We start from the raw sequence: 57,671 nt of genomic DNA, 5'->3' as shown, positions 1-57,671 counted from the left end.
ACATAGGCACAAACAGACCTAAGCTAATGATGAGCTTGAAGGTGTAGTCCACCAATGCGATTTCAGTCCAATGCTCAGCCATAAATGGATCGCTGCTTTGGTAGAAAGCAATCGAGAAGAAAGCGATGGTATCCAGCGCATTACCAAACAGAGTCGAACACGTTGGTGCAACCCACCACTGCTTCATTTGACGCAGGCGGTTAAACACGTGCACATCCAGTATCTGTCCAAGCAGGTACGCCATAAAGCTTGCAATCGCAATTCGCGCGACAAACAAATTGAACTCACTCAGCGGTGCTAAGCCTTGATATTGGCCTTCAAAAAACACCACGGAAAGCAAGTAAGAGACCGCCAATGCAGGCAACATCACCAGAAAAATGATTTTACGCGCTAACCCAGCACCGAAAATGCGTACGGTGAGATCGGTCGCTAAAAAGATAAACGGAAAGGTAAATGCGCCCCACGTGGTGTGGAAACCGAAAATCGTAAACGGGATTTGCACCAGATAATTGCTCGACGCAATGATCACTAGGTGGAACAAAACAAGATAGCCAAGGGCTTTGCGCTGCTGCGCAGGGGTAAAGTGATTCATACTGTACCTTTTTAGTTTGGTTTGGGGGCGAGGGAACCCAAATTGGAAGCACGCTTCCGGCTCAAATTTTACGTGGTTGGCTAGCCGCCAATTCACAAGGGCGGCGATTATATCCCAAACTTTATTGGGTGCAAGGGTATTTTTTGAACAAATAATGATGTCATTTTCCATTCACTCATGATCTTTTTGCCAAGTAACTTTAACGGGCAAGCAGTGGGAGTGCTTGAGAAGATCCTGTAGATCGTGCTACTCTTCGCCTCCATTTTTCTGGCTGAAAAATCATCCAATCTTGATCCAGCCAGTGCTATCTTTAAATCATTGCCGGCTAAGGCAAAGACTCAATCCCAACCTAAGTGGAACCGAATCGATGGGCAAAGGTACTCTTTATATCGTTTCTGCACCCAGTGGCGCAGGCAAATCGAGCTTAATTGCAGCCCTGTTGGAGCAAAACCCAACCTATGCAATGAAAGTGTCGGTCTCACATACCACACGTGGCATGCGCCCTGGTGAGCAAGATGGCGTTCATTACCATTTTGTCGAAAAAGAGCACTTTGAAGAGCTGATCGGCAAAGAAGAATTCCTCGAATACGCTGAAGTGTTTGGTAACTACTACGGCACTTCACGGGTATGGATTGAAAATACGCTAAACAAAGGGATTGATGTGTTTCTCGATATCGACTGGCAAGGTGCGCGCCAAATTCGTCGCCAAATGCCAGAAGCGAAAAGCATCTTTATCCTGCCGCCTTCAAAAGAAGAGCTGGAACGCCGCTTAAACACTCGCGGCCAAGACAGCGAAGCGGTCATCGCTAAACGCATGGGTGAAGCAAAATCAGAAATTTCGCATTACAGCGAATATGATTACGTCATCATTAATGATGATTTTGATGTCGCTTTAATGGATTTCAAAGCCATCATTCGTGCAGAAAGATTGAAGCAGGACAAGCAAGCTGCTAAATATAGCTCTATGCTTTCTGCTCTGCTGGCTGATTAATCAGCTAGTGTGGGTTATAAGCTCAGCCCGTTGCTAGAATCTCAACAGGTTAGGCTGTATACTTTCTCGTCATTCAATTTATCAGTTAACTAAATTTTGGAGTTCTCATGGCACGCGTAACAGTTCAAGACGCTGTTGAAAAAATTGGCAACCGTTTCGACCTAGTTCTGGTTGCGGCTCGCCGCGCTCGTCAAATGCAATCTGGCGGTAAAGATGCTCTAGTGCCGGAAGAGAACGATAAGCCAACGGTTATCGCTCTACGCGAAATCGAAGAAGGGCTGATCACGAAAGATGTTCTGGATGCACGTGAGCGTCAAGAACAACAAGAGCAAGAAGCGGCAGAGCTGGCTGCAGTTAGCAGCATCATGCACAACCGTTAATAAAACAGTAGCGATTTAACCCGCCGGGCCTGAAATTTGTATCTATTCGACAGTCTAAAAGACGTTGCCCAAGAATACCTCACAGAGCCTCAAATAGAGGCTCTGCGCCAATCTTATGTGGTAGCCAGAGATGCCCATGAAGGGCAAACCCGCTCAAGCGGCGAACCTTACATCATCCACCCTGTTGCTGTGGCTCGGATCCTCGCTGAGATGCGTCTCGACTTGGAAACGCTACAAGCGGCATTACTGCATGATGTGATCGAAGATTGTGATGTCACCAAAGAAGACTTAGATGCCCATTTTGGCAACTCAGTCGCTGAATTGGTGGATGGGGTTTCTAAGCTCGATAAGCTCAAATTTCGCGATCGCAAAGAGGCTCAGGCGGAAAACTTTCGCAAAATGGTGTTGGCCATGGTGCAGGATATTCGCGTTATCCTGATCAAACTGGCTGACCGCACGCATAACATGCGTACGCTCGGTGCATTGCGTCCGGATAAAAAACGCCGCATTGCCCGTGAAACTTTAGAAATCTACGCTCCCCTCGCCCATCGTTTGGGTATCCATAACATCAAAACCGAGCTCGAAGAGTTAGGCTTTGAAGCGCTCTACCCTAACCGTTATCGCGTCCTCAAAGAGGTGGTGAAAGCCGCGCGTGGTAACCGGAAAGAGATGATCCAACGCATCCACAGTGAAATCGAAGGTCGTCTGCAAGATGTGGGCTTACCCGCTCGCGTCGTGGGTCGTGAGAAAAATCTGTTCTCCATCTACAACAAGATGAAAACCAAAGAGCAGCGCTTTCACACCATTATGGATATCTACGCGTTTCGCATCGTGGTTGATACGGCCGATACTTGCTATCGCGTATTGGGTCAGGTGCATAGCTTGTACAAGCCACGCCCTGCGCGGATGAAGGACTACATTGCTGTCCCGAAAGCCAACGGCTATCAATCGCTGCATACTTCCATGGTTGGCCCACACGGCGTTCCGGTAGAAGTACAGATCCGTACCGAAGATATGGATCAGATGGCGGATAAAGGGGTAGCAGCACATTGGTCGTACAAAGCCAATAGTGAACGAGGCGGCACCACTGCGCAGATTAAAGCGCAGCGCTGGATGCAAAGCCTGCTCGAGTTACAGCAAAGTGCGGGTAACTCCTTTGAATTTATCGAAAACGTAAAATCCGATCTGTTCCCAGATGAGATTTACGTGTTCACGCCAAAAGGTCGTATCGTTGAGCTGCCAATGGGCGCAACCGCTGTGGACTTTGCGTATGCTGTGCATACCGACATTGGTAATACTTGTGTGGGTGCGCGAGTGGATCGCACGCCGTATCCACTCAGTCAGTCACTAAAAAGTGGTCAGACGGTAGAAATCATCAGCGCACCAGGCGCACGCCCGAACGCGGCATGGCTCAACTATGTGGTGACATCACGCGCGCGTACCAAAATTCGCCAAGTGCTGAAAACCATGCGCCGCGAAGACTCAATAACCCTTGGCCGACGTCTGCTTAACCATGCTTTAGGCGAACACTCCATCAACGAGATTGCCAAAGAAAACATCAGCAAGGTATTGAGCGATCTAAAAGTCTCTTCGATGGATGATTTGCTGGCTGCCATTGGTTTGGGTGAGTTGATGAGTATCGTGATTGCGCGTCGTCTACTCGGAAATGCCGATGAGCTGACGGAAACCAGTAAACACGATGGCAATAAAAACAAACTGCCGATCCGTGGTGCCGAAGGTATTCTGCTCACGTTTGCCAACTGTTGTCACCCGATCCCAGACGACCACATCATCGCTCACGTTTCACCGGGACGTGGCTTAGTCGTACACCGTGAGACTTGTCCAAACGTACGCGGCTACCAAAAAGAGCCAGACAAGTACATGGCAGTGGAATGGACTAAAGATTACGATCAAGAGTTCATTACTGAACTGAAAGTGGATATGCAAAACCGCCAAGGTGCATTGGCTGAACTGACCAATGTGATCTCCAAAACCGGCTCGAATATCCACGGCCTCTCGACTGAAGAGCGTGATGGTCGTTTGTACACAGTGACTGTTCTGCTCACCACCAAAGATCGAGTGCACTTAGCCGGCATCATGCGCAAAATCCGCACCATGCCACACGCGCTCAAAGTACGTCGCCGCAAACACTGATCAAGACCAAGAGAGGGATAAACCAGCGTTTCATGCCTCTCTTGGGCAATTTTTCCTGTACAAAAACACAGCTCGATGTTTGAATAGCCATTAAGTCAAATGGTTAGATCAAACGCGCATGTCACAACTACTCTCAGCGATTCCTCTTTGTGAACTCTCCGGTGTCGGGGCCAAAGTCGCCGAAAAACTGGAGAAAGTCGGTTTGCACACCGTGCAGGATTTGCTGTTTCATCTTCCGCTCCGTTATGAAGATCGCACTCGCGTTTATCCCATAGTGCAAGTGCACCACGGTTTATGGGCTGCGGTACAAGGCAAAGTCATGGCGGTAGATACCCTATTTGGCAAACGCAAAATGCTCACCGTGAAAATCAGTGATGGCAACGGCACGCTGACACTGCGCTTTTTTAACTTCACGGCGGCGATGAAAAACAACTTTGCGGAAGGCAAGTTTGTTCATGCTTATGGGGAAATCAAACGCGGTAATCAAGGCTTAGAGATCATCCATCCTGACTACAAATTCTTTGCCCCTGCACAAACGCCCGATGTCGAACCGAACCTGACTCCGGTTTACCCGACCACCGAAGGGTTACGCCAACTCACCCTGCGTAATTTGACCGACCAAGCGTTAGCGTTGCTTGAAAAATCTGCGGTGCAAGAATTGCTACCTTCCGGGCTTTACGATCAGCAAATGACCTTGGCACAAGCGCTGAAAATCATTCATCGCCCATCGGCGGATATCGATTTACGTTTGTTTGAACAAGGGCGACATCCTGCGCAAGTTCGGCTGATCATGGAAGAGCTGCTGGCGCAGAATCTCTCTATGCTGGCTATTCGCAGCCAAGGCCAGCAAGATGTGGCCTTGCCACTGGCCCCCGTCCACCAGCTCAAACAACAACTCTTGGCACAACTGCCCTTTTCTCCGACTAAGGCGCAGCAGCGCGTGGTCGCCGAAATTGAAGCGGATTTAGAAAAACCACATCCAATGATGCGCTTAGTGCAAGGCGATGTGGGCTCAGGCAAAACCTTAGTCGCAGCGCTTGCGGCAGTTCGTGCTATTGAGCATGGCTATCAAGTCGCCTTGATGGCTCCCACCGAGCTGCTAGCCGAGCAACACGCTCTCAATTTTGCGCAGTGGCTGGAACCTATGGGGATTCAAGTGGGGTGGCTGGCTGGTAAGCTCAAAGGCAAAGCGCGTGAAACGGAACTGGCACGTATCGCCAGTGGCGAAGTGAAAATGGTGGTCGGCACCCATGCTTTGTTCCAAGAGCAAGTCTCGTTTGACCATCTAGCTTTGGTGATTATTGATGAGCAACACCGCTTTGGCGTACATCAGCGTTTAGAGCTGCGCGAGAAAGGCGCGAAACAAGGCGCGTATCCGCATCAGCTCATCATGACTGCTACTCCGATCCCGCGTACTTTGGCGATGACGGCTTATGCCGATTTGGAAACTTCGGTGATTGATGAGTTGCCGCCCGGGCGTACTCCAATCCAAACCGTAGCAATTCCTGATACCAAACGCGATGACATTGTTGAGCGTATTCGCCACGCTTGCCTCAACGAAGGCAAGCAAGCGTATTGGGTGTGTACTTTGATTGATGAATCCGAAGTGCTGGAAGCACAAGCGGCCGCAGAAACGGCAGAAGAACTGCAACGTAAACTTCCCGAAGTCAAAATCGGCTTAGTGCATGGCCGTATGAAACCCGCCGAGAAGCAAGCGGTAATGCAAGCGTTTAAAAATAACGAGCTACATCTGCTCGTCGCCACCACTGTGATTGAAGTTGGCGTGGATGTGCCCAATGCCAGCTTGATGATCATTGAAAACCCCGAGCGTTTGGGGCTGGCTCAACTACACCAGCTACGCGGCCGAGTCGGGCGTGGCACCGTCGCCAGTCACTGCGTGCTGCTGTTTCATGCCCCTCTGTCGAAAACTGCTCAAAAACGCTTAGGCGTTCTGCGTGAAAGCAATGATGGGTTCGTCATCGCGCAGCGCGACTTGGAAATTCGTGGCCCCGGAGAGCTGCTGGGGACCAAACAAACCGGCTTAGCCGATTTCAAAATTGCCGATCTGGTACGCGACCAACAACTGATCCCGCAAGTTCAACGTATCGCGCGACATATCCATGAACGTTACCCACAGAATGCACAAGCCATCATCGACCGCTGGTTAGGTGAGCGCGATATTTACGCCAAAGCTTAGTGGTTTTGATCCTCATCAACCCGATCGTAAACCAAGAAAGCAAACGTTTGCTTTCTTGAGTAAAACATCTATAATCGCCGCCATTTTCCGGTATACGCAAACGTTTACCTCTTCTACCCAGAGCAGAGTCTGATTAACAGCAACCACAGATGCGGCTTCTGCTCCACCTTAACCACCCATTCAGCGTGCGCAAGGTGTAATTGACCATCAGGAAAATCGCTATGACACAACCGACTTCGCGTAAGGCAGATCTGGTCTATCAACTCAATGATCGTCCACCGCTACCGCAAACCTTATTTGCCGCCTTGCAACATTTGCTGGCCATGTTTGTCGCCGTGATCACCCCATCGCTGATCATTTGCCAATCCCTTGGTGTACCTGCCGTTCAAACTAACACCATCATCAGCATGTCACTGTTTGCTTCGGGTTTGTCATCCTTCATTCAAATCCGTACCTTTGGCCCAATTGGCTCAGGTTTGCTTTCCATTCAAGGCACCAGCTTTAACTTCTTAGGTCCCATTATTGGTGCAGGACTCGCGCTCAAAGCAGGTGACGCAAGCATTGAAACCATGATGGCAGCGATTTTCGGTACCATCTTGGTCGCTTCGTTCGCCGAAATTCTGCTCTCGCGCGTACTGCAATTTGCCCAGCGCGTGATTACTCCTCTGGTATCTGGGATTGTAGTGACCTTGATTGGCTTAACTCTCGTGCAAGTCGGATTGATTTCGATGGGCGGTGGCTATGCGGCTATGGCTGATGGCAGCTTTGGTAGCTTGATAAACTCGCGCTGGCGGGAACCGTATTGGCGATCATTGTGCTCCTTAACCGTGCACACAATCCTTACGTACGAGTGGCTTCGATTGTGATTGCGATGCTGGTTGGCTATGTAATGGCATACCTGATGGGCATGGTCAATACCGACAACTTGGCGGAAACTCAGTTCATCGCATTGCCTATCCCTATGCAATATGGCTTAGGGTTTGACTGGTCGCTGTTTATTCCTCTGGTGCTGATTTTCCTTATCACCGCACTAGAAGCGATTGGTGATATTACTGCGACATCCGAAGTTTCTGGTGAGCCAGTGAAAGGCCCTGTGTACATGAAGCGCATTAAAGGTGGCGTATTGGCTGATGGCCTAAATTCAGCATTAGCCGCGGTGTTTAACAGTTTCCCGAACTCCACCTTTAGCCAAAACAACGGCGTGATCCTGCTGACAGGCGTTGCCAGCCGTTATGTGGGTTATTTTATCGCGGGTATGTTGGTACTACTTGGCTTGTTCCCTGGCGTAGCAAGCTTTGTACAATTGATTCCTGAACCTGTACTCGGCGGTGCAACAATCGTGATGTTTGGTACGATTGCCGCAGCAGGCGTGCGGATTATTTCTCGCGTAGATTTGGATCGCCGTGCCATCCTGATCATGGCACTCTCCTTCTCTATGGGTTTGGGTATCGCTCAAAAACCAGAAATTCTGCAGTTTATGCCTGAATTTATTAAGAATTTGTTCTCTTCTGGTGTGGCCGCAGGCGGTATTACTGCAATCGTGCTTAACCTGCTGCTACCTGAGGTGCGCCGAGATGAAAACGCCGCTTCAGTATCGAAAACGGAAGCGGCGCAAGAATCAAACTAGCTGTTCATTCAGGGCTAACTTAGGTTAGCCCTTTTGCTGTTTGGTCGGGAAACTGATTTGTGCTCGCAGACCACCTTGAGTACGGTTGCTCACCGACACCGCACCATGATGCTGGCTAACAATCCGCTTCACAATCGCCAAACCTAAGCCAGTACCTTCACTGCCACGCGCGGTATCCCCACGAGTAAAAGGCTCAAACACTTTATTCACTTGGCTTGGATCGATACCCGGCCCATTGTCTTCCACACACAGCCAAACCAGCTTCTTATCCGCGGTCATGCCGCTACTTACCTTGACCCAACCATTGCCATAGCGCAGAGCGTTAACCACCAAGTTGCTCAGTGAGCGCTTAATCGCAATCGGGTTACCAAAGGCTGGAGTGAGCCCCACTTGCAGATCCGTTTCAATCTGCACTTCATAGCCCCCTTCCGAGCTGGCGACATCATTCGCAATTTCATTAATATCCACCGCTTCAAACGCTTCGCGATTCACGGGTTTGAGGTAATCCATAAATTGGCTGATGATCTGGTTACACTCTTCCGTATCACTGATGATGCTCTCTGCGAGATAGCTATCTTCTGGCGACATCATTTCTGTTGCCAAACGAATCCGCGTCAGTGGCGTACGCAAATCATGGCTGATCCCCGCCATCAATAGCGCGCGATCCTCTTCCAGTGCTTGAATGCCTTTCGACATTCGATTAAACGCACGAGTCACCGAGCGGATTTCTAGCGTCCCCTGTTCTGGTAAATGTGGCGGTGTTTCACCACGCCCCACCATTTTGGCGGCTTTTTCCAGCGCAATCAGTGGGCGGTTTTGCAAACGAATAAACAGCCAGCCACCAATCACAATCAATAGTGCCATGATGATACTGTTACGAAACAGCGGAGCGAAATCCTCTTCTTGCAGTTCAGAAAGCGGGATACGTAGCAACTGACCGGGTAGTGAGTCGATCTTCATCCACAGAATGTAGCTCTCTTCGCCCAAAGCCATGCGTACTTCGGTTGGTGAACCAAGCTCACTACTCATCTCTTCACTCATCAGATCCAGATTCACCGCATGTAAGAAATCGACAGCTTCTGGACTATCGTCACTGAGAATAGTCACCCCAAGCTGCTCAAGTACACGTCGTTTAAGTAGAGCGTCCATCTCTGAACTCACTTCCGGATTGCTGGTGTCATCCAGCATCAGGCTGATTTCATGAGCAAGAATTTTGTTGAACTGCTGCAAACTCGGCAGCAAGGCGTAGTTAAACACCGCGTAGTAAGAGTAGATTTGGCTGGCAATCAGCAGAGAACAGAACAGCAGAATCGATTGAGTAAATGAGCTGCGAATTCGCATAAGGCACCTGAATGTAGCAAGGGCACGCTCGGAGCGAGGACGCCCTTGCCCGGCGTGCCTAGGAGAAGTTAGTTGGCGGCTTTACCATCGGGTACAAAGACGTAACCCAGACCCCAGACGGTTTGAATATAGCGCGGTTTGCTTGGATCCACTTCCAACATACGACGCAGACGAGAAATCTGTACGTCAATCGAGCGCTCCATCGCTGAATATTCACGGCCACGTGCCATGTTCATCAGCTTGTCACGCGACAGAGGTTCACGCGCATTGGTCACGAGTGCTTTCAACACGGCAAACTCACCCGAGGTGAGCGGCATTGGCTCCTCACCACGGAACATTTCACGCGTACCAAGGTTAAGGCGGAAATCACCAAATTCGATCACTGTCTCTTCTGCGCTCGGCGCTCCCGGTGCTTCAATCACTTGACGGCGCAACACAGCTTTGATGCGCGCCAGAAGTTCACGCGGGTTAAACGGCTTAGGCAGATAATCATCCGCACCAACTTCTAGACCGACAATGCGGTCAATCTCATCACCTTTAGCAGTGAGCATCAGAATCGGGATCATGTTGTTGGAATTGCGCAGACGACGACAGATAGAAAGGCCATCTTCACCCGGCAACATCAAATCAAGCACCATCAAATGGAAGTTTTCGCGAGTCAGCAGACGATCCATCTGCTCGCCGTTGGCTACGCTGCGGACTTGAAACCCCTGCTCTGACAGGTAACGCTCAAGCAGCGCACGCAAGCGCGCATCATCATCTACCACTAAAACTTTATGATTTTCCACCATGATCCCACCTAACTGTTGTTCAATCCCCTACTCTTCGGGCGAGTAAAATGTAACATCGTTACCGCTCACCGGGAGCAAAGAATTGTTAATCTTTATGTCTTTGTAGCGGATGTGCTCTAGGGGTTCAATCTCAATTTCTATTTATAAAGAATAAACCCGCGAAAATGCGGGTTTATTAAGGTATTGAGTTAGATAACTTAAACTCAGTTACAAGCCCCTACCAATTGCCATGGCCCACCTTGATCAGGTTGGTTGTTGTCATTCCACCATTTTGCTTGGTAAATGTTACCTTGGTAGACCACTTGATCCCCACCAACATACACTTTGCCTGCAACCCAGTTTGCAGGACAAGCACTACCCGGTTCGAAGCTAACCACTAACGTTTGATTCGCTGCTAAGGATGGGAAAGTAAAGCTGCTCGCCACAGGTTGACTAACGCCGTTGACGACAATTAAGCTGACCTTATAGCCAGAGTCTGCAATGAAGTTAACCGTAAAATCAGCTCCACCTTGTGCAGAAATGATACCTGCTGCGTCTGGGGTTGGAGAAATCACGCCACCAGTACCACTAATCGAAGCCGTAATTTGGTAGAACACAGGAACATCAACCGTGACTTCGTTGAAATTACCTGTGAAACCAGCGAAGTTGCTTGCGGTCAACACTGACAACTGCGTATTTTTCAACACCAAACTTTTCTTATTGCCTTGAGCAAACGGATCTAACAAGGTAAGAACGGTATCAGCTCCAGCTTGAGTGAGTTTGACAGCGTTAAACGGAATCGCTTCATTACTGGCTGTTGTGATCACTGTTTTGGCTGGATAGAAATTGTTCACCACCAATTGTACATTCCATCCCCAACTTACGCTGTTGAGTGGAACAATATAGCCAAGACGATCATACCCGCCAGTCACATTAACAAACATATCAGGGTTAATGTCTGCTAAGGTTAAGCCCACCAGCTCATAAGATGCGTAAATGCCACCATCTTCAGCTTGTGGCCCGACAACCACTGAAGTTGCTGTTTCATACGCTTTCAAATGTTTGAAACCAATACCAGCTGAACCTTCAATCTTGTCGACGAGAGGATCAAAACCTGTAACCACTTTCTTGCCAGAGTTCCAAGCCAGTTTGTAAATGTCGGATTTTGCGATCACTGCAGCGGGATTAGCTTGAACATCTGCCGCATTCACACCTGAAAGCACAACAGTTTGACCTGAGAATTGTAATTCAGTACCACCTGCTACTGAAGCAACAACCAATCCAGCGAGTGGATCCGTTGCCTGCCAACCACGTAGGATGATCTTATCTTCACCGACAGTAAAATCAGCAATCGTAGTCGTAGCACCCAATTGCTCATTTAGGAGGATTTGGTCAATGCCACCACCTGTAACCACAGTGTCGTTACCCCATCCGGCAGACAACACTTCGTTATATTGGGAGCCTTCAATCACATCATTGGCGGGAGTATCAAAAATGGTGTTAAAACCGCCAAATTTATGGACATAAGTGGTGATACAAGTGCCGAGTTCATCGCACGTGATTTGATCTTTGGTCAACAGAGCCCCTGTTCCCCAAGCTCCGCGCAAATGCGCGGCCGCCAAGATACCTGACATGGTGGCTTGGATCTGGATCGGGTTACCATTGGCATCTTTACCTGGCCAGCTTTTCGCTAAAGCTTGTTCCCAAGTCATGTTGGCATCCGCGAGTAATTTGCTGATCACTTTTACGTTAAAGTGCATTGCATCACGCATCACCAATTCTTGCTTTTCCGGTAGGCGCAGATCGGCTAGCGAATTCACGCCATTTTTACCTACAAAAGTGCCTTCCCAACGGTTGTTATCCGTGACATACACCTTATTACCGCCAGAGCCTTCAATTTCTGCTAGTGCTTCCGTCTTACATCCAACCCATGTTGAATCGGGCACGAACATGTAGAAGCTGTCATATTCCTTACCATCAATATTCACCAATTTAGGGCTGTAGTAACCAGCATCAATTAAAACAGCCTCACCCAATTGATAGCCGATAAATCCCCAAGCATTCATGGAGTTGTATTGCATTTGACGGAACATTTCGGCGTCAGTCGGCGTTAGTGGGTTGTAGATGGTGTTAACCCCAAGCTTAGTAAAGAACTGATTAATGGTCGTCGGTTCCGAGATCATACTGCCAGTAGAGCAGTCACGAACTAATCGCCCTGGGCTGGTAACCTGCGCATAGGTATACACGGGGTTATCGAGGTTTTGGAGGTAGAAATCCGCTTGAGCCGGATTGATACCCGATTCAAAGTTGCGTAACGCATCTAAGAAACTTTGGATACCACTCGCATGGACTGGTGTCGCCAACGCAACAGCGACGGCCGCTGCTACAATTCCTTTTTTCGTTGTTAACATGATTTTCCTCGTTGAGTATGTGTTTAAGGCACATTGCCTTGTCCATGTCTCCCAACTACAAACCACTAGGAGGCCACCCACTGCTCAGAAATGAGCAGTGGGATATTTTGAATATGTTTGAAAAACGATGTTCTAAGCGACGCGACTCACTGCGCAGCCCTGAACTGGCCATGCTTCGCCAGCTAACACACGGGCGGCAGCAAAAGCGCTCTCTGGCCTTGCGGAGTGCGCACACAAATAATGCTGTACTTGAGGGTATTGCAATAGGTCGTAAGGGCTGCGCAAAGCAAGCACCACCAGATTGGAGAAATCCTGACTCAATTGCTGCACTCTGGCTTGTGCTTCCGTTTGAGCGAAATCCTCTCCCGGTAATGGATGGTTTTCGGTCACCACCACCAAATACCCGTTTTGGCTCTGCTCAAGCTGATCAACGGTTATCGGCTGCCAGTCTGCATTAAGCTCATTTAATGCCTGACACAAAGCGCTAAATGCAGGCAGTGCTTGGTTAGGGCCTATGCCGCGTGGGTTCATTAAATTGTGATAGCTGGATGAAGGTGTCGCGTTGAGTAGGTAAAGTTTCTTGTCACTTAACTCTAAGCCACCACGCACCCAAGTCACGGCGGCTTGAGAAACTTCGGCCGCCACTTGCTGGTTATTAAGAATGTTCCATTCTCCATACAGTGCCATAGGCACCAGTTTTTCCAGTTTGAGACGTACGACTTTTTCCAAGGCTTGGTCAATCACTGATTCCGCCAGCACACCTTGCCCAACGGCATCGATCACGCCGTGAATCATCGCTAATTGTTTATCAAGATAGGCATCGGAATGATCGTAATGTTCTTCGGAGAGCATAATCATGGTAATGCCCGCCTGCATCGCTTTTACCGCCGCATCCACTGGCGTGTAGTGGTTTACAATCGCGCCCATGTTCATGCTGTCTGAAATAATAACACCATCAAAGCCCATATCTTGACGCAGTACTTGCTGCAAAATCGTCGCCGATAAGGTTGCGGGCGCATTTGCATCCAACTGTGGGTAGAGAATGTGGCTGGTCATCACTAGATCCACACCCGCATCAATTGCGGCTTGGAATGGCGCTAAGTCATTGAGTTTGAGTTCAGCATAGGATTTATCCACACGTGGAATATCGCGGTGGGTATCGCCATGCGTATCACCGTGACCGGGGAAATGTTTCGCACAAGCCGTAATCCCACCTTGATGCAACCCTCGCACCGCTGCCGCAGAATGCAGAGCAACTTTCTCCGGCTGATCACCAAACGAGCGAGTATCAATAATCGGCGATGCTGGGTTTAAGTTCACATCACAACAGGGACCGAGAATGCAGTTAAAACCCGCACCACGCATCTCTTCACCAAACACTTGATACATACGTTCCGTACCAACTGCTTGATCCGAAACTCCTAACGCTAAATTGCCCGGCCCTGTGGTGGATTCGCCCACCAGCACGCCCCATGCCCCTTCTTGATCGACACCCAACAGCAAAGGCAAACGCTGATGTTGATCGAGGAGCTGCTGCAAGCCTCGGTTTAGCGCTTGAGCCTGTACAAAGGTTTCTGCGTTATCTTGGCTTAAATAGCAGCCACCTAAGTTGTATTCAGCAATCATTTGCTGCGCCGCCTGTGCCGACTTACCGGGAAACGCCAAGATAAAAAGTTGGCCAACTTTTTCCTTTAGGCTCCATTTGGCAATCTGCTCAGTAATCTGTTGTTGGCTTACCATTGTGTATTCTCCTTAATTTTTTGCGCTGCTATTTTTTACGCAACTGACGAATCTGTCCCATAGTGAAGGTCACGGCGACAATAACGATGATGCCGCGCAGGATTAATTGCTGGTCAACGTTAAGCCCCATCAAAATCAATCCGTTATTCACCATTCCCATGATCAGCGCACCTATCACCGAGCCAATCACCGTACCTTTACCGCCAAACAAGCTGGTTCCACCGATAATGACCGCGGCTATCACCAGCATCAGGTCACTCTCACCCAAGGTGTAACGTGCGCTATAAAGGCGGCCGGAATAAAGAATGCCCGCTAATGCGGCGAGAAACCCGTTGAGCATCAGCACATACAGCTTGATGCGATTGACGTTGATCCCTGAATACATGGCCGAGACTTTATTACCGCCCGTTGCCAACACATGCTTGCCAAAAGTGGTATTACGCAGCACAAAAGCGCCCACTGCCGCAACCAATAACGTCCAGATAAACAACACCGAGAAGGGGCCAATATCGCCAGAACCAAAGATGAAAGCGTAAGTGTCGTTATCAATCGGGATAGATTGCAGAGACGTAGACCAACGGGCAATCCCCGTGATGATGCCAGTGGTGCCTAAAGTCACTAGGAAGGACGGAATGCCAACTTGAGTGACAAAAATGCCGTTGATAAAACCAATCATAGTGCCAACCAGTAACGCAGCCGAAACCGCCATTAAAATGCTGTCGGTTTCTTGCAAGGTCAGCGCGGAGACGATGGCCGCCAAGGCCACCGTCGCACCAAAGGAGAGATCAATTTCTGCAGCGCTGAGGACAAAAGTCATCCCCACCGCCATGATTGCGATAGTGGCCGTTTGACGTGCGATGTTCATTAGGTTCACCGAACTCAAAAAGCCTTTATCGTGCAACATCACCGAGAAGAAGATGAAAATGCCGACAAACACAAAGTAGATAATATAGTCGCGCCACTGAATCGGCTTTGCCTTTGGCGTTGGTTTTGGAATGGTTTTTTCGCTCATAGCTGATTTCCTTATTACTGGACGGCCGCCAGCAACTCCTCTTCTGTCATTCGTTGTCCCTGGATTTGCTTCACAATCCGGCCTTTATTCACTACATAAATCACATCGCAAAAACTGCCCACTTCGGCGTATTCACTGGAGACAAAAATCACTCCATTGCCTTGTTCCACATACTGGTTCACGATTTTCATAATTTCGTATTTGGCATTGATGTCGATGCCAAAAGTCGGGTCATCAAGCAAGAGCACTTTGGCTTGAGTGGATAAACACTTCCCAATCACCACTTTCTGCTGGTTGCCCCCGGAGAGATAACGTACCGCCTGTGAGGCACCGGAGGTTTTCACGCCTAAGCGACGAATCGCGGTATCCACAATGTCTTGCCCTTGATGTTTATCAATCACCAAGGAGTGGGAGATGCGATCAAAAGAGGCCATCAGTAGGTTATCGAACACAGAAAAATCGAGCACTAATCCTTGAGAGCGTCGCTCTTCCGGCACCATATTGATGCCATTTTCAATCGCATCCCGCGGGGAGCGGATCTGTACTGGTTTGCCCTCCACCAGCACTTCGCCTTTCACTAGAGGGGTTAAACCGTAGATGGCTTGCAAAATTTCCGTGCGACCACTACCCAGCAAGCCCGCCAAGCCCACCACTTGTCCCGGCATCACTTTGAGCGAAATCGCATCCAATTCTTCGGTGGTCACATCACGCAGCTCAAGGAGTGGTGTTTTTTGGCCATCAATCGCCGGGCGCTGCCACTCAATTTGGGTATCACTTTTGTTGCCCAACATGGCTTCCACCAAAGCATCGACGGATGTATTTGATGTAGGCGTTTCCAGTACGCTATAACCATCACGCAACACAGTCACTGCATCGCAAATCCGCAGAATATCCGCCAAATAGTGCGTGATGTAGATGATGCTGATCCCACTTGCTTTGAGTTTTTCGATCACTCGAAACAACTCATTAATTTCGTTGTTAGACAATGAAGCGGTAGGTTCATCGAGCACGAGAATTTTGGCATCCAACGCGAGTGCCTTGGCAATTTCCACCAATTGCTGCTCACCCAAACTCAGTGTTTCCACTCGTTGGCTCGGGTCTATTTCAACCCCCAACAGCTCTAACAGCGGTTTGGATTGGCGCTCACGAGCACGGTTAGAAATCAGGCTGCGGCGAGCGGTTGGATGGTTGAGAAAAATGTTGTCGGCAATGCTCAACGTCGGGACAAGACTGAGATCCTGATAGACCATCGCAATCCCCGCCGCCTGCGCCGCTTTGGGCGATGAAAATGTTACCGCTTGTCCAAAGAGACGAATTTCACCACCATCACGAGCATGGAAACCATTAATCAGCTTCACTAAGGTGGATTTCCCAGCTCCGTTTTGCCCCACCAGCGCATGGACTTCCCCCTGTTTTAAGGTGAAATCGACACCTTTCAAAACCGGAGTACCATCAAACCCTTTTTTGACGCCGCGGGCTTCAATTGCATTGCTCACATCGACTCTCCCTGTCTTGAGTCAAACTCGGTCTGCCAGCCATCTGGCAGACCGCTGGTACACTTACTGCTTCAACGCTTTTTGCACCGCTTCTGGCGCAGGACGACGCAGAGCCTGTTGCCAAGCCTCCAACAAGTTGTCACGCGTTACCGCACTGGCTCCCACGGTCACAAACGGTGGTGTGGGTTGTTCGAGTTTTGCTAATGCCCCCATTCGCGCCAACGTTTGGCCTAAGTCATAAGGCAAGTCAGTCACAATGCCCGCCACATTACGTTGCTTAGCCATGTCCAGCGCATTTGCTGCGCCTAAATCCATTGTGATCACTTTGATGTCTTTACGACCTGCTGCGCGAGTCGCCGCGACCACACCTTCAGCAATACTGTCCCAAGGGGCATAAATAGCTTTAATGTCAGGATATTGAGTAATCATGGCCGAGGCGATGACTTCGCCATCGTTGGCGTTAGCAATGCCACGTTTTGCGACCACCTCGATGTTCGGGTAGCTCTGTTGCAAATTAGCCAATGCCGCTTCATCACGTTGATTAGTCACGTAATAGTTGGCTTCGTGGTAAATGAAACCGACTTTGCCTTTTTCATCCACTGCATCCGCGATGAGATCCGCCGCGATTTTGCCCATCTGCGATAAATCGTCGGTCACGATACCGGCGTAATCTTTGCCATGCTCAAAACCACTTGGCAGGTTACTGATCAACACTAACTTACTGCCCTGTTCCACCGCCGGACGAAATGCCGCAGCACCGGATACCGGATCCACCACTAAGGAGATCAAAATATCGGGCTTCATGGCCATCGTGGTCTCTACATCGGTTTTTTGTTTGTTGGCATTAAATTCCGCATCGGTCACCGCCACGACTTTAATATTGAGATCGGAGAATTTGTCCTTAGCACCTTCAATCAGAGCGTTCGACCAATCCGACGTGCTGTGCATCAAAATCGCAGCGGTATAACCTGCCGCGCGCACTTGCTGCTCTTGTTCAGTCGATAACACCACATCGGTATACGGCGTTGCCGCCTCACCCATCGGGCCTTTGGTTTCTGTCACAGCCATCGCATTGCTGCTTAACGCCATTAACAGACTGATACTTGCGACTCGACAGGTATTAACGATTCCTTGTTTGTTCATCTCTCTTCACCTTACTTAGGTATTAGGTGAGTATTAATATAGGTGTTTTGTAGGTATTTAGTGCGATCAAGATCGCGACATGCAACGATCACAAAGTGATAACAATCACAACCCTGAGTAATAATTGAGCATTTTGTTGTTTGGGCGCGAAGCATTAGCATGATGAATGGAATCACACCCCGAACACTCAGAGTGAAAATCACAAAGCGCAAAAAGAAAGATGCTGACTAGGTAAAAGATAGGTATTATTTGCCAAGTCCCCTCACCACCACAGAGACTATTTCGGTTTATGAGCTCCCTTGAAGTACAACGCATGAGTCTGACCAGCAGTATGTATCATCAACTGTTGGCGCAGCATGACATCTATTTTGTCGCGTTTGATGCCAAGGAGCAGATTGTTGCCAGCAACTACCCTGTCGCAACCTTAACCTTGGAAAGTCTGGATGATTTGGTGTTTTTGGTTGGCCCCATGTACAGCGCACAAATTCGTGCTTTTTTGCGCCATGAGCGTGAAACACTGGAGTTTGATGTGGCCAATTTGCACTTCAGCATGTGCAAACTGAGTGATGCAGGACACGCCTTAATCTACTGCCTACAGATTGAGGCCAAAGAGAAACAGCCTCTTGAACCTAAGCTCTCGGCGATCGAACAGGATTATCAGATCATCCATGAGCTTTCCGAATCACTCAATCTGCTCAGCCATGCCGGAGAAACTCAACTTCCAGAGCATGTGCAGCAGGAAATTCGCGATAAACATTTACCTGAAGTCGAAAAGCGCTGGCAACAGTTGCAGGATCCCAGCCTCAAGCTGTGCTTGGAAATCGTCAAATCCAATATGGAAAACTTGCTAGATGACCACAGCGGCATGAACAGTCGTCTTCTGGAAGTTTTGACCCCATCCGAGCTGCAAGTGGCTGAATTTATTCGCAGTGGCATGTCGAGCCAAGAGATCGCCAGCACGCTCAATGTGGCGCGGAAAACGGTCGAAAATCATCGCAATAGTCTGCGTAATAAGCTGGGCATCACCAACCGCGGAGTGAACTTACGTAACTACCTACTGAGTCTGGAAAAGCGTTAATCGCGCCTCTCAACTCTCAGTACACAAAAGAAAAAAGGGGAATCACTCCCCTTTCTCATACTCAATCGAATTAATAAACCACTCTTTCATGCCCGTTGGGGTGTGCACCTGAAACTCTTCATCCACTTGCTTTTTGAGGAGTGCACGCGCCATCGGAGAATCAATCGAGATGTAATCTTTGGCATCGCCGTAAATCTCTTCGGGGCCGACAATGCGAAACTTCTTCACTTCTCCGGCTTCGTTTTCAATTTCCACCCAAGCACCGAAAAACACTTTGCCTTCTTGCTGCGGTGAATAATCAACGATTTTCAGCTCTGGCAGCAACTTACTCAGGAAGCGTACACGACGATCAATCTGGCGCAGCAGACGCTTGTTGTAAGTGTAATCAGCGTTTTCTGAGCGATCGCCAAGGCTCGCAGCCCAAGAGACTTTTTGAGTGATCTCGGGACGTTGTTCTTTCCATAAATAGTCGAGCTCTTGCTTGAGCTTGTTGTAGCCAGCTCGGGTAATCAGCTTAGTTTTCACACGGGATTCTCAACAAAATAGGGTTGCGCGAAAAGTACCGATTTTTCGCACGCTTTGCCAGTCAGGGCAAAAGATTTGACTGAAAGCTCTCAAAAGCGAGCGGCAGACATGTTATTAATAGCCGCCTGCTGCGGGCAGAGCGTGATCCATGACTCAAACTCCTCGTCCATTCGAGCGTTGAGCTGGAGTCAGGCGTAACTGCCCCCATATAAACCGAAAATGTCAAAAAGAGACCACCACGGATGAGCAAAGCTATCTGCCACCAGATTGCTCAAGAACTGAATGTTCGCCCTGAGCAAGTTATCGCTGCCGTCACCCTGATCGACGATGGCAATACCGTTCCTTTTATCGCCCGTTACCGTAAAGAGGTGACTGGAGGATTGGATGATACCCAACTGCGCAACTTGGATAGCCGTCTTGCTTATCTGCGTGAGATGGATGACCGTCGCCAAACCATCCTCAAATCGATTCAAGAACAAGGCAAACTCACCCCTGAGCTGGAGCAGGCGATTTTAAGTGCCGACAGCAAAAACCGCCTTGAAGATCTCTATCTGCCTTACAAGCCGAAACGCCGCACCAAAGGTCAAATCGCGATTGAAGCGGGTCTTGAGCCGCTGGCCGATACACTCTGGACGCAGCCTAACACTGACCCTGAAAGCGAAGCGGCAAAATACATTAATGCCGAGAAAGGCGTCGCTGACAGCAAAGCCGCACTGGATGGCGCACGCGCTATCGTGATGGAACGCATTGCAGAAGATGCCAATCTACTGGAGAAAATCCGCCAACATCTCAATCGCAACGCGGAAATTGTGTCGCGCGTGGTCGAAGGCAAAGAGCAAGCGGGCGAGAAATTTAAAGATTACTTTGATCACCGCGAGCCGATCAGCAAAGCGCCTTCACATCGCGCGTTGGCGATGCTGCGTGGCCGTAACGAAGGCTTCTTAACCCTAACGCTGAATGCCGATCCTGAATTGGAAGAAAGTGCGCGCCAATCCTACTGCGAAACATTGATTGCAGAACATTACGGCATTCATTTGAGTCAAGCGACGGCCGATGCGTGGCGCAAGCAGGTGATCAGCTGGGCATGGAAAATAAAAATCTCCATGCACATGGAAACCGAACTGATGAGCGCGATGAAAGAGCGCGCGGAAATCGAAGCGATAGAAGTCTTCGCCACCAACTTAAAAGATCTGCTGATGGCGGCACCGGCGGGTCCTCGCGCAACATTGGGCCTCGATCCGGGTCTGCGCACCGGCTGTAAAGTCGCGGTGGTTGACGCAACCGGTAAAGTGCTGGCAACCGACACCATTTACCCACACGCACCACAGCATCAGTACGATCGCGCCATGCAATCCATCGCTCTATTGGTGAAAAAGTTCAACGTGGATCTGATTGCGATTGGTAACGGTACAGCCTCACGCGAAACCGATGCCTTTGCAGCGGATTTGATCAAGCGCGGCAACCTCAAAGTGCAAAAAATCATGGTCAGCGAAGCGGGAGCATCGGTGTATTCTGCTTCTGAACTGGCGGCAAAAGAGTTCCCGAATCTCGATGTGTCATTGCGTGGCGCAGTCTCTATCGCGCGTCGTCTGCAAGACCCGCTCGCGGAGCTGGTGAAGATCGACCCGAAATCGATCGGGGTTGGCCAGTATCAACACGATGTGAGCCAAACCCTGCTCGCTAAACGTCTGGATGCCATTGTTGAGGACTGTGTGAACGCCGTGGGTGTAGATGTGAATACCGCCTCGGCAGCGCTACTGACTCGTGTTGCGGGCTTGTCTGCGGCATTGGCGCAAAACGTGGTCGATTATCGTGATGAAAACGGTCGTTTTGAGTCACGCAGCGCACTGAAAAAAGTACCGCGTTTGGGGCCTAAAGCGTTCGAACAGTGTGCCGGCTTCCTGCGTATTATGGATGGCAAAAACCCGCTCGATGCCTCAGCAGTGCACCCAGAAGCGTACCCAGTAGTAAAAACCATCGCCGAGAAGAACAGCAAAGATCTGAAAGCGCTGATTGGCAATACCGAGTTCCTGCACACCCTGCGCGCGGTCGATTACACCGATGAAAACTTTGGTGTACCGACCGTGACCGACATCATCAAGGAACTGGATAAACCGGGGCGTGACCCGCGTCCGGAATTCAAAACCGCAACCTTTGCTGAAGGCATCCATGAGGTGTCGGATCTGGAAGTGGGTATGGTTTTGGAAGGCGTAGTCTCTAACGTAGCCAACTTTGGCGCGTTCGTGGATATCGGAGTCCATCAAGATGGCTTAGTGCACATTTCCGCCCTGACCGATCGCTTTATCTCAGATCCGCGTGAAGTGGTTAAAGCCGGTGACATCGTCAAAGTCAAAGTCATGGAAGTGGATGTACAGCGTAAGCGTATCGCCCTTTCGATGCGCTTAAACGATGAGCCGGGACAAGATAACCGCAGCCAACGCAGCTCTGCACCACGCTCAGGGCAAGAGCGTCGAGCTCCACGCCGTGATGAGCCGCAAGGCAATGCATTAGGTGGAGCCATGGGTGGTGCGTTTGCCGCCGCTTTCGCTAAAGCGAAGAAATAGCCGCCGACAAATACATTTCATCATGACGTAACCGTTAGGCTGCATAAAAAAATCCCCACAGCTGTGGGGATTTTTATTGCGCGAGATAACTCACCTACAAAACTGCAATCACGTCTGAAGGTGTGTTGGGTGCCACTGCGTGACCATAATGGTATTTGATCACGACACGCCGGCGCGCCATTCTGCCTTCTGTTATCGCCGCATCAATAATGTGCTTGGGTAAACGAAAACGCATCGCATAACCTTTACCTTGCTCTTGGCTGTACGAAGCAAGCGCGAGCAGATCAAACAATCGCTCTAGCTCACTTTTCGGTTCATCGTGGTGGGAGGTATGCGCCTCCGTTTCGCCGCCGACTTCGTAACGTGGGTGCTCAGCAGGATCCCACGATGGTTGCTTGCGACGCTTATCATCCTCTTTGATCTTACGTTCAGCGTTCGATTTGGCCAGTTGTACGGTTGGCGTCACTGGCTCGCGAACGCGATTGTCGCGTGCGGCCTGCTCCGTTTGCACGTTCACTGATGGGGCGATCAGTGGCACACTGACATTGGTCGGTGACACTAGCATAGCCGAAACCTCCTCAGCTTCGCCCACCCTCGGCTTTCACTCCGGGTTAGTCTATTTATCGACCAGTCGAGAAAATGATTAAGTCAAATTTTGGTCAGCGCGACAAAATTCACACTATACCCAAACTACTTGGAGTTGCAGGTAGGCGGCAAGTGAGTGACAAATTTGTCTGGAACAAATTTGCACAGCCATCGGCTGGCCTTTGGTGAGAACCAGGGATGGCTCTCATAATCCCCATGAACATAGACAAGCTATGTGATTGGGGTGAATGAACGTAGCCAACACCGCTGCAGCTTCAAGTAGGAAGGGGGATCTAACGAGTCGCAAACTCGATAAGTCGCAGACAAAACGCCTCCGCCTCAGTCATAAACGGCGCATGAGAAGATTGGTCGAAAACGAACGCTTCACTGTAAGGCGCTAAATGGTTCAAATCACGGGCAACTTTCGCGGGGACTAACCCATCCAACCGACCATATAGGCGCAGCATAGGCACGTTGATGTGTTGTAGCTCGTCACGCAAATCCACTTCGGCGAGCATAGTCAGGCCTGCCAATAGAGATTGTGGATTAGGCATAGGACGAGACAGCACTGCCTGTTTAAGTGCTTTCACATCTTGGCGCGCACTTGGGCTACCCATGGCTTGCAGCGCCATAAAACGCTCAATGGTCAGCTGAAAATCGGCCACCAGCTGATCGGTAAACACCGTCAGCACATCCGGTTGAATACCACGCCAGTTTCCCTGCGCCGCAAATTTGGGCGAGGAAGCGACCGTCACCAATTTGCTCACGTAGTCTGAGTGATGCAGCGCCATGTGCGTGGCGACTAAGCCACCCAGCGACCAGCCCACCCATATCGCGTTGCGCGGTGCATTCTCTAACAAGGCTTGAGCGATCTCTTCCAGGCTCGCGGCATGTTGCTCAGCACTATGACCATAACCGGGTAAGTCCACCACATGCACTCGAAAATGGGCGCTCAATGCTTCTGCGGTTTGCAGCCACACCGCACCATTCATGCCCCAGCCGTGTACCAATACTAGATCTTGTCCTTGCCCACTGACTTGCCAATACAACGCCATGGTCACATTTTCTCCCTCTATTTCCATCTTCATCCACTCTGCCAATTGGCAAGATGAGATGAGTTACCCTGATTCTTGGCTCGCTATGTTAACCAATTGGCTCAGAAAAACCACCGCACCACTGCTCATTCCTGAGTGCCATCTTTGTCGACTCGCGCTCGATAAAAACTCGCCATTTGGAGTCTGCACCGCCTGCCAAGCTTGGCTTGAGCACGGTTATCGCTGTGCTCGCTGCGGTTTACCCACGCTCACGGCTGTCGAGCAGTGCGGACAGTGTCTGCGTCAGCCTCCGCCGTGGCGAAAACTGATTTGTGTCGGCGATTACCGCTTTCCACTCAGTGATGCGGTGCATCAACTCAAATACCAACGCCAGTTTTGGCAAGCACCACGTTTAGCTAAGTTACTCGCCACCCAGATTAGCGAGCCAGCCCCTTTACTGTGCAGTGTGCCACTGCATTGGCGGCGACGTTGGCAACGCGGCTTTAACCAAAGCGATCTGCTGGCACGCGAATTAGCACGCTCATTACCTACACAGTATGACAGCCAACTCTTTGCGCGCCGACGAGCCACACCGCACCAACAAGGACTCAGCAAAGCGCAGCGAATACACAACCTGCGCGGTGCGTTTGTGCTGAATCATCAGCCAAACCAGCAACATATTGCGATTGTGGATGATGTTGTGACCACAGGCAGTACCATCCGACATTTATGCGATTTACTGCTTGATGTCGGCGTACAAAGCATTGATATTTACTGCATATGCCGCACTCCTGAGCCGAAAGATAGCAAAGGTTGACGTTTTTTAACGCAAAAAGCGCTGGATCATCGTTAACTCAGGAGTAGAATGGTGAGCAATAACCGATTCTTTTACTCAGGTATTCGTCGTGTCAAATCCAATTACTATTACTGAATCTGCCCAATCACACTTCGCTAAGCTGCTAGCACAGCAGCCAGAAGGTACTAATATTCGTGTGTTCGTGGTTAACCCAGGTACACAAAACGCTGAGTGCGGTGTCTCTTACTGCCCACCAGAAGCGGTGGAAGCCACCGATACGGAATACCCTTTCAGTGGTTTTTCAGCTTACGTTGATGAACTCAGCCTGCCATTTTTGGAAGAGGCAGTGATTGACTTTGTAACGGACAAAATGGGTTCACAACTGACCCTGAAAGCCCCTAACGCAAAAATGCGTAAAGTGGCAGACGATGCGCCGCTGATGGAGCGTGTCGAATACGCACTGCAAACTCAAGTAAACCCACAACTGGCAGGCCACGGTGGCCATGTTAGCTTGATCAGCATCTCGGATGATGGTGTGGCTCTGGTTCAGTTTGGTGGCGGCTGCAACGGCTGTTCTATGGTCGACGTGACGCTTAAAGAAGGGATTGAGAAAGAGTTGCTGGCTCAATTTGCTGGTGAACTGACTGCAGTACGTGACTCAACCGAGCACGATCGTGGTGAGCACTCTTACTACTAAGTACAAAACCATTGGATAAAGCTGATGCCTAGCCATCAGCTTTTTTATTTGTGTCTGCATATTGACCGTTTCAAACCGCGATTATTTCTCATATATTAAGAAAACTTTTTTGCTCGGGAGCCCGCGTATGTCGTCCAAATCTTTACCAGAAATTCTGGAGCGTGAAACTGTCGCTCAATCGCGTCTGTTTACTATTGAAGCTTTGGATTTACGTTTCTCGAATGGCGAAGAAAGAACCTACGAGCGCATGAAGCCGAGTGGCCGCCATGCAGTCATGATGGTGCCTATCACAGCCCAAGGTGATCTACTACTGGTGCGCGAATACGCCGCCGGAACTGAACGTTATGAGCTGGGATTTCCGAAAGGGTTGGTCGATCATGGTGAAACCGCTGAACAAGCAGCCAATCGCGAGTTAAAAGAAGAAATCGGCTTTGGTGCGCGTCAGTTAACGCAACTCAAAGAGGTGGTGCTCGCTCCTTCTTACTTCTCCAGCAAAATGGTTCTTTTTGTTGCTCAGGATCTATACTCAGAGCAATTAGAGGGGGATGAGCCAGAGCCTTTAGAGATCATTCGCTGGCCTTTAGCACAAGCAGAAGATCTGCTGACCCATCTCGATTTTTGTGAAGCGCGCAGCATCACAGCCTTACTGCTGGCCCTGCGTTTTCTTCAGGCGTGAATTGCGCGCCTTCGGAGTCACTATGTCTACACCACACGATCTCTCTCACCTATTGCCCGATGTCATTAGCATCGCGCGAGCCGCGGGACAACTCATCCTCGATATCTACCAAAACAAATCATACGAAGCTTTCACCAAAAGTGATGCCACACCCGTTACCAGTGCGGATTTAGCGGCACATAAGTTTCTGTGCGAACAACTGCACGAGTTAACCCCAGACATTCCAATTCTCTCTGAAGAAGAAGCGAATATCGCCCTTGCCACTCGCGAAACGTGGCAGCGCTACTGGCTGGTAGATCCGCTCGATGGCACTCAAGAGTTTATTGCTCGCAGTGGTGACTTCGCGACCATCATTGCCTTGGTAGAAAATAACCATCCGGTGATGGGCGTCGTGTATGGCCCGGTTTCTGGTGTCACTTACTACGCTTATGCAGGCAAAGGGGCGTGGAAGATTCCGGATATGGCGCAGAGCCTAAAAATTCAGACCCACAAGCACGAGTTGCCGAGTAGCTCGATCGCGATTGCCATCAGCCGCCGCCAAGACATCAATAAAGTCACCAGCCGCTTAAGCAGTGCATGGAATTACGATCTGGTGCCTTTGGGATCAGCGGCGCTCAAAGCTTGTTTGGTTGCTGAAGGCGCGGTGGATTGCTATCTGCGCCTTGGCCCAACGGGGGAATGGGATACCGCAGCAACACAGTGCATTGTGGAAGAGGCGGGTGGGCGCATTCTGAGCACTCAATTGTCCCCTCTTTCTTACAATGAGCGGGAAACCTTGGAAAACCCGAACTTCATCGTGTTAGGTGATGCGGATTTACCTTGGAATGAAATCCTAAAAATCAAAGATTAACCCGATTAGACTTCACGCCCAAAATGGGCGTGAATGTTGTCTAAAGTTGGCCTTGCTGATTGAACGGATAACGCCCCTGATTATCTGGCTGTGGCAACCACTTAAGCTGCGCACTTAAACTTTCAGGAAAGTTCGCTTCTGGCTTAAACCACGCTTGAGCTTGATAGCGATTATCGGGTTGTAGGCTGAGGCTAAATTCGCTGCTCACTTGTGCGGTTTTTTGCCCACCGTTCAGATTCAACATACTCTCTTTGCAAGTAAAATCTGACACCACAGTGCCGAGATCCAACGCACCAATCGGCGATTCCACCTGCGCAGCCGACCAAACCAAACTGCCCGCCGCTTGCTGACAATAAGGATCGCCGAAACGGTATTGATGTACCGTCAGCTCCAACTGACCTTGCGCCATCAATGGCACGGGTAACGGAAGCCAAGGCATGGCTTGTGCAGCAGGCAAAGAGAGCAAGAAATCATCCGCATACGGTCCATTCAAACCCACACCTACAATCCCTTTACCACGCAGTTGTGCACTACTGCCACGCCCAAAACGAACATCTGCTTCAGCACGAGCGAGTAACAAGGCTGAAAGGCGAAAATCCCAGTTCAGATCGCCCAAATTCATGCCTTGCCAACGGACCTGAGCGGCCTTACCTTGCCAAAGAGAGCCTTCCACACTATTCAGCGCTAAGCCTTCAGGGAGCGGTAGCTGCTTGATCACCACTTGCGCAGGCAAATGCACCACAACGCTAGTCAGCAAAACTCCGGAGAATAAGGCGCTATACCAAACGGCACGCTTCATCTTAACCACCTCGCTTCAACTGTAAGCGTTTGACTTCCACCACGCCATTTACTTTGCCGCGGTCGATATCAATCACATCCACGCTCACCCCTTGTCGCTCTTGCAGATAAGCAATCCACGAGATCAATTGAGAAAAAGGCAAAGGCTGGATCCACACCTGCATCATTTCACCCCGCGGCTGTACGCGGATCAATTCAATATTGAATTGGCGGGTTGAATTGGTGATCACTTGGTTGAGGGGCTGATTACTCACAGCTTCATTACCGCCCTGCGTACGCAGAGTCACGATATCATTGGCGTTTTCACTTACCCAATTGAGTAACTGTTTCTCAGTTTGCACTCTTGCTTTGGCTTGAGTCGTGCGCTCATCCAGTGGTTTCCAAATGCCCCAATAGGCGATAGCCAGCACAACAAGCGCTCCCGTCACCATCACCATTTTCTGTTCACGCGGGGTTACGCTGCGCCACCAAGCATTCACAGGAGCTAATAACTCTTTCATCATTCCTCCTTACTTTGGCCTAACAACAAAAACACCAAACACTTGCTCGCCATTTTTGTTCAGTTGTCCCTGCTCGACAGCAAAAAACTGTTCAAGCTTAGTGCGTGCCTGTTCAAAACTTTGGAAGTCACGGCTGGTCGCTTCGAGGCGAATTTCACTGCGGTTGCTATCAAATTTGATGCTTTGCAGTTGCAGATTCACGCCCGTCAACGCTTCAGGTAATGGACTTAGCCACTTCAAGACACTACCGACACTGGCTCCACCCGATAAACGAGCCATTTCATCGCTCATCTGTCTTTTCAAGTAAGTGACTGTCGGGATTTTCTGTTTATCAGGAAAAATACTACGGAAAATGCGCTCGCTTTCCGCACGGTAAGCATTCGCTTGCGCTTCATATTGATGTGCCTGAAACAGTGAATAACTGACGGAAACGGCCACAAACAGCGCCGCAGCAATCGCCACTTTGCGCCATATTTGCCAGTGACGCAGCAAAGAGGATTTAGGCTTAAAGCTGCCCGTCAATAAGTTGAACTTGCTGCTCAGTGCTTCTTGCGTCAGCAGTTGCATCACTAAACCAGTAGGCTCGCTACGCCACACTTGCTGTTCCGCCAACGCTAATTCAGGCAGTGGAGTTAAGGCTTGCAGGGACAGATATTCATCTTCTTGCTTCACCCAATCGGAAGCAGCAAGCAGGTTTAGCCACTCAGCGTTAACCGCAATCCCTTGGGTAGCACTTTTTCGCACCAGCCAATCGTCACCCAATTGCAGTGCCGCCAACCCTTGTTCAGCTTGGGGAATCGCCAACACATCAGGTAGAACGCGCTTAACATCGAAGCCGCAGGCTTTGAGCTGATCTAAGCAAGCGCGAAGCCATAAACGATCCACCCCAACAACATCGGCACTTTCACGACTTTTGCTGAGCACAGAGAAATGCAAGTCTTCGACATCTTGCGCGATCTCATCTTCCAGCAAATAGGGCAACATACTTTCAAGCTGACGAGCTGCACCCGGTGGAATCTCCACTGAGCTTAAGATCAGATCGCTCGCAGCCAGTAACACCAATACACTGCGCTGCTCTGCATAAGACTCAAGCTCATGCAAGGCTTCCCAGCCAGCCACTTCGCCGCTAGCAATCACTTCTTGCTGTTCGGCAGACCACACCAACCAAGGGATATTGGCCTCTTTTTGACTACTCAGTCGAACGGTCAGAAACTCGCTCACTGATCCCTCCAAAGCGACGGCGTACAACCGTCGCAGTTTTCTTATCGTTACTGTAAAACAGGCTGCGGATCCGAATGCGGGACGCATCGACCAGCACCTGTGCATCTAATTCAAAATAATGGCTATCAACGCTGAGGTATTTTTTAGCATCCTCACGCACCGCATTATCGACGCCTGTAAGCGCCGACTCAGCGAGAAAATCATCCACACTCGCCCAGCCATCAAAGGGGCGGCCTTCCAACAACGTTCTCGCGCTCTCTTCACTGAGCGCTGGGCTGAACATCGCCGCTAATAAAGCCGACTGCTCAGCAGGCAAGGTATTCACATTCAATTGCCATTGATTGGTTGGCAAAGCACAAACATAAGGTAAGGCTTTGTTCATCACCTCTCCGCTGACTTGCTGCACTGCACGCCATTCACTGGCATCAGCCAACCAAGTATCTGCTGCCATGTAAGCAGGCAACATGGATTCGTAATGGCTGTCTTCTACTCCATACGCGGTACGTACAGAATCATCGCGATCAATAAACTCTAACGTTGAGTCAGCGATGGTTTCAGCCTGATAACTCTCGATATCCAGCCCTTCTAACAGCGTTTGTAACACTCCCAGCAAGTACGGCTTTTTCACGCTATCTGGCGTGAACTTCACCCCGGCAAGCGCATTGAGATTAAAACAGGCTTGCATATCGCGGATTTTGCCGCGCACTTGACCGTAATCGAGCGGATAGGTTTGCTCTTTGAGAGCCCAAGGCTGACTCAGGTTAATGGTTTCACTGTCTTGGTAGCTCTGTTCAATCCCTTTTTTGGCTAACGCCTCAACCCCAAGACTGTACCAATAGGCTTGTTGGTAGTTGAGCTGATGCGTCGCGCGCTGGAACTGACTAAACAACCGTTCAGCCATAGTGGCCGCGATAGACACCATCACAGCCAGCAGCAGCAAAACCACAATCAGCGCAACGCCTCGCTGCTTAGCCAGCATTTTCAACACTCTCTTCTGTCATATTGAGTGAGCCACCATTGGTCAGGTAAATACGCTCAATCTCGCCATAATCTTTTAAGGTCAGCTTCACGGATACCGCTTCTGGCAAAGCATTGGTCGGCACCCATTCATCGCTCCATTCACCTTGCAGATAAAAGCGCACTTGCCAATCTTCCACCCCGGTTAATAACGGGGAAATCAAACCTTGCTGCCCAACGGGTGTATCCGGATAACGCCACCAAATTCGCTCTAAGCGGTTTTCGTACAGACGATAACCAACCTTAGTGACTTCCCCACGCGGAAATTGCTGCTGCGGGTTATGCCAGCCAAGGCGCGCAAACAGCAAGCCGTGTTGATCAGAATCGAGCAGGGATTCTTTCCACTGTACCAATTGTTCGCTAGGTGCTTCACCATTGGTGCGAAACTGACGCAGTGCCATCTGTCGAAAATCGGCATCCATAATCACTATGGCGCGTTGCAATTCGGCTAAACGCGCAGTGCGCTCAGCGGAAATTTCATTGCTGCGTTGGACTTGATTGAGCACCTGATACGCCCCAACACTCAAGCTGGCAAATATCGCAATCGCCACTAGCACTTCAATCAAAGTGAATCCAGCTATCTTCTGACGAGTAGAGATTTGGTTAGTTCGCCACATAACTGCGCACCGTCACGACTGGAGTCGCACCTTTTTCTGTTGCCACACTGACATCAAAGGCTTTGAGCAGATTGTCGGCAGTTTTGACTGGACTGAGTTTCCAGTACCAAGTTCGACCGGCCATCTGCTCACTACCCTCACGAGCCGCCAAGGACTGCGGATTGAGCATGACTTGCGCCATCTGGTTATCCACTACCATGGAGGCAAACATTTTTTCTTCCAGATAATTCACTGTGTTGATGTGCTGACTGACCGAGCGGATCACGCTGATCGCCGCGGTAGCAAAAATCGCTAAAGCGACCAGAACTTCGAGCAAAGTAAACCCGCGCTTATTCTTCATCACTTTCTCCCGGAGCCAGCAGACGCAGCGTACCGTTTTCTTGCGCTTCTACTCGCCACTGCTCATCGCGCGGCTGCCCTTTGGGGAAAATATGCAGCGTAAATGGCGTCACTTCACCACTGGATAGAATAAACAGTTGCGGTGGTCGCTCCTGCTTTTCTTCTTCTTTCTTCTCCGCAAACATCTCTTCATCGAACAGCGAACCGGGATTGAATAACCGCTCGTCGTTTTGCCAAGCACTACCTCCGAGTTCAAAATCGAGCTGCAAACCTTCTTTGAGCGTGGTTTGATTGGTCATCTTATCGTTTTGCCACTTTTGCCAGCCTTTCTCGGCTGTCAGTTGCAAAAAGGTCAGACGCCGCGCATCCACATCAATCCGCACACCAAAATCCTGCCCGCTCAGAATCGCTTCCTCGTTAAGCAGCAACAGCCGCTGATAGAAGCTTTGAGCGCTGATTTTGGCTTCATCTTTCACCGAAACAGGAAAGGTGGCGATAACCGCCACCGCACTGACCGAAACCAGTACCAGCACCAGCAAAATTTCCAGCAGAGTAAAACCGCGAGTCGCTGTCATAGATTCAGTCTGTAATACTGTTCGTAGGTAATACTGCGATTATTGGAAATCTTGGATATTCCAGTTACCAATATCCGCGCTTGGGCCTTCACCGCCCTCTTGACCATCAGCACCTAGAGTGAACACATCAATCGTGCCTTTATCACCTGGGCTTAAATATTGGTAATCGTTACCCCAAGGATCTTTTGGCAGACGCTTGATGTAACCACCATCGCGGTAGTTGCGTGGCTCTGGGTTGTTCGGCTTGTTCACCAAGGCATCCAACCCTTGGTCGGTCGTTGGGTAAACGCTGTTATCCAACTTGTACATATCCAACGCATTTTCCAGCGCCACGATATCAGTGACCGCTTTTTGTTGGTCAGCTTTTTCTTTGTTGCCCAGTAAGTTAGGCACAACAAAGCTGGCAAGAATGCCCAAAATAACGACCACAACCATCACTTCGAGTAGGGTAAAACCCGCTTGTTTACGCATTTTTTTCATAGTTACTCCACACTATGCCGTTTTCGCCGCGCGTGACGACTTAACGACTCATTAAGTTATTCATTTCCAAAATCGGCATCAGGGTTGCCATCACAATAAACAGCACCATACCTGCCATTAAAGCAATCAATGCCGGGGTAAAAATACCGAGCGCGATATTGACTGTTGATTCAAAACTGCTGTCTTGGTTATCCGCAGCACGGGTCAGCATGCCTTCCAGCTCACCACTCTGTTCACCACTGGCAATCATGTGCAGCATCATAGGCGGGAAGAGTTTGGTTTGCTCCAAGGCTTTGCGAAGGCTTGAACCCTCACGCACGTTTTCTGCCGCCGCCAATACTTGCTGTTTCACAAACTGATTGGTCATTACATCGACCGCCACACGCATGCCATCCAAAATCGGGATAGCACTTGAGGTACAGATCGAAAGCGTACGCGCAAAACGAGCGGTGTTAAGACCACGAGCAATTTTTCCAATTACAGGTAAGTAGATAACTCGACGATCCCAATTCAAACGGACATCCGGCTTGGTCAAAGCCCAACGCACCAGACTAATGGCGAGCATTAACCCAATCAGTAGCCAAATTCCCCAGTTTTGCAGAAAATCACTGGCATCAAGCAAGAACTGAGTGGATGCAGGCAAGGCTTGCCCCATTTGCACAAACTGCCCAACGATTTTGGGTACAACGGCGGCCAGCAAAAAGGCCACAATCCCCACCGCAAACACCACCAGAACCACAGGGTAAATCATGGCTTGTTGCAGTTTAGAGCGCATCTTCTGACGGTTTTCTGCGTAATCAGCTAAACGCTCTAACACGGAATCGAGGTGACCGGATTTTTCTCCCGCGGCAACCATTGAACGAAATAGCTCATCAAACACATGCGGGTAATCACCCAAACTGTCAGACAAGGTATAACCTTCAGTTACTTTGGCGCGTACTGCCACTAACATGGTGCGAATACGCGGCTTTTCCGACTGCTCAGCCACCGCGCGCAAACACTCTTCAAGCGGCATGCCTGATTGTACTAAGGTTGCCAACTGGCGAGTGATCAGCGCTAAATCTGGTGTGCTAATGCCGCGTTTGAAACCCATTCCTTTACTGCGGCTACGAGCCGCTTTGGTTTGAGTTTCGACCACTTCCATCGGCACTAAGCCTTGCTCTTTCAGGCGCTGACGCACTTGACGCGCATTATCGCCCTCAATCACGCCTTTTTTGTGGCGTCCTTTGGCATCCAGCGCTTTGTATTCAAACGCCGCCATCAGGACTCCTTAGTCACCCGCATCACTTCTTCCAACGAAGTAATGCCTTGACGCACTTTGTCTAAACCATCATCACGAATGCTTGGAGTGGTTGAGCGGATGTGTTTTTCCATCGCCTGTTCACCCGCTTCGCTGTGGATAAGCTCCTGCAGTGCTTCATCCACCAGCAACAACTCATGAATACCCGTTCGGCCACGGTAGCCTTTGTGATTACACTTAGGACAACCCTTAGCACGATGGAGGATCAGTGGTTCTTTTTTCTTACAATCAAACAGCTTGCGTTGCTCTTTGTCTGCTTCATAAGGCTCTTTGCAGTCTGAGCACAAGGTTCGCACTAAACGCTGTGCCAACACGCCAAGCAGAGAAGAGGAGATCAAAAACGGTTCGATCCCCATATCACGCAGACGAGTCACTGCGCCCACCGCCGTATTGGTATGCAGTGTCGACATTACTAAGTGACCTGTTAAAGAAGCTTGCACCGCAATTTGTGCGGTTTCCAAGTCACGGATTTCCCCCACCATCACCACATCTGGGTCTTGACGCAAAATGGCGCGTAAACCACGAGCAAACGTCATATCCACCCGAGGGTTAACTTGGGTTTGGCCGATACCATCAATATCAAATTCGATCGGATCTTCTACCGTCAGGATATTGAGCTCACTGCTATTTAGCTCCTGTAAACCTGCGTACAAGGTCGTCGATTTACCCGAGCCAGTAGGCCCTGTCACCAGAATGATCCCGTGCGGACGCTTGATCAAACGACGGAAGTTATCATGGTTTTGTGCCGTCATGCCCAAGCTGTGCAGATCAAGTCGGGTCGCGTTTTTATCCAGAAGACGCATTACCACTCGCTCACCATGTGAGGACGGCATAGTCGAAACCCGCACATCCACCGCGCGGCCACCAATACGTAACGAAATACGTCCATCTTGTGGCACCCGCTTTTCAGCAATGTCGAGTTTGGCCATAACTTTGACCCGCGAAACGAGTAGCGAGGAGAGCTTGCGGCTTGGTGCAAGCACTTCACGCAGCACACCATCAACCCGAAAACGGATCGATAAGGTCTTTTCAAAGGTTTCGATATGAATATCCGATGCACCTTCTTTGATCGCTTCGCCCAGCATGGCGTTGATCAGTTTGATGATCGGTGCATCATCTTCACTTTCCAGCAAGTCTTCATTTTGTGGCAGTTCTTCCGCCAGTGAGAAGAAGTCATCACTGTCGGCGCCAATGTCTTCCATCAGTTGTCGCGCTTCCGAAGAATCACGCTGATAAACTTGAGTCAGCTTGCTTTCAAATTCCGCTTGCGACAAAGCAATAAGCTGGAAAGTATCTTTGACCACCCGCTTGGTTTCCACCAGCGCTTCCATAGAGAGAGGCGGCAAGTAGTAAATGCTGGCTTGTGAAAAGTCCTCATTCCAATCCAACACGAGCTTGAAGCGGTTGGCAAAGCTGAAAGGCAGACGACGAATCGACTGCCGCTCAGCAGGAGAGATCACCATTTCGGTCATTGCTCGGCTTCCATCTGATCAATAAAGGCTTGAATTTCAGGTGGATGACGGCGGTCATCGCCAAATTTTGGCAAAACGGGCACGCTAGCATCATCCAATAAACGTAAGCCTTTCTCAGCGCGGAACAGTTGCTCAGCACGGATGTAGTTGTATTTACGTTGGGTAATACCATCGGCAGTCACGCCATCACGAATAATGGTTGGCTTGATGAACACCATCAGGTTTTTCTTTTCCACCTGAGAGCTGGTTGAACGGAACAGTTGTCCCAGCAGCGGAATATCACCCAGCAGAGGAACTTTGGATTCACTTTCTAGCGCTCGCTCATCAATCAAACCACCCAGCACCAGCATTTGTCCATCTTGTACCATCACTGAAGTGTTGAGCTGACGTTTTGCAAAGCGCACGTCAACGGCTCCATTGGCACCTAATACGTTGGAAACTTCTTGCTCAATATTAAGCTGCACTGAGTTACCTTCGTTGATCTGCGGTACCACTTTCAGCTTGATACCCACCTCTTTACGATCCACGGTTTGGAATGGGTTGTCGTTATTGGAGCCTGCGGTTGAGCCAGTGATAACAGGCACTTCTTCACCCACGATAAACGAAGCCTCACCGTTATCCATGACGGTAATGCTAGGTGAGGACAGAATGTTAGATTTGGAATCGTTAGACACCGCATTGATTAACGCCGTCCAGTCCCCCAGAGCAATGCTGACCGCAGCCCCTTGGATACCAGAGAGAGCGGAAGCCAGTGTTGAGTAATCCCCTTTGGTGGTGGTTTCTTCGTAATATTTAATTGCGCCAGTATTGCTATCACGAATCGGTTTTTTCTCCGTGGTATCTTTGGCCTCTTCAAGGCCAATCAACACATTACCAATCGAAGCACCTGTGTTGCCATATTGAATCACTGAGCCACTTTCCAGAGAGCCCCACTGTACACCAAGGTTGATACCATCTCCTTCGGCCATTTCGACAATCAGAGCTTCAATCAAAACTTGTGCGCGGCGAATATCAAGCTGGCCAATTACCTCTAGCATCGCATTCATAATGTCTTGCGGCGCAGTAAGTACTAACGAGTTGGTATCGGCGTGTGCCGCAATCATCACTTCGTTGCGTTTTGAAGTGGTTTGCTGGCCCGTTCCTTTTTCAGCTTGCAGGTTCTCTGAAACGCCTTTGAGCACTTCAACCAGATCTTCCGCTTTCGCGTATTTCAAATACACCACGCGGTTATTGCCTTTGGCAGCCATTTCCACATCAAGCTGTTTAATCAAGCGCTTCAGGCGCTCACGTACTTTCGGGTCGCCAGAAATCAAAATGGAGTTAGTACGCTCATCCGCAACAAACTTGGGTTTCAAAAATTCAGGGGTGTTTTGCGCATCAGCGGTTTTGTTCAGAGCTTCAACAATACGCACCATTTCGGCCGCTGACGCGTTATTGAGCTCAACGACTTCAATTTCTTTATCGCCAGCTTGGTCGACACGGCGAATGATTTCCGCCAAACGGTTCACTACGGCCGCACGGCCTGTGATCAAAATAATATTGGCCGGATCATAGTGCACAACGTTACCTGCGCCGGCGTTATCAATAAGTTGACGCAACAATGGAGAAAGCTCACGCACCGAGACGTTTTTAACCGCAACGACCTGCGTGATCACAGAGTCACCATTGGCGCGCTCTTCACCACTCAATACTGGAATCGCTGAGGTTTTTGCATCTTTGGATTTGATGACCTTAAGCACACCATTATCCATTTCAACAACCGCAAAACCGTACACTTCCAGCACACTAAGGAAGAAACTGTAATATTGCTCTTCGTTTAACGTATCGAAACTGCGAACATCCACTTTGCCACGTACAGAAGGGTCTACGATGATCGTCTTCTCAAGGTTACGTCCGACAATATTGATAAATTCTTGAATGTCGGTGCCTTTAAAGCTGGCACTAAACTCATTTGCCATCGCCAGAGGTGTGGACAGCAAACTGCCAGCCAGCAACCACGAACTTTTTTTCAGCCAAAATTTCACTGGGAACTCCCTTGCCTCACTAACGCGTTCTCATTCGCCTCAGCGTTAAAATTGAATATATACATCATGTTGTTGACCATCACGCTCAACCGTCAGACTCATTTCAGTCATCTCATTCATCGACTGAAATACGGTGTTCATTACATTCGGATCGGTCAGGTCCATACCATTCAGGGCTACTGCGATGTCGCCATCTTGCAAACCGATCGATTCAAACAGAACCGGATCTTTGCCGGGGCTGACTCGATAACCGAGCACTTTGTCGTCACGTTTTACCTGAGACAGGCGCACATACTGGAAAATTTCCTGCGGGTTACGCGCAATAGCCTCACGAACCGCATCCAGTTTGTCTTCAAACTGTGGCGTTTGGCTTAATTGATTTGTCCGTGGTGGTTGTGAACTCGGCGTAGAAGATGCGGTTGGGCTGGTATAATCCAATCCTTCTAACATCAAGGTTTCATCACGGCCTGAGTTACTGATAATGACTCGATCCGGCATCACGGCTTTAAGTTTTGCCTGTGTCCCCTCAATGACTTCGTTAAGCCCATAAGTCGCTTGCACACCACGGTTGGCAATCACCGCTAAGCTTTTTTGCAAGTCATTGCTTGCTACAACGCCGGATAGCACTAGGTTCAAACGAGTTTTCGGCGCATCCACGACAACAGGCTGCTCAATCGGGGCTTCTTTGGGCTCAGTGAACACACCAAACAGCTCCCCTTTCTGCAACACACTGATATCCAGTGGCTGATGATCTGGCTTTAAGGCAGACAAAGTTGGGCTCCAACTCGGGGCTTGAGCTTGCTCTCCCGACATCAACCACACCATTTTGCCCAGCGTCCACGCTGATGCCACCAACAGCAACAGAGTTAATCCTTCGCTGATTGGCTTTTGCCACCGCGCGGAATTTTGGCTCAATAAACGCGGCCACGTTGCTAGCGGAGGAAGTTGTTTAAATTCCATAAATTTCCACGTTATTCCTTTCTGTACTTTTGCGCTCAATCTTGCGCAAACTCGCCTGTACAGATGTTTTTCAATACTTTATGCAGGCATGGCAATATATCACAAGCATGGATGAGCGAACTGTCTCAAACGTTAAATTGTCGACTTGCTTGAAAAACTGCCCACTAAACACCATTGTTAATCAAGAAAATTGGCCAGAAAGTAACAAGGTTAGAGAGGAAATGTGGCAATGAGTTCCAGTGCAGATGACGTTAGGCTGGATAAATGGTTGTGGGCTGCAAGATTTTACAAAACTCGCTCACTAGCGCGAAATATGGTCGAAGGTGGCAAAGTCCACTATAATGGCCAGCGATCCAAACCCAGTAAATCGGTTGAACTTGGCGCACAGATCACTCTGCGTCAGGGACATGACGAGAAAACTGTCATTATCGAAAAGATCTCAGATCAACGCCGTGGAGCACCAGAAGCGCAACTACTCTACCGTGAAACGGCAGAAAGCATCGCTAAGCGTGAACGTAATGCCATGATGCGCCAGCTCAACCCGAGTCCGGATCGACGTCCGGACAAGAAGCAGCGCCGAGATCTACTCAAATTTATTCATCAGTAATCAGTAAATAGCCGGACAATTCCTTATGACGACAAACTCAATGGCGAACAACATGCTACATCGCTATCTATTTGAAGACCTCTCTGTGCGTGGTGAGTTGGTCCAACTGGATGAAACTTATCAGCACATGATTTCCAGTCAGGAATATCCTGCGGCAGTGCAACACTTAATCGGTGAACTGCTGGTTGCAACCTCACTGCTTACTGCGACGTTGAAATTCGAAGGTTCAATTACCCTGCAACTGCAAGGCAATGGCCCAGTATCACTGGTAGTGATTAACGGTGATAACAACCAGCAAGTACGTGGTGTTGCTCGCTGGCAAGGCGATATTGCTGACGATGCAGGCTTACACGATATGCTTGGCAAGGGTCATCTGGTGATTACCATTGAACCTAAGCAAGGTGAACGCTATCAAGGCGTAGTGGGTTTAGAAGGCGATACCCTTGCCGATGTGCTCGAAGGTTACTTCCTACGTTCAGAGCAGCTCAAAACTCGTTTGTGGATCCGCGTTGGTGAGCATGCAGGTAAAGCCTGTGCTGCTGGTATGTTGCTGCAAATCGTACCCGATGGTAAAGGCTCTGCCGATGATTTCGAACATTTAGAACAATTAACTGACACCATCAAGAACGAAGAGTTATTTGCTCTACCTGCGGAAGAACTGCTGTACCGTCTTTACAACCAAGAGAAAGTTCAGTTGTTCGCACCACATCCGGTCAGCTTCCGCTGTGGTTGCTCACGTGAACGCAGTGCGGCGGCCATCGTGACTGTGGCGCGTGAAGAAATCAATGACATTCTAGCGCAAGATGGCGTGGTGGCTTTGCACTGTGATTATTGTGGTACTACCTACTCGTTCGATGCAGCGCAAGTTGCTGAATTGTATGCACCACAGTCAACCGATAACTCGGTATTGCATTAATTCGCCGCGTTTAACAAGCACGTAAAAACCGCCAAAAAGCCAGCTGTAAGCTGGCTTTTTCTTATGAAAAAATCAATAAAATCAAAGATCCACATCACAGTACGCCGTACTTAATTTCTTAAAAGTATTAATCCTTGGCTACTGGCGCAAAGGTTTGCGCGCACGATAAAATAGTAATACCAATATATGTGACGAGTTACCTAAAACCACAGAAATCCGGTGGGTAATTTTTGACCTGCCTCCCTGTTTTCACTCAGGTCCGTTGCTAGCATGGTGAGCAGATAACAATTACATAAATTCTTACAAAATCCCTACAAAATCCTACAAGGAGCACCTATGACCGTTATGGAACATACAAAGGCTGCACAACTCGATCTAGCCCAATATGGGATCACAGGCGTAACAGAAGTGGTTCGTAACCCGAGCTATGAACTGTTATTCGCTGAAGAAACCCGTTCTGACCTCGAAGGTTATGAGCGTGGTGTGGTCACCGAATTAGGCGCGGTTGCGGTTGATACTGGCATCTTCACTGGCCGCTCACCAAAAGATAAGTTTATCGTTAAGGACGATACCACTCGCGATACTTTGTGGTGGACCTCCGAAAAAGCGAAAAACGACAATAAACCAATTAATCAAGAAGTGTGGAATGACCTTAAAGCGCTAGTTACCAAACAGCTTTCAGGCAAACGTGTATTCGTATTGGATGGCTACTGTGGTGCCAACGCGGATACTCGCCTGAGTGTACGTTTTATTACTGAAGTAGCATGGCAAGCACATTTCGTGAAAAACATGTTCATTCGCCCAAGCGAAGATGAACTAGCGCACTTCAAACCAGACTTTGTGGTAATGAACGGCGCGAAATGCACCAATGCGAAGTGGAAAGAGCATGGTCTGAACTCTGAGAACTTCACTGTGTTTAACCTGACCGAACGCATGCAGCTCATTGGCGGTACTTGGTACGGCGGCGAAATGAAAAAAGGTATGTTCGCAATGATGAACTACTTCCTGCCACTACAAGGTATTGCGTCAATGCACTGTTCAGCCAACATGGGCAAAGCGGGTGATGTCGCGATCTTCTTCGGTCTTTCTGGCACAGGTAAAACAACCCTGTCTACCGATCCAAAACGTGCTTTGATCGGTGACGATGAGCACGGCTGGGATGATGATGGTGTGTTCAACTTTGAAGGTGGCTGCTACGCGAAAACTATCAAGCTGTCTAAAGAAGCAGAGCCTGATATCTATAACGCTATCCGCCGTGATGCACTATTAGAAAACGTCACGGTACTCAGTGACGGTTCAATCGATTTTGATGATGGTTCAAAAACCGAGAACACCCGCGTTTCTTACCCTATCTATCACATCGATAACATCGTGAAGCCAGTTTCCAAAGGCGGCCATGCGACTAAGGTTATCTTCCTGTCTGCAGATGCCTTTGGCGTACTACCTCCAGTGTCTAAACTGACTCCAGAACAAACTAAGTACCACTTCTTGTCTGGCTTTACCGCCAAACTCGCAGGTACTGAACGTGGTATCACTGAACCAACGCCTACTTTCTCTGCGTGTTTCGGTGCTGCGTTCCTCACTCTGCATCCAACCAAGTATGCGGAAGTATTGGTAAAACGCATGGAAGCTGCTGGTGCGGAGGCCTATCTGGTTAACACAGGTTGGAATGGCAGCGGTAAACGTATCTCGATTAAAGATACTCGCGGCATCATTGATGCGATTTTGGATGGCTCAATCGAGAAAGCAGAAACGAAGCACATTCCAATCTTCAACCTACAAGTACCAACCTCACTGCCAGGCGTTGATCCTATGATCCTCGACCCGCGTGATACTTATGTCGATCCACTTCAGTGGGAAAGCAAGGCCAAAGATTTGGCAACGCGCTTTATCAATAACTTCGACAAATACACCGATAACGCAGAAGGCAAAGCTTTGGTTGCAGCAGGTCCAAAGCTCGACTAATGTCGAATTGGCGTAAAAGTGATAACTGAGTAGCAAGCCCCTCTTTTGAGGGGCTTTTTTTGTTGCTGTCTCTCGTGCTTTACTCCAAGCTTGAGAGTGGATTGATTGGTAACATTTTGATGATGGCAATGCAGGGACTATGAGAAAACTACTGGCCATGGGTGTAGCAGGTATCGCACTGCTACTGATTCTGGTATTAGCTGGGTTTGGTATTATGCATACCCGCTATTTCACGCCATCTGCACAATGGATAGTGCAGCAGTTGTGGCCTGAAACTCTGCACTTTGAAAAAATTGAATACCTCTATCCATTTAAACTGCGTTTGAGCGGCGTGCAGCTTTCCACAACTCCAGCCATTGAAGTTCAGCAAATGGATTTATGGCTCAACCCATACGGTTTGCTTGAACAAAAGTTAGAGATCGATAGTGTTTTGGTTGATGGGGCAAATTTGGCCCATGGCCTGCCCGCTTTCACACTACCTGATGCTATTCATCTCAACCAATTGGCACTGCACAATATCGATTGGGCTGATCAGGACATCATCGCCCGTGGTGTGAGTCTGCAAATTAAACAGCCAGTGTGGATATCCCCTCAGCAACTACTGCCTTACGGAAAAATTCAGCTTTCAGCTGAACAGATCACGATTGATGGTGAAGCTTTTAATCAAGTACTGGTTGATGCTAACTATCAACCCCAGGACAGTACTGTGTATGGGTTTTCCTTTAACTGGCACGATAGCCCAATATCCGGGCAGGCTGAGCAATATCCGGAAGGCTGGTCCCTCATCAATGTGACCATTAGCAGGCTTAACCTCAATCTAGACCAGTGGCAAACTCACCCACTATGGCAAAAATTAGCGCCGAATGTTCATCACATTAATAGTTTAGATCTACTGAACAGCCAGCTGACGGCAAATGGAGTCACGTGGGAGAATCTCAATCTCTCTGTCGAAGATTACTTCTTGCAGCAAAACTTTTGGCAACAGCAACAAGGTTATTTGTCTCTCAATGCCGATTCCGCACAATGGCTTGCCACACAGTGGGTGGAACCCAATGCAGAACTGACTTTCACGCCCGAAGGCATCGAAATGGAAGGGCATACACAAGTATGGCAAGGGGATGTTCAACTCAAAGGTAAGCTTTCTGAACAGAGCATCGCGCTCTCCCGACTCACGATCAGTGGAATAAAATGGATCGCAGAGCAACCTCAAGATCTACTGCCATTTGCTCAAGGGCTACCCGCTTGGCAGAAATTAAGCATTGATGATCTGGATATCAATAACCTACAAATCATCCAAACGGTTAACCGACCTTTTGGCAAGTCTCAGGCCTGAATGCCGATGGCCAACGTTTACAGTGGGTTAAAGACGGTCAGTGGGGATTTTGGCAGGGTAAACTTGCCGTGACGGCTAACAGCGCCAGTTATGCTGGCATACTCAGCACGCAAGGCGTACTCAATATGCACAGTGAACAAGGCGTATGGCAGCTCACCCGCGCCTTTCTACCTCTGGAGCGAGGTTATATTGAAGCACATGCTAAATGGGATTTATCGTCGCTCAGTGCCCCTTGGCAGCTTTCGCTCGATACCGACTCATTACCTGTTGGCCCATTACAACCTTGGTTCAACTTACCTTTCGGCCTTGAAGCATTCGCCGACATCAGCCTGACAGCACAAGGCATGGCTGGTGATCGCAACATGCTGGCGCATTCACTTGATGGGGAATTACAACTGAGTTTACGTCAGGGATTGATGTCACTACGCAGTGATAACACAGTAATCACTCAACTTTTTGAGCTGGATGCTCTCTCGGTTAGTGCCGATAGAGGACGAATTACCATCACGCCAACACCACTGAAAGGTGTTGGCATGCAAGCGATGTTAAGTGGTAGCACAGATCTACTCACACCAGAGCAAGGTGAGTGGCAACTGGACATCAAGCAGTCTTGGGCCGATCAATGCCTTGGTTTAAATTGGGATTTCAAACAAGCTGAGTTGACGAGTAAGGATTGTCGCAGCGCACCTTAATGCGCTGCAGCGTTCTCGTTAAGACTATCGTTGAACTAAGACGACTTCTGAGCAACCAAGGCTTTATAGTTAGGGATCAGCATGTAAGTGCCCGTAAATTCGATCGCTTCTACATTGCCGCTGGAGATAATGACCCGTACCACAATTCGCGCTTTACGCCCTGATTCCAAACGATCCAAATCACCACTGATCCCATCAAGCGAGGTGGCAGCCACAGGGTTTTGCACCACAGGATGACGATAGCGGATATGGCTGTCCACCAACACGATATCGCCATGCAAGTCACGTTCGCGCATTAAAAGCCATGCCATCCCCCAGCCAGTTAAGGTCGCCAGTGTAAAAGCGGAACCTGCAAACAAGGTATTGTGTGGATTGAGATTAGGGTTCAACTGAGCGCAGCACTGAAATTGATAGCCAGTATATTGCTGGATCTTAATCCCCATTTTATCGCTGATCGGGATCTGTTGACCCCAACGCTCTTGTAGCTCAGTACACCATTCAGGCTTACGTAGCACATTCGCCATAGGATCGAGCGTTTTCACCATCTGTTGATGACGCACAGGCCCACGCTCATCGGTCAATTCACCGCGTCGCTCGAAACCGTTCTTGGCATAAAATGGAATCGCATCTTCACGCGCGTTACACACTAAGCGCTTTGCTCCTTCTTGACGAGCTAACGATTCAAGTGCCACCAGAATCAAAGACCCCATCCCTTTAGAACGACGATTGGCCTTCACCGCCATATAACGGATCTGCCCTTCACTGTCAGGAGTAATGTATAAACGGCCAATGGCGATAGGATAGCCACGGCTATCCACTATCATTCGATGATGGCTCATCGAGTCATATTCATCACGCTCTGAGCCAATTGGCATTCGCCACGGTTCACGCAGCATCTGCCAACGGAAATGAAAATACTTATTGAGCTGATTATCCGTTGTCGGCGTAATAAGTTTGAACATACTCAATCCCTGAATACGCACCTTTACTGAATTAAGGTGCTTGTTGTCATTTAATTTGCGATCAAACGCGAGTTATACCTGTAGCCAAAACGTCACTGGCCCATCGTTGACCAGCGATACCTTCATATCCGCCGCAAAGCGTCCACGCTCCGTTGGCAAAATCTGCATACAAAGGTCAGAGAAATAATCATATAACCGCTCGGCATCTTGTGGCGCCGCACCGCGTGAAAATCCGGCACGTGTACCTTTTTTGGTATCGGCTGGCAGAGTAAACTGCGACACAACTAACACACTACCACCCACATCTTTCACGCTCAGATTCATTTTACCTTCACTATCTTCAAACACTCGATAGCTGGTCACTCGCTCAACCAATCGCTTGGCTTTCGCTTCATCATCTTCACGTTCGACACCGAGTAGCACTAAAAGTCCCTTATCAATTGCGCCGACCACTTCTCCATCGACACGTACCGCGGCTTCACTTACTCGCTGGATCAGTGCTATCACTCTGTTTTTCCTCTACATCATTCGTTTGAGATGGCGCAAAGTGTAGCATGTCTTGCGAGTCACTCCAGTGTTCACGTTCGCCGAGTGCCGCGGTGACTTCCGCCCCCACCAACACGATTAGCCAACATAAATACACCCAAACAAACAAGATGGGAATCGCGGCAAGCGCACCGTATATCAACTGATAAGAAGGAAACTGTGTAATGTAGGCAGCAAAACCTTTTTTACTCAGCTCAAACAACACGGCCGCAATCAAAGCCCCTGCCATGGCATGAGGCAATCGCACTTTTTTATTAGGCACCAGCAGATATAAGCCCACAAAAGCACAAAATGAGAGCACAAACGGTAACCAACGTAAGAATAGGTTATAAGCACCCGATAGCGCCTCGTTATCGAGGATTTTTAAGGAAGTGATGTAAGACGTCGCCGCGATACTGGCTCCTACTAAAATAGGGCCCAGCGTCAAAATCATCCAATACATCGAAAACGAAAAGACGGCGCGGCGCTTACGTTGTACTCGCCAGATGTAATTTAAATTTTTATCGATATTGGAGATCAGCATAATGGCAGCCACAAACAGGAAAGCGCCACCAACAGCCGTCATTTTCCCGGTATTAGCCACAAATTCCACCAAGGCAGTCTTAACCACTTCACCTGCTGCTGGCACAAAATGAGTGATCACAAAATCTTGGATCACATCACCTGCACTCGCAAAAATGGAAAAGGAAGAAAGGATCGACAGCAATACCGTCAGCATCGGAACCATAGACAACAAAGTGATGTAAGCAAGATAGCCCGCATTCACATTCACCCGATCGTGCTTCATCCGTGTCAATAGATAACGGCCAAAATACAGTGTTTCTCGACAGCGCTGCTCAATAAAAGAGTGAGTCAATTTCATAGCTCATCCTTGTCGGTTAGTTGGGATTATCCTGCCACGGATAGCGTCGCTAACACAAATTCCACACGTTGCTCAATCGAGGCCATTGGAACATCAATGCACTCGTAGCCCAGTTCAGAGTAAGTATTCACTAACCTTTGATGGATTTGTAGCGCTTCTTCAAATGCGTATGGCCGCACTTCATCTTGTTGATACGTGATTGAGTTTGGCTCACACATAAATACTTGTGGATGATACTCCAAACTTGCTTGCCAATACTCGGCAGGCACCACCTGCTCTGTACCCAATAAATACGCACAGATATCAGGAATAGCACGATCCAAAAAAACGGTAGGCTGGCTTTGTGCCAGCTGTTTCTGTACCCGCATCGCGTCATAACAGAGGGCGGCAAACGCTGGCAAATCGTGCCAAGGTAAAATGCCATTCTCTTTTGAACTCTCTTGTTCAATCAACAGACGGGGAATTTCTGGATAGGCGGTATATCCACGCTCTGCTAACGCATCCAGTAAAGTGGTTTTTCCTGCACCTGGACCACCCGAAATAATCACTACAGACATCGTATTCCTTTATCTTAGCGGTAAAAAAATAAAGCCCCTAACTGGTGACAGCTAAGGGCTTACATAACTTATCTAGCAGAAGAAGCTAGAGTCAGTGATTATTTCGCATCACGAGAAGCACGCTTACGATCGTTTTCGGTCAGGAAGCGTTTACGGATACGGATGCTCACTGGTGTTACTTCTACCAGTTCGTCATCATCGATGAACTCTAGAGCTTGTTCCAGAGACATGATGATTGGCGGCGTAAGAACCTGCGCATCATCAGTACCAGAAGCACGAACGTTAGTCAGTTGCTTACCTTTCAGAGGGTTTACAGTCAGGTCGTTGTCACGGCTGTGAATACCGATCACCATACCTTCGTAAACTTCCACACCGTGACCAATGAACATACGGCCACGCTCTTGCAGGTTGAACAGAGCGTTCGTTAGCGCTTTACCCGTACCGTTAGAAACCAGTACACCGTTAACACGTTGACCGATTACACCGCCTTTGTGTGGGCCGTAGTGGTCAAAAGTATGGTACAGCAGACCTGAACCTGAAGTCAGAGTCATGAATTCAGTTTGGAAGCCGATCAGGCCACGAGAAGGCATCACGAAATCCATACGGATACGGCCTTTGCCATCTGGAGACATGTCTTTCAGCTCGCCTTTACGCATGCCGATTTTCTCCATAATGCCGCCTTGGTGCTCTTCTTGCACGTCGATGGTTACCGTTTCAAACGGTTCCATCAGCTGACCGTCTTCGTGCTTCAGGATAACTTCAGGACGAGATACCGCCAGTTCAAAGCCTTCACGACGCATGTTTTCGATCAGGATCGACAGGTGAAGTTCACCACGACCTGAAACGCGGAATTTGTCTGGGTCTTCAGTTTGTTCAACACGCAGTGCTACGTTGTGTACCAGTTCTTTTTCCAGACGCTCAAGGATGTTACGTGAAGTCACGAACTTACCTTCTTTACCCGCGAATGGAGACGTGTTCACTTGGAACGTCATGGTTACCGTTGGCTCATCAACGCTCAATGGTGGAAGCGCTTCAAGCGTGTTCACATCACAGATGGTGTCAGAGATTTTCAGCTCACCCAAACCTGTAACAGCAACGATGTCGCCAGCTGTCGCTTGGTCAGTTTCAGAACGTTGCAGACCAAGGTAGCCCAGAACAGTACCGATTTTACCGTTACGTTTCTTACCATCAGCACCGATAACAGTCACTTGTTGGTTTGGTTTTACTTTACCGCGCTTGATACGGCCAACACCGATAACACCAACGTAAGAGCTGTAATCCAACTGAGAAATTTGCATTTGCAGTGGACCATCAAGGTCAACTTGTGGCGCAGCAACGTTATCAACGATTGCTTGGAACAGTGGTTCCATGTTTTCGCCAGTTTCGCCTTCAACCAGTGTTGCCCAACCGTTCAGCGCTGAAGCATATACCACTTGGAAGTCAAGCTGTTCGTCAGTCGCACCTAGGTTATCGAACAGGTCAAATACCTGATCCATAACCCAATCAGGACGTGCGCCCGGACGGTCAATTTTGTTAATAACAACGATTGGCTTCAAACCATGAGCAAACGCTTTTTGGGTTACGAAGCGAGTCTGTGGCATCGGGCCATCTACTGCGTCAACGATCAATAGAACAGAGTCTACCATCGACATAATACGCTCAACTTCGCCACCGAAGTCCGCGTGTCCCGGGGTGTCTACGATGTTGATGCGGTAATCATTCCAGTTGATAGCGGTGTTTTTCGCCAGAATGGTGATACCACGCTCTTTTTCAATGTCGTTCGAGTCCATGACTCGCTCTTCAACATCACCGCGAGACTCTAACGTGCCGGATTGCTGGAGCAGTTTGTCAACCAGGGTAGTCTTACCGTGGTCAACGTGCGCGATAATCGCGATGTTTCTTAATTTTTCAATTTGCGGAGTGGTCATCGGGGTTTGCTTCACTTTTCATTGAGGCTGGCTGCCAAAGCAGTCGCCGAACATGGTTCAAAAACGGCCAATAATGTACCAGATTTTAGCGAAAAACCTAGAAATATGTGATCTGTCGCGCTGAAATCGACGTTTTTTTCTTCATTTTGCTCGTAATGCTTAGCTACCAGAGACTTTTCAGCCGCCAGAGTCATTGACAACCTCTGCAATTGAGCGCGAAATAGCAAACGTTTTGGTAAAACATGGTGCAGAGCAACAAGATGAGGCACCAAAATAGTGCAAGCCAGGATCTTTTTGGTGCATTAAGGCATCGAAAATTAAACTCCAGCTCACCAAGACCATGAATTATATTGGATTTATAAACATGGCACGCTTTTCGCTTAAGTATTTTCAGCATCGGTTACCCATAGTACAACGCAGTAATCTTTGCCGACTTTATTTAAGGCTCGAGCCCATACCGCTTATAAACACCGGAGGTTATCCAAGATGTCAGTAGAAAATGTTCTATCACTGATCCAAGAAAACGAAGTTAAGTTTGTTGACCTGCGTTTTACCGATACTAAAGGTAAAGAGCAGCACATCTCTATCCCTTCTCACCAAATTGATGCTGACTTCTTCGAAGACGGTAAAATGTTTGATGGTTCATCTGTTGCTGGCTGGAAAGGTATTAACGAATCTGACATGGTGATGATGCCAGATCCATCTACCGCTGTGCTCGACCCATTTACTGAAGATGCTACGCTGAACATTCGTTGTGACATCTTAGAACCTGCAACTATGCAAGGTTACGACCGTGACCCACGTTCTATCGCAAAACGTGCTGAAGAATACATGCGCTCAACTGGTATCGCAGACACTGTTCTTGTGGGGCCAGAGCCAGAATTCTTCCTGTTTGACGATGTAAAATTCGCAACCGATATGTCTGGTTCTTTCTTCAAAATCGACGACGTAGAAGCCGCGTGGAACACAGGTTCTGATTACGAAAACGGTAACAAAGGTCACCGTCCAGGCGTTAAAGGTGGTTACTTCCCAGTAGCTCCAGTGGATTCTTCACAAGATCTGCGTTCTGCAATGTGTCTAGTGATGGAAGAAATGGGCCTTGTTGTTGAAGCTCACCACCACGAAGTAGCGACTGCTGGTCAAAACGAAATCGCAACTCGCTTTAATACGCTGACGACTAAAGCGGATGAAATCCAAATCTACAAGTACGTAGTACACAACGTTGCACACGCTTTTGGTAAAACCGCGACCTTTATGCCTAAGCCACTAGTAGGCGACAACGGTTCTGGTATGCACGTTCACCAATCTCTAGCAAAAGATGGCGTTAACCTGTTTGCAGGTGACAAGTACGGCGGCCTGTCTGAAATGGCGATTTACTACATCGGCGGTATCATCAAACACGCACGTGCACTGAACGCAATCACGAACCCTGCAACCAACTCGTACAAGCGTCTGGTTCCTCACTACGAAGCACCTGTAATGCTGGCTTACTCTGCGCGTAACCGTTCTGCGTCTATCCGCATCCCAGTGGTACCAAGCCCGAAAGCGCGTCGTATCGAAGTTCGCTTCCCAGATCCAGCAGCAAACCCATACCTAGCGTTTGCAGCAATGCTGATGGCTGGTCTTGACGGTATCAAGAACAAGATCCACCCAGGCGAAGCAATGGATAAAGATCTGTACGATCTACCAGCTGAAGAAGCGGCAGAAATTCCAAAAGTTGCGGAATCACTGAAACAAGCTCTAGAGTACCTAGACAATGACCGTGAATTCCTAACTGCCGGTGGCGTATTCTCTGATGATTTCATCGATTCTTACATCGAGCTGAAAACAAAAGAAGTTGAGCGCGTAAACGTTGCTGTTCACCCACTTGAGTTTGAACTGTACTACTCTGTGTAATTGATGCAGTGTGTAACAGATAACTTTAGTTACATCTATATTTAGGCTCGCCTCGCAGGCGGGCCTTTTGCTTATTTAGTCCGCCCGCCGTTCGCATTAACATGTGTCTTACAATTCTAATCATGAGTATAAGCTCATGATCCATAACGTGAAACCTTCATTCTATTGAGGTGATATATGAAATCGTCTCGTCCTCTGTTGTTACTCATTAGTTTACTGTGGGTACCCCAGATCGCCGCACAAAACGCCTATACATGGGTCGATGAAAAGGGCGTAATCCACTTTAGTGATAGTCCACAAAGTGATAAAGCGAAGTCTATCCATTTACCGGATTTCGAAGCTCAAGCACCGGCCCCCAGCTTTGACTCAACCCAGCCAATTGAAAAAGAGGCCGTTGATACTGCATTAGCCGAAGCGGCGGCTATCGAAGAAGAGAAAACGGAAACAGCGGCGCCCCCCACGCCACAAACGCTCGAACCATTAAAAATAACTTTAGTTTCTCCAAAGCATGATGACACGGTACGCAGTAACAGTGGCACTATCATCATTCGCTCCGAGTTAAACCGAAAATTAGCGATTGGTGAGCAGTTACAACTGATGATGGATGGCAGACCTTATGGTGCGCCGACCAACCAACCTGTTTGGGAATTGAAAAACATCGATCGCGGTACTCATACCTTTACGATTCAAGCGATTGAAAACGGCAAGCTTATTGCATCTTCATCGATTATCACGGTGCATTTGCATCGGGCTACGGTGAAATAGCAGCAAGATGTGACCGTTCGCTCGATCGCTTAGGGAGTTTCACTTTTTGTTTGCACTCCCTTGCGCCATACTTAATGCGTAATGCACCAATATTGTGCATTACGCTGTTAAGCTAGGTCATCGAGTGAGAACGAGTGTGAGTGCAGAACTAAGTCAAACCATCATCAATAATCAGGTCACCTCGGTGCTCATTCTCGATGAGTCACTGCTGATCCGTTATGCGAACCCTGCCGCAGAGCAGTTATTCTCACAAAGCGTTAAACGTTTGATCAATCAGCATCTGCACCAACTGGTTCAGCATTCTTCCCTCGATCTGCAGCTACTCACCCAGCCACTGCAAAGTGGGCAAAGCATTACAGATAGCGATGTCACTTTAGTAGTCGACGGAAAACCCTTGATGCTAGAGGTAACCGTAAGCCCTATTTCATGGCAGAAAGAACTGCTTTTGCTGGTTGAAATGCGCACCATCGGCCAACAACGCAGACTAACCCAAGAATTAAACCAGCATGCTCAGCAGCAAGCGGCTAAATTATTGGTCAGAGGGTTAGCCCATGAAATCAAAAATCCACTGGGCGGTTTAAGAGGAGCTGCGCAGCTTTTAGAGCGTATGCTTCCCGATCCCGCCCTTACAGAATATACCCAGATCATCATCGAACAGGCAGACCGCTTGCGAGGATTGGTCGATCGCTTACTCGGCCCGCAACGGCCGGGCGAGAAAAAATGGGAAAACCTTCACCTCATTTTGGAAAAGGTTCGTCAGTTGGTCGATCTGGAAGCGGGGGACAATCTCGTTTTTGAACGCGACTATGATCCGAGCTTGCCCAATATCTTGATGGACACCGATCAAATCGAACAGGCTTTACTGAACATTGTCAGTAATGCGGCTCAGATCTTAGCTGACCAACCACACGGCGTGATCACCCTGCGCACCAGAACAGTGCATCAGGCCAATATTCACGGTCAACGCCATAAGCTCGTTGCCAGCATTGAGATTATTGATAACGGACCCGGCATCCCTCCAGAACTACAAGATACTGTGTTTTACCCAATGGTCAGTGGCCGTGAGGGGGGGACTGGTTTGGGGCTGTCCATTTCACAAAACCTGATCGACCAACATCAGGGAAAAATAGAGGTGCAAAGCTGGCCAGGACGCACCATGTTTACCATTTATTTGCCAATTTTGAATTGCTGTTAAGGACTGTCTATGAGTAGAGGATACGTTTGGGTTGTCGATGATGATAGTTCCATCCGCTGGGTGATGGAGAAGACCCTCTCTTCCGCCAATATAAAATGCGAAACCTTCGCTGATGCGGAAAGTGTGTTACTTGCGCTAGAGCGTGAGACGCCCGATGTTTTAGTATCCGACATTCGCATGCCCGGGATGGATGGTATTGCTCTACTAAATCAAGTACATGAGCATATCCCTGAGCTCCCGGTGATTATTATGACCGCACATTCTGATCTGGATGCCGCGGTCAACGCCTACCAACAAGGTGCGTTCGAGTATCTTCCCAAACCTTTTGATGTAGATGAAACGCTCACTTTGGTTGAACGAGCGATTGCTCATGGACAAGAGCAGCGTAAGGTATCGCATCGTCCCAGTGAAAATTATTCAGCACCGGAGATCATTGGTGAAGCCCCCGCGATGCAAGAAGTATTTCGTGCTATAGGTCGCCTGTCGCGCTCTTCTATCTCCGTACTGATCAACGGTGAATCAGGTACTGGCAAAGAATTAGTGGCCCATGCACTGCATCGACACAGTCCTCGAGCACAAAAGCCATTTATCGCGCTAAATATGGCGGCAATTCCAAAAGATTTGATCGAGTCAGAACTGTTTGGCCACGAAAAAGGCGCTTTCACTGGAGCGAATACCGTTCGCCAAGGCCGCTTCGAGCAAGCCAATGGGGGAACTTTATTTCTCGATGAAATCGGTGATATGCCGCTGGATATTCAAACTCGGCTATTACGCGTACTGGCTGATGGTCAGTTTTATCGTGTCGGTGGTCATGTCGCCATTAAAGTGGATGTACGGATTGTCGCTGCAACTCACCAAAATCTTGAGAAGTTGGTACACCAAGGGAAATTCCGAGAAGATTTATTTCACCGGCTCAACGTTATTCGTATTCATATTCCCTCTTTGCGTGAACGCCGGCAGGATATCGAAAAACTCACCAAGCACTTTCTCGCACTGGCGGCCAAAGAATTGGGCGTTGAGATGAAAACCCTCAACCCTAAAACCGTCGACATTCTTACTAAGTTGGATTGGCCGGGAAATGTGCGCCAATTGGAAAATATGTGTCGCTGGCTTACTGTGATGGCTAGTGGTAGTGAAGTGCTGCCAAGTGATCTTCCTTCCGAATTATTATCAGAAAAAAAAGCGAGCCATTTTGATAATGATATAAGTTGGCAAAAGCAATTAGAGACATGGGCGAAATCAGCGTTAGCTTCCGGTGAGACTGAATTGCTTGCCTACGCACTCCCAGAATTTGAACGTATACTTTTAGAAGCGGCTCTTGACCATACGAATGGACACAAACAAGACGCTGCCAAAGTACTGGGCTGGGGACGAAATACACTGACACGTAAACTCAAAGAGTTGTATTAAGTGTCAGGTTAACGGCTACCCAACTTTACTGCACAGGATGTGAGAGACAAGAGAAGGGTATGCCGTTAAATCGTCAAATACGCTTAAAAACCGCCATCATACTGCCATTTGTCGTGATCTTTCTGTTCATGATATTAGCTATGGCAGCCGTGCAGACCTATCGCTATGAACAGACAGTAAAAGAACTCAGCACCAAGCAACTGTCTTACCTGACTGATAGCATCTCTCAACGTTTGTCTGATTTCTTACACCGCCCTTTCTTCGCCAACCAGATGATTGCCTATAACGTTGGCTTTCATCATCTCTACCAACCGAATGATCTCACCAAGATTGAAGACTTCATTCGTGCGGCAGCTATACCTATTGGTAATAACATCCAGCAAATTGACGTGATCAGCTTCGGTGGTATTAATGGTGAATACGTCGGTTTACGTAAAGACGCCCCTGAGCAATACAGCCTGATGCTCAAAGATGTTCGCACCGATAATAAATTGGTGATTTATCAAACCCCTGTTATTCAGAAAAATGTCCGCACTATTATTGATAACTATGACCCTCGTGTGCGTCCTTGGTATTTGCCCGTCGCCAAGCAACCTTCTGCTCAATGGTCATCGGTTTATACCAATATGGATGAAAAGCAGGAGATTACTCTTTCAGCGCTGAGTCCGGTGTTCCAAGATCAGACCTTTATTGGTGTCATGGTTTCTGATGTCAAACTCAATACTTTCAATTTGTTTTTGTCACAGCTAAAACAGCGCATCAACGCTGATGTGTATGTCATGGACAATCAACAACGGCTTATTGCCCATTCGAGTGATGGAAGCGTTGTGTCATGGGGGACGCAACTCAGTCCCAAAGGAGAAAGGCTGCTAGCCAGTGAAAACCGCAATCCAATCATCCGTCGTAGTGCAGAACAATTGGTAGAAAGCGGCCTAGATACGGGCATTTTCACCACTTACGTCAACCAGCAACGCTATTTTAATCAAGCATCCGCTTTTACCGATCAATACGGCCTAACTTGGTATATCAGTGTTTCAATCGCGGAAGGGGAACTGCTAGGAACCTTGCCTGAAAACCAAAAAACCAGTTGGCTAATTGGCCTTGTCGTCAGTATCGCAGGTTTACTACTTGGCTTAATGACATTAAACCGGATCGCCAACCCTATCATTTCTACTGCTTCAGCCGCTCGCCAGCTCGCAAATGGAGATTGGGCCGCAAACATGCCTAAACCTGGGCAGATCTACGAAACCAGTCTACTCGTTCAAGCCTTTGTCGAGATGACCAATAACCTCAAGGCATCCTTCAAGGCGCTACGATCACAACTGGTGTACGACTCATTGACCCAACTGCTCAGCCGAGAAGGTTTAGTGGAAAGCTGTAATCAACTTCCCCAACTCAATGGTGGGCTAATCCTGATCGGGATAGATAAGTTCCGAGATATCAATGACAGTCTCGGGCATCATCAAGCGGATCAACTGCTTATTGCCATTTCACAACGACTCAAATTGACATTCCCCGCTCCTGCACTGATCGCTCGTATAGGGGGTGATGAGTTCGCCATCTATCTGCCCGATGTCAATCAGCACGATGAACTAAAAGGTGTAGCAGCCAATATACTCAAGCTTTTCGCTTCACCATTCAGCATGCCTAGTGACAATATTGCTGTTAACGTTTCCATAGGACTTGTGTACCTTGAAGAACCCAATATGACGGTTTGGCTGCGCAACGGTAGTATTGCTCTCAGCAATGCTAAAGTTGACCACGCCCACATCAGTTTCTATTCACCTGAAATGGCCAATGCTTCACGCAAAAGAATGCAAATGGTCACTCAAATAAAGCTCGCGCTCGACAACCGAGAATTCGTTCCCTTCTATCAACCAATTGTCGACTTGCACAGCGGGGAAATCTTGGGAGCAGAGGCGCTCGCACGCTGGATCTCTCCCGAATTCGGTTTGATTTCTCCTCTGGAATTCATCCCGATCGCAGAAGAGAGCGGATTAATCAATGCAATTGGTGAGCAAATACTGCGCCAAGCCTGTCTAGATACAGTACGCGGAATGAGTGAAAATAAATGGCCAGCTAATTTCCACATCCATGTCAATTTGTCCGTTAATCAACTGTCTCACCCAGATTTCATTGCTCAATTGCATAACATATTGGAAGAGTCTGGGTTACAGCCAGCCAATCTGACTTTAGAGATCACTGAATCACGTATTGTCTACAGCGACCCAGTGATTCTGCACAATATGCTAGAACTGAAAAAAGCAGGCATACACATTGCCATCGACGATTTTGGCACAGGCTACAGTTCTTTAGCCTACTTGCACAAATTGCCTTTTGACTGCCTCAAAATCGACCGAGAATTCGTTTCGCAGCTCAATACGCACAACCTTGAAAACAGCGTAGTAGCAGCTATCGTCAACATGACCCGAGGCTTTAAAGTTGAGTTAGTGGCAGAAGGGGTAGAAACCCAAGAACAGGTCGATTTATTGACTAAACTAGACTGCCCACGTGGACAAGGCTTCCTATTCAGCAAACCTATGGCTTATCAAGATTGGCCAACAGATCTGGTTAACATGAAGTAAAGTTAAACAAAATAAGTCCTTTTCCTTCTTTTCCTAAGCTGACAGCCAACGGATTGGTTTTTATACTTAACGGCAAATACTGATAAGGACAACAATAATGATAACTTCATCTATCCCTTTAACTGATTTGCATCGTCATCTTGACGGAAACATCCGAACTCAAACGATCCTCGAATTAGGACAAAAATTTGGGGTTCAATTGCCCGCAAACACCGTTGAAACACTCACACCTTATGTACAAATTGTCGAAGCTGAACCGTCTCTGGTGGCTTTCTTGTCTAAGCTCGATTGGGGTGTGGCAGTATTAGGGGACTTGGATGCCTGTCGTCGTGTGGCTTATGAAAACATCGAAGATGCCCTCAATGCACGAATTGACTATGCTGAATTGCGTTTCTCACCATACTATATGGCAATGAAACATAACTTACCTGTTGCTGGTGTTGTGGAAGCCGTTGTTGATGGGGTACGAGCTGGTGTGCGTGATTTTGGTATCCAAGCTAACCTTATCGGTATTATGAGCCGTACTTTTGGCACAGATGCTTGCCAGCAAGAACTAGAAGCGATCTTAAGTCAGAAAAATCACATCGTTGCGGTTGATCTCGCAGGGGATGAATTAGGGCAACCCGGTGACCGCTTTATCCAACATTTCAAACAAGTCAGAGATGCAGGATTACACGTGACCGTCCATGCTGGTGAAGCTGCCGGTCCAGAAAGCATGTGGCAAGCCATTAAAGAGCTTGGCGCAACGCGTATTGGCCACGGTGTAAAAGCGATCCATGATCCGAAACTAATGGACTATCTGGCTCAGCATCGTATCGGTATTGAGTCATGTCTGACTTCCAACCTACAAACGAGCACAGTTGAAAGCCTAGCAACCCACCTCTCAAACGCTTCTTAGAGCATGGAATTCTTGCTTGTATTAACACTGACGATCCTGCGGTAGAAGGCATTGAATTACCCTACGAATACGAAGTGGCAGCTCCTCAAGCAGGATTAAGCCAGCAGCAGATCCGTCAAGCACAAATCAATGGATTGGAATTAGCATTCCTCTCCGATTCAGATAAAAAAAACCTATTAGCCAAAGCCGCTCTGCGTGGCTAAAACCTTTTTATTACTTACATCTTTACAAGCCGATGCTCAGCCATCGGCTTTTTGTTATCTCATTATCTCATTTCAGCCCACCCAAACCGTGATAACTCGAGGTAAACAGCACTAAGCGTATTCCTCTACACGGAATAAACAGCTAAGCAGCAATGTGAATTTCTTTATGTCTAGGATGGAATGAGGTTCAGCTGAGTTGATAAGCAGCGTACAAGGAAGAAATTAAAGATAGGAAAGCAGAGAAAATAGAAGGAGGAGAAGAAACCTCGACGAGGGGCACGAGTATCGGTAGTGATAGTGTTTTTTCTCCCCAAAAAGCAAAAAACCCAGTCGTAAGACTGGGTTTCTCAAATAAGTGGCGGAGCGGACGGGACTCGAACCCGCGACCC

The 57,671-nt window shown here is 48.7% G+C and carries 47 protein-coding genes and 3 pseudogenes (1 of these 50 running past the window's edge); 21 read left to right on the top strand and 29 right to left on the bottom strand.

Annotated features, from left to right (window positions below):
• A protein-coding gene (locus tag D908_RS10485) for a 7-cyano-7-deazaguanine/7-aminomethyl-7-deazaguanine transporter (protein WP_005514675.1) crosses the window boundary here: on the bottom strand, positions 1 to 592 show its 5' portion. The gene continues 80 nt to the left of window position 1, outside the view; only the first 592 of its 672 coding nucleotides appear in the window; its start codon is at positions 590 to 592; the stop codon falls past the left edge of the window.
• A gap of 367 nt (positions 593 to 959) precedes the next feature.
• Between D908_RS10485 and gmk the strand changes: the two genes are divergently transcribed.
• The 5 genes and pseudogenes from gmk (at position 960) to D908_RS0119325 (ending at position 7,941) form a co-directional block, all read left to right on the top strand.
• Positions 960 to 1,583, top strand: coding sequence for a guanylate kinase (gmk, locus tag D908_RS10490; RefSeq protein WP_000515787.1), 624 nt, complete (start codon positions 960 to 962; stop codon positions 1,581 to 1,583).
• A gap of 107 nt (positions 1,584 to 1,690) precedes the next feature.
• The gene (gene rpoZ, locus D908_RS10495; RefSeq protein ID WP_000135052.1) at positions 1,691 to 1,963 is read left to right on the top strand and encodes a DNA-directed RNA polymerase subunit omega; all 273 of its coding nucleotides are present in this window, start codon (positions 1,691 to 1,693) and stop codon (positions 1,961 to 1,963) included.
• Between the two features lie 36 nt (positions 1,964 to 1,999).
• Entirely contained in the window at positions 2,000 to 4,117 is a 2,118-nt protein-coding gene (gene spoT, locus D908_RS10500) for a bifunctional GTP diphosphokinase/guanosine-3',5'-bis pyrophosphate 3'-pyrophosphohydrolase (protein ID WP_005520780.1), read from the top strand.
• A gap of 118 nt (positions 4,118 to 4,235) precedes the next feature.
• Positions 4,236 to 6,314 (top strand): ATP-dependent DNA helicase RecG, encoded by a 2,079-nt coding sequence (recG, locus tag D908_RS10505; protein WP_005524299.1) that lies wholly within the window; start codon positions 4,236 to 4,238, stop codon positions 6,312 to 6,314.
• 221 nt (positions 6,315 to 6,535) lie between these two features.
• Positions 6,536 to 7,941: pseudogene (locus tag D908_RS0119325) on the top strand (uracil-xanthine permease family protein).
• A 24-nt stretch (positions 7,942 to 7,965) separates the two neighbouring features.
• Here D908_RS0119325 and envZ read toward each other — a convergent pair.
• The 7 genes from envZ to D908_RS10540 form a co-directional block, all read right to left on the bottom strand.
• Positions 7,966 to 9,282: a two-component system sensor histidine kinase EnvZ gene (gene envZ / locus D908_RS10510; RefSeq protein ID WP_005524297.1), complete on the bottom strand. Its 1,317-nt coding sequence runs from the start codon at positions 9,280 to 9,282 to the stop codon at positions 7,966 to 7,968.
• A gap of 68 nt (positions 9,283 to 9,350) precedes the next feature.
• Positions 9,351 to 10,073 (bottom strand): osmolarity response regulator transcription factor OmpR, encoded by a 723-nt coding sequence (gene ompR / locus D908_RS10515; RefSeq protein ID WP_000230025.1) that lies wholly within the window; start codon positions 10,071 to 10,073, stop codon positions 9,351 to 9,353.
• A gap of 203 nt (positions 10,074 to 10,276) precedes the next feature.
• Positions 10,277 to 12,463, bottom strand: a complete 2,187-nt coding sequence (locus D908_RS10520; protein ID WP_005524295.1) for a carbohydrate-binding protein — start codon at positions 12,461 to 12,463, stop codon at positions 10,277 to 10,279.
• 132 nt (positions 12,464 to 12,595) lie between these two features.
• Positions 12,596 to 14,203, bottom strand: a complete 1,608-nt coding sequence (locus tag D908_RS10525; RefSeq protein WP_005524293.1) for a glycoside hydrolase family 3 N-terminal domain-containing protein — start codon at positions 14,201 to 14,203, stop codon at positions 12,596 to 12,598.
• A gap of 28 nt (positions 14,204 to 14,231) precedes the next feature.
• Positions 14,232 to 15,215 carry an ABC transporter permease gene (locus tag D908_RS10530; RefSeq protein ID WP_005524291.1) on the bottom strand — a complete coding sequence of 328 codons (984 nt, stop codon included), beginning with the start codon at positions 15,213 to 15,215 and terminating at the stop codon, positions 14,232 to 14,234.
• Positions 15,216 to 15,229: 14 nt separating this feature from the next.
• Positions 15,230 to 16,711: a sugar ABC transporter ATP-binding protein gene (locus D908_RS10535; protein ID WP_000063408.1), complete on the bottom strand. Its 1,482-nt coding sequence runs from the start codon at positions 16,709 to 16,711 to the stop codon at positions 15,230 to 15,232.
• Between the two features lie 63 nt (positions 16,712 to 16,774).
• On the bottom strand, positions 16,775 to 17,854 hold the full coding sequence (locus D908_RS10540; RefSeq protein WP_001041215.1) for a substrate-binding domain-containing protein: 1,080 nt from the start codon (positions 17,852 to 17,854) through the stop codon (positions 16,775 to 16,777).
• Positions 17,855 to 18,143: 289 nt separating this feature from the next.
• Between D908_RS10540 and D908_RS10545 the strand changes: the two genes are divergently transcribed.
• On the top strand, positions 18,144 to 18,932 hold the full coding sequence (locus D908_RS10545) for a helix-turn-helix domain-containing protein (RefSeq protein WP_000096333.1): 789 nt from the start codon (positions 18,144 to 18,146) through the stop codon (positions 18,930 to 18,932).
• A 42-nt stretch (positions 18,933 to 18,974) separates the two neighbouring features.
• Here the strand turns inward: D908_RS10545 and greB are convergent, their stop codons facing one another.
• Positions 18,975 to 19,457 carry a transcription elongation factor GreB gene (gene greB / locus D908_RS10550; RefSeq protein ID WP_000850497.1) on the bottom strand — a complete coding sequence of 161 codons (483 nt, stop codon included), beginning with the start codon at positions 19,455 to 19,457 and terminating at the stop codon, positions 18,975 to 18,977.
• Positions 19,458 to 19,699: 242 nt separating this feature from the next.
• On the opposite strand from greB, the gene D908_RS10555 reads away from it, so the two are divergent.
• Complete coding sequence (locus D908_RS10555; protein WP_005524288.1) at positions 19,700 to 22,021, top strand: Tex family protein; 2,322 nt, start codon at positions 19,700 to 19,702, stop codon at positions 22,019 to 22,021.
• Between the two features lie 94 nt (positions 22,022 to 22,115).
• Here D908_RS10555 and D908_RS10560 read toward each other — a convergent pair whose 3' ends face one another.
• Positions 22,116 to 22,586: a hypothetical protein gene (locus D908_RS10560; protein ID WP_000961395.1), complete on the bottom strand. Its 471-nt coding sequence runs from the start codon at positions 22,584 to 22,586 to the stop codon at positions 22,116 to 22,118.
• 313 nt (positions 22,587 to 22,899) lie between these two features.
• On the bottom strand, positions 22,900 to 23,661 hold the full coding sequence (gene bioH, locus D908_RS10565; RefSeq protein WP_005524286.1) for a pimeloyl-ACP methyl ester esterase BioH: 762 nt from the start codon (positions 23,659 to 23,661) through the stop codon (positions 22,900 to 22,902).
• Here bioH and D908_RS23015 point away from each other — a divergent pair.
• The 4 genes from D908_RS23015 to cysQ all read left to right on the top strand — a co-directional run bounded on the left by D908_RS23015 (position 23,597) and on the right by cysQ (position 26,659).
• The gene (locus D908_RS23015; protein WP_032467593.1) at positions 23,597 to 24,457 is read left to right on the top strand and encodes a ComF family protein; all 861 of its coding nucleotides are present in this window, start codon (positions 23,597 to 23,599) and stop codon (positions 24,455 to 24,457) included. The genes bioH and D908_RS23015 overlap by 65 nt on opposite strands.
• 88 nt (positions 24,458 to 24,545) lie before the next feature.
• Positions 24,546 to 25,133, top strand: coding sequence for a Fe-S biogenesis protein NfuA (gene nfuA / locus D908_RS10575; protein WP_000070175.1), 588 nt, complete (start codon positions 24,546 to 24,548; stop codon positions 25,131 to 25,133).
• A 127-nt stretch (positions 25,134 to 25,260) separates the two neighbouring features.
• A complete protein-coding gene (gene nudE, locus D908_RS10580; protein WP_005524282.1) occupies positions 25,261 to 25,809 on the top strand; it encodes an ADP compounds hydrolase NudE in 549 nt (182 codons plus the stop codon).
• Between the two features lie 22 nt (positions 25,810 to 25,831).
• Positions 25,832 to 26,659 (top strand): 3'(2'),5'-bisphosphate nucleotidase CysQ, encoded by an 828-nt coding sequence (cysQ, locus tag D908_RS10585; RefSeq protein ID WP_000106707.1) that lies wholly within the window; start codon positions 25,832 to 25,834, stop codon positions 26,657 to 26,659.
• Positions 26,660 to 26,699: 40 nt separating this feature from the next.
• Here the strand turns inward: cysQ and D908_RS10590 are convergent, their stop codons facing one another.
• From D908_RS10590 to gspC, 12 genes are read right to left on the bottom strand one after another with little or no spacing between them, the layout of a single operon-like run.
• On the bottom strand, positions 26,700 to 27,458 hold the full coding sequence (locus D908_RS10590; RefSeq protein ID WP_005524280.1) for a type II secretion system protein N: 759 nt from the start codon (positions 27,456 to 27,458) through the stop codon (positions 26,700 to 26,702).
• Between the two features lies 1 nt (position 27,459).
• Positions 27,460 to 27,957, bottom strand: coding sequence for a type II secretion system protein M (locus D908_RS10595; protein WP_000661338.1), 498 nt, complete (start codon positions 27,955 to 27,957; stop codon positions 27,460 to 27,462).
• A gap of 9 nt (positions 27,958 to 27,966) precedes the next feature.
• A complete protein-coding gene (gene gspL / locus D908_RS10600; RefSeq protein WP_005524278.1) occupies positions 27,967 to 29,178 on the bottom strand; it encodes a type II secretion system protein GspL in 1,212 nt (403 codons plus the stop codon).
• Positions 29,147 to 30,157 (bottom strand): type II secretion system minor pseudopilin GspK, encoded by a 1,011-nt coding sequence (gene gspK / locus D908_RS10605; protein WP_000880074.1) that lies wholly within the window; start codon positions 30,155 to 30,157, stop codon positions 29,147 to 29,149. Before gspK ends, gspL begins: the two co-directional genes overlap by 32 nt.
• Positions 30,147 to 30,812 carry a type II secretion system minor pseudopilin GspJ gene (gspJ, locus tag D908_RS10610; RefSeq protein ID WP_005524276.1) on the bottom strand — a complete coding sequence of 222 codons (666 nt, stop codon included), beginning with the start codon at positions 30,810 to 30,812 and terminating at the stop codon, positions 30,147 to 30,149. Before gspJ ends, gspK begins: the two co-directional genes overlap by 11 nt.
• Positions 30,799 to 31,152, bottom strand: a complete 354-nt coding sequence (gene gspI, locus D908_RS10615) for a type II secretion system minor pseudopilin GspI (RefSeq protein ID WP_000792091.1) — start codon at positions 31,150 to 31,152, stop codon at positions 30,799 to 30,801. The genes gspJ and gspI overlap by 14 nt, the downstream gene beginning before the upstream one ends.
• Positions 31,142 to 31,726 carry a type II secretion system minor pseudopilin GspH gene (gspH, locus tag D908_RS10620; protein WP_005524275.1) on the bottom strand — a complete coding sequence of 195 codons (585 nt, stop codon included), beginning with the start codon at positions 31,724 to 31,726 and terminating at the stop codon, positions 31,142 to 31,144. The genes gspI and gspH overlap by 11 nt, the downstream gene beginning before the upstream one ends.
• A gap of 39 nt (positions 31,727 to 31,765) precedes the next feature.
• On the bottom strand, positions 31,766 to 32,206 hold the full coding sequence (gene gspG / locus D908_RS10625; protein WP_000738782.1) for a type II secretion system major pseudopilin GspG: 441 nt from the start codon (positions 32,204 to 32,206) through the stop codon (positions 31,766 to 31,768).
• Positions 32,207 to 32,246: 40 nt separating this feature from the next.
• Positions 32,247 to 33,467 carry a type II secretion system inner membrane protein GspF gene (gene gspF / locus D908_RS10630; RefSeq protein WP_005524273.1) on the bottom strand — a complete coding sequence of 407 codons (1,221 nt, stop codon included), beginning with the start codon at positions 33,465 to 33,467 and terminating at the stop codon, positions 32,247 to 32,249.
• Complete coding sequence (gene gspE, locus D908_RS10635; protein WP_000138180.1) at positions 33,467 to 34,978, bottom strand: type II secretion system ATPase GspE; 1,512 nt, start codon at positions 34,976 to 34,978, stop codon at positions 33,467 to 33,469. The genes gspF and gspE overlap by 1 nt, the downstream gene beginning before the upstream one ends.
• The gene (gspD, locus tag D908_RS10640; RefSeq protein WP_005524269.1) at positions 34,975 to 37,002 is read right to left on the bottom strand and encodes a type II secretion system secretin GspD; all 2,028 of its coding nucleotides are present in this window, start codon (positions 37,000 to 37,002) and stop codon (positions 34,975 to 34,977) included. The genes gspE and gspD overlap by 4 nt, the downstream gene beginning before the upstream one ends.
• A gap of 45 nt (positions 37,003 to 37,047) precedes the next feature.
• Positions 37,048 to 37,962 (bottom strand): type II secretion system protein GspC, encoded by a 915-nt coding sequence (gene gspC, locus D908_RS10645; RefSeq protein WP_000394682.1) that lies wholly within the window; start codon positions 37,960 to 37,962, stop codon positions 37,048 to 37,050.
• A 229-nt stretch (positions 37,963 to 38,191) separates the two neighbouring features.
• Between gspC and hslR the strand changes: the two genes are divergently transcribed.
• The 4 genes and pseudogenes from hslR (at position 38,192) to D908_RS0119320 (ending at position 43,475) form a co-directional block, all read left to right on the top strand.
• The gene (gene hslR, locus D908_RS10650; RefSeq protein WP_000098847.1) at positions 38,192 to 38,569 is read left to right on the top strand and encodes a ribosome-associated heat shock protein Hsp15; all 378 of its coding nucleotides are present in this window, start codon (positions 38,192 to 38,194) and stop codon (positions 38,567 to 38,569) included.
• A 40-nt stretch (positions 38,570 to 38,609) separates the two neighbouring features.
• Positions 38,610 to 39,485 (top strand): Hsp33 family molecular chaperone HslO, encoded by an 876-nt coding sequence (hslO, locus tag D908_RS10655; RefSeq protein WP_005524268.1) that lies wholly within the window; start codon positions 38,610 to 38,612, stop codon positions 39,483 to 39,485.
• 336 nt (positions 39,486 to 39,821) lie between these two features.
• Entirely contained in the window at positions 39,822 to 41,450 is a 1,629-nt protein-coding gene (pckA, locus tag D908_RS10660) for a phosphoenolpyruvate carboxykinase (ATP) (RefSeq protein WP_000217620.1), read from the top strand.
• 139 nt (positions 41,451 to 41,589) lie between these two features.
• Positions 41,590 to 43,475, top strand: a pseudogene (locus tag D908_RS0119320) (AsmA family protein).
• A gap of 35 nt (positions 43,476 to 43,510) precedes the next feature.
• Here D908_RS0119320 and D908_RS10665 read toward each other — a convergent pair.
• The 6 genes from D908_RS10665 to D908_RS0119315 all read right to left on the bottom strand — a co-directional run bounded on the left by D908_RS10665 (position 43,511) and on the right by D908_RS0119315 (position 48,524).
• Positions 43,511 to 44,437 carry a bifunctional GNAT family N-acetyltransferase/hotdog fold thioesterase gene (locus D908_RS10665; protein WP_000475465.1) on the bottom strand — a complete coding sequence of 309 codons (927 nt, stop codon included), beginning with the start codon at positions 44,435 to 44,437 and terminating at the stop codon, positions 43,511 to 43,513.
• Positions 44,438 to 44,509: 72 nt separating this feature from the next.
• Positions 44,510 to 44,944 carry a D-aminoacyl-tRNA deacylase gene (gene dtd, locus D908_RS10670; protein ID WP_000560959.1) on the bottom strand — a complete coding sequence of 145 codons (435 nt, stop codon included), beginning with the start codon at positions 44,942 to 44,944 and terminating at the stop codon, positions 44,510 to 44,512.
• Positions 44,916 to 45,845 carry a virulence factor BrkB family protein gene (locus tag D908_RS10675; RefSeq protein WP_005524266.1) on the bottom strand — a complete coding sequence of 310 codons (930 nt, stop codon included), beginning with the start codon at positions 45,843 to 45,845 and terminating at the stop codon, positions 44,916 to 44,918. The genes dtd and D908_RS10675 overlap by 29 nt, the downstream gene beginning before the upstream one ends.
• 26 nt (positions 45,846 to 45,871) lie before the next feature.
• Positions 45,872 to 46,402, bottom strand: a complete 531-nt coding sequence (locus D908_RS10680; protein ID WP_000117699.1) for an AAA family ATPase — start codon at positions 46,400 to 46,402, stop codon at positions 45,872 to 45,874.
• 98 nt (positions 46,403 to 46,500) lie between these two features.
• Positions 46,501 to 48,330 (bottom strand): translational GTPase TypA, encoded by a 1,830-nt coding sequence (typA, locus tag D908_RS10685; protein ID WP_005519367.1) that lies wholly within the window; start codon positions 48,328 to 48,330, stop codon positions 46,501 to 46,503.
• A gap of 11 nt (positions 48,331 to 48,341) precedes the next feature.
• Positions 48,342 to 48,524, bottom strand: coding sequence for a hypothetical protein (locus D908_RS0119315; RefSeq protein WP_005524264.1), 183 nt, complete (start codon positions 48,522 to 48,524; stop codon positions 48,342 to 48,344).
• Positions 48,525 to 48,816: 292 nt separating this feature from the next.
• Here D908_RS0119315 and glnA point away from each other — a divergent pair, with 292 nt between their 5' ends.
• The 6 genes and pseudogenes from glnA to add all read left to right on the top strand — a co-directional run bounded on the left by glnA (position 48,817) and on the right by add (position 57,282).
• Positions 48,817 to 50,226, top strand: a complete 1,410-nt coding sequence (glnA, locus tag D908_RS10690) for a glutamate--ammonia ligase (protein ID WP_000110155.1) — start codon at positions 48,817 to 48,819, stop codon at positions 50,224 to 50,226.
• A 177-nt stretch (positions 50,227 to 50,403) separates the two neighbouring features.
• Positions 50,404 to 50,991, top strand: a complete 588-nt coding sequence (locus tag D908_RS10695) for a DUF4124 domain-containing protein (protein ID WP_005524262.1) — start codon at positions 50,404 to 50,406, stop codon at positions 50,989 to 50,991.
• Between the two features lie 136 nt (positions 50,992 to 51,127).
• Positions 51,128 to 52,186 (top strand): nitrogen regulation protein NR(II), encoded by a 1,059-nt coding sequence (gene glnL, locus D908_RS10700; RefSeq protein WP_001271954.1) that lies wholly within the window; start codon positions 51,128 to 51,130, stop codon positions 52,184 to 52,186.
• Positions 52,187 to 52,195: 9 nt separating this feature from the next.
• Positions 52,196 to 53,596, top strand: a complete 1,401-nt coding sequence (glnG, locus tag D908_RS10705) for a nitrogen regulation protein NR(I) (protein WP_000086394.1) — start codon at positions 52,196 to 52,198, stop codon at positions 53,594 to 53,596.
• Positions 53,597 to 53,655: 59 nt separating this feature from the next.
• Positions 53,656 to 56,181, top strand: coding sequence for a phosphodiesterase GepA (gene gepA, locus D908_RS10710; RefSeq protein WP_005524260.1), 2,526 nt, complete (start codon positions 53,656 to 53,658; stop codon positions 56,179 to 56,181).
• 97 nt (positions 56,182 to 56,278) lie between these two features.
• Positions 56,279 to 57,282 (top strand): annotated as a pseudogene (add, locus tag D908_RS0119310) (adenosine deaminase).
• Positions 57,283 to 57,671: the final 389 nt, after the last annotated feature.

Source organism: Vibrio mimicus CAIM 602, from assembly GCF_000338875.1.
Taxonomy (GTDB): Bacteria; Pseudomonadota; Gammaproteobacteria; order Enterobacterales; family Vibrionaceae; genus Vibrio; species Vibrio mimicus.
This window is presented reverse-complemented; position numbering and strand designations above follow the sequence as displayed.

What these genes read in the sequence shown, in the direction of transcription:
- ompR (WP_000230025.1), bottom strand. Translation starts at nt 10,073, where the DNA reads ATGGTGGAAAATCATAAAGTTTTAGTGGTAGATGATGATGCGCGCTTG.
- D908_RS10595 (WP_000661338.1), bottom strand. Translation starts at nt 27,957, where the DNA reads ATGAAAGAGTTATTAGCTCCTGTGAATGCTTGGTGGCGCAGCGTAACC.
- gspJ (WP_005524276.1), bottom strand. Translation starts at nt 30,812, where the DNA reads ATGTGGCGAACTAACCAAATCTCTACTCGTCAGAAGATAGCTGGATTC.
- nudE (WP_005524282.1), top strand. Translation starts at nt 25,261, where the DNA reads ATGTCGTCCAAATCTTTACCAGAAATTCTGGAGCGTGAAACTGTCGCT.
- D908_RS10675 (WP_005524266.1), bottom strand. Translation starts at nt 45,845, where the DNA reads ATGAAATTGACTCACTCTTTTATTGAGCAGCGCTGTCGAGAAACACTG.
- D908_RS10540 (WP_001041215.1), bottom strand. Translation starts at nt 17,854, where the DNA reads ATGAACAAACAAGGAATCGTTAATACCTGTCGAGTCGCAAGTATCAGT.
- envZ (WP_005524297.1), bottom strand. Translation starts at nt 9,282, where the DNA reads ATGCGAATTCGCAGCTCATTTACTCAATCGATTCTGCTGTTCTGTTCT.
- D908_RS10680 (WP_000117699.1), bottom strand. Translation starts at nt 46,402, where the DNA reads ATGTCTGTAGTGATTATTTCGGGTGGTCCAGGTGCAGGAAAAACCACT.
- D908_RS10555 (WP_005524288.1), top strand. Translation starts at nt 19,700, where the DNA reads ATGAGCAAAGCTATCTGCCACCAGATTGCTCAAGAACTGAATGTTCGC.
- glnA (WP_000110155.1), top strand. Translation starts at nt 48,817, where the DNA reads ATGTCAGTAGAAAATGTTCTATCACTGATCCAAGAAAACGAAGTTAAG.
- hslO (WP_005524268.1), top strand. Translation starts at nt 38,610, where the DNA reads ATGGCGAACAACATGCTACATCGCTATCTATTTGAAGACCTCTCTGTG.
- gmk (WP_000515787.1), top strand. Translation starts at nt 960, where the DNA reads ATGGGCAAAGGTACTCTTTATATCGTTTCTGCACCCAGTGGCGCAGGC.
- gepA (WP_005524260.1), top strand. Translation starts at nt 53,656, where the DNA reads ATGCCGTTAAATCGTCAAATACGCTTAAAAACCGCCATCATACTGCCA.
- D908_RS23015 (WP_032467593.1), top strand. Translation starts at nt 23,597, where the DNA reads ATGCCCCAGCCGTGTACCAATACTAGATCTTGTCCTTGCCCACTGACT.
- D908_RS0119315 (WP_005524264.1), bottom strand. Translation starts at nt 48,524, where the DNA reads ATGACTCTGGCGGCTGAAAAGTCTCTGGTAGCTAAGCATTACGAGCAA.
- gspK (WP_000880074.1), bottom strand. Translation starts at nt 30,157, where the DNA reads ATGCTGGCTAAGCAGCGAGGCGTTGCGCTGATTGTGGTTTTGCTGCTG.
- recG (WP_005524299.1), top strand. Translation starts at nt 4,236, where the DNA reads ATGTCACAACTACTCTCAGCGATTCCTCTTTGTGAACTCTCCGGTGTC.
- D908_RS10665 (WP_000475465.1), bottom strand. Translation starts at nt 44,437, where the DNA reads ATGTTCAAACTTATTACGCCGACAACGGATAATCAGCTCAATAAGTAT.
- D908_RS10530 (WP_005524291.1), bottom strand. Translation starts at nt 15,215, where the DNA reads ATGAGCGAAAAAACCATTCCAAAACCAACGCCAAAGGCAAAGCCGATT.
- cysQ (WP_000106707.1), top strand. Translation starts at nt 25,832, where the DNA reads ATGTCTACACCACACGATCTCTCTCACCTATTGCCCGATGTCATTAGC.
- D908_RS10525 (WP_005524293.1), bottom strand. Translation starts at nt 14,203, where the DNA reads ATGGTAAGCCAACAACAGATTACTGAGCAGATTGCCAAATGGAGCCTA.
- gspG (WP_000738782.1), bottom strand. Translation starts at nt 32,206, where the DNA reads ATGAAAAAAATGCGTAAACAAGCGGGTTTTACCCTACTCGAAGTGATG.
- pckA (WP_000217620.1), top strand. Translation starts at nt 39,822, where the DNA reads ATGACCGTTATGGAACATACAAAGGCTGCACAACTCGATCTAGCCCAA.
- gspF (WP_005524273.1), bottom strand. Translation starts at nt 33,467, where the DNA reads ATGGCGGCGTTTGAATACAAAGCGCTGGATGCCAAAGGACGCCACAAA.
- gspI (WP_000792091.1), bottom strand. Translation starts at nt 31,152, where the DNA reads ATGAAGAATAAGCGCGGGTTTACTTTGCTCGAAGTTCTGGTCGCTTTA.
- D908_RS10560 (WP_000961395.1), bottom strand. Translation starts at nt 22,586, where the DNA reads ATGCTAGTGTCACCGACCAATGTCAGTGTGCCACTGATCGCCCCATCA.
- gspE (WP_000138180.1), bottom strand. Translation starts at nt 34,978, where the DNA reads ATGACCGAAATGGTGATCTCTCCTGCTGAGCGGCAGTCGATTCGTCGT.
- typA (WP_005519367.1), bottom strand. Translation starts at nt 48,330, where the DNA reads ATGACCACTCCGCAAATTGAAAAATTAAGAAACATCGCGATTATCGCG.
- gspC (WP_000394682.1), bottom strand. Translation starts at nt 37,962, where the DNA reads ATGGAATTTAAACAACTTCCTCCGCTAGCAACGTGGCCGCGTTTATTG.
- bioH (WP_005524286.1), bottom strand. Translation starts at nt 23,661, where the DNA reads ATGGCGTTGTATTGGCAAGTCAGTGGGCAAGGACAAGATCTAGTATTG.
- D908_RS10695 (WP_005524262.1), top strand. Translation starts at nt 50,404, where the DNA reads ATGAAATCGTCTCGTCCTCTGTTGTTACTCATTAGTTTACTGTGGGTA.
- rpoZ (WP_000135052.1), top strand. Translation starts at nt 1,691, where the DNA reads ATGGCACGCGTAACAGTTCAAGACGCTGTTGAAAAAATTGGCAACCGT.
- glnG (WP_000086394.1), top strand. Translation starts at nt 52,196, where the DNA reads ATGAGTAGAGGATACGTTTGGGTTGTCGATGATGATAGTTCCATCCGC.
- D908_RS10590 (WP_005524280.1), bottom strand. Translation starts at nt 27,458, where the DNA reads ATGAAGCGTGCCGTTTGGTATAGCGCCTTATTCTCCGGAGTTTTGCTG.
- gspH (WP_005524275.1), bottom strand. Translation starts at nt 31,726, where the DNA reads ATGACAGCGACTCGCGGTTTTACTCTGCTGGAAATTTTGCTGGTGCTG.
- D908_RS10520 (WP_005524295.1), bottom strand. Translation starts at nt 12,463, where the DNA reads ATGTTAACAACGAAAAAAGGAATTGTAGCAGCGGCCGTCGCTGTTGCG.
- D908_RS10545 (WP_000096333.1), top strand. Translation starts at nt 18,144, where the DNA reads ATGAGCTCCCTTGAAGTACAACGCATGAGTCTGACCAGCAGTATGTAT.
- hslR (WP_000098847.1), top strand. Translation starts at nt 38,192, where the DNA reads ATGAGTTCCAGTGCAGATGACGTTAGGCTGGATAAATGGTTGTGGGCT.